The 57,671-nt window shown below is 35.0% G+C and carries 50 protein-coding genes, 1 tRNA gene, 3 rRNA genes, 1 pseudogene and 2 other annotated features (2 of these 57 cut by a window edge); of the genes and pseudogenes, 42 read left to right on the plus strand and 13 right to left on the minus strand.

All coding sequences use genetic code 11. The features are described from left to right. Window positions 1–945 carry the 5' portion of a YdcF family protein gene (locus FP432_RS06405; RefSeq protein WP_265488491.1) on the minus strand. 153 nt of this gene lie to the left of the window's left edge, so the window shows 945 of its 1,098 coding nt (coding positions 1–945); its start codon is at window positions 943–945; its stop codon lies off the left edge, out of view. A gap of 81 nt (window positions 946–1,026) precedes the next feature. On the opposite strand from FP432_RS06405, the gene FP432_RS06410 reads away from it, so the two are divergent. Then, a complete protein-coding gene (locus tag FP432_RS06410; protein WP_265488492.1) occupies window positions 1,027–1,683 on the plus strand; it encodes a type II CAAX endopeptidase family protein in 657 nt (218 codons plus the stop codon). Window positions 1,684–1,741: 58 nt separating this feature from the next. On the opposite strand, the gene FP432_RS06415 is transcribed toward FP432_RS06410, so the two are convergent. Together FP432_RS06415 and FP432_RS06420 are read right to left on the minus strand one after the other, a co-directional pair. Beyond that, complete coding sequence (locus FP432_RS06415) at window positions 1,742–2,917, minus strand: cation:proton antiporter (RefSeq protein ID WP_265488493.1); 1,176 nt, start codon at window positions 2,915–2,917, stop codon at window positions 1,742–1,744. Between the two features lie 54 nt (window positions 2,918–2,971). Beyond that, window positions 2,972–3,021 (minus strand) — a sequence feature (sodium ion sensor (DUF1646 type); this cis-regulatory element may regulate processes involved in with the transportation of sodium ions). 59 nt (window positions 3,022–3,080) lie between these two features. Continuing rightward, complete coding sequence (locus FP432_RS06420; protein ID WP_265489616.1) at window positions 3,081–4,964, minus strand: heavy metal translocating P-type ATPase; 1,884 nt, start codon at window positions 4,962–4,964, stop codon at window positions 3,081–3,083. 657 nt (window positions 4,965–5,621) lie between these two features. Here FP432_RS06420 and FP432_RS06425 point away from each other — a divergent pair. The 8 genes from FP432_RS06425 (at window position 5,622) to FP432_RS06460 (ending at window position 12,735) form a co-directional block, all read left to right on the plus strand. Continuing rightward, the gene (locus FP432_RS06425) at window positions 5,622–6,770 is read left to right on the plus strand and encodes a YncE family protein (RefSeq protein WP_416202880.1); all 1,149 of its coding nucleotides are present in this window, start codon (window positions 5,622–5,624) and stop codon (window positions 6,768–6,770) included. Window positions 6,771–6,792: 22 nt separating this feature from the next. Then, the gene (locus FP432_RS06430) at window positions 6,793–7,083 is read left to right on the plus strand and encodes a hypothetical protein (RefSeq protein WP_265488495.1); all 291 of its coding nucleotides are present in this window, start codon (window positions 6,793–6,795) and stop codon (window positions 7,081–7,083) included. Window positions 7,084–7,243: 160 nt separating this feature from the next. Further along, window positions 7,244–7,414, plus strand: a complete 171-nt coding sequence (locus tag FP432_RS06435) for a teichoic acid D-Ala incorporation-associated protein DltX (RefSeq protein ID WP_265488496.1) — start codon at window positions 7,244–7,246, stop codon at window positions 7,412–7,414. A gap of 17 nt (window positions 7,415–7,431) precedes the next feature. Then, a complete protein-coding gene (gene dltA, locus FP432_RS06440) occupies window positions 7,432–8,943 on the plus strand; it encodes a D-alanine--poly(phosphoribitol) ligase subunit DltA (protein WP_265488497.1) in 1,512 nt (503 codons plus the stop codon). Continuing rightward, window positions 8,940–10,157, plus strand: coding sequence for a D-alanyl-lipoteichoic acid biosynthesis protein DltB (gene dltB / locus FP432_RS06445; protein ID WP_265488498.1), 1,218 nt, complete (start codon window positions 8,940–8,942; stop codon window positions 10,155–10,157). Before dltA ends, dltB begins: the two co-directional genes overlap by 4 nt. 59 nt (window positions 10,158–10,216) lie before the next feature. Then, window positions 10,217–10,456 (plus strand): D-alanine--poly(phosphoribitol) ligase subunit DltC, encoded by a 240-nt coding sequence (gene dltC, locus FP432_RS06450; RefSeq protein WP_265488499.1) that lies wholly within the window; start codon window positions 10,217–10,219, stop codon window positions 10,454–10,456. Beyond that, window positions 10,449–11,735 carry a D-alanyl-lipoteichoic acid biosynthesis protein DltD gene (gene dltD, locus FP432_RS06455; protein WP_265488500.1) on the plus strand — a complete coding sequence of 429 codons (1,287 nt, stop codon included), beginning with the start codon at window positions 10,449–10,451 and terminating at the stop codon, window positions 11,733–11,735. The genes dltC and dltD overlap by 8 nt, the downstream gene beginning before the upstream one ends. A gap of 79 nt (window positions 11,736–11,814) precedes the next feature. Further along, entirely contained in the window at window positions 11,815–12,735 is a 921-nt protein-coding gene (locus FP432_RS06460; RefSeq protein WP_416202892.1) for a serine hydrolase domain-containing protein, read from the plus strand. A 224-nt stretch (window positions 12,736–12,959) separates the two neighbouring features. Here the strand turns inward: FP432_RS06460 and FP432_RS06465 are convergent, their stop codons facing one another. Continuing rightward, on the minus strand, window positions 12,960–14,150 hold the full coding sequence (locus FP432_RS06465) for an MDR family MFS transporter (RefSeq protein WP_265488502.1): 1,191 nt from the start codon (window positions 14,148–14,150) through the stop codon (window positions 12,960–12,962). Between the two features lie 63 nt (window positions 14,151–14,213). Further along, window positions 14,214–14,444: a hypothetical protein gene (locus FP432_RS06470; protein WP_265488503.1), complete on the minus strand. Its 231-nt coding sequence runs from the start codon at window positions 14,442–14,444 to the stop codon at window positions 14,214–14,216. Between the two features lie 126 nt (window positions 14,445–14,570). Between FP432_RS06470 and FP432_RS06475 the strand changes: the two genes are divergently transcribed. The 20 genes from FP432_RS06475 (at window position 14,571) to FP432_RS06570 (ending at window position 38,601) form a co-directional block, all read left to right on the plus strand. Then, the gene (locus FP432_RS06475) at window positions 14,571–15,908 is read left to right on the plus strand and encodes a PTS transporter subunit EIIC (RefSeq protein WP_265488504.1); all 1,338 of its coding nucleotides are present in this window, start codon (window positions 14,571–14,573) and stop codon (window positions 15,906–15,908) included. Continuing rightward, entirely contained in the window at window positions 15,895–16,806 is a 912-nt protein-coding gene (locus FP432_RS06480) for an alpha/beta hydrolase (RefSeq protein ID WP_416202881.1), read from the plus strand. The genes FP432_RS06475 and FP432_RS06480 overlap by 14 nt, the downstream gene beginning before the upstream one ends. 186 nt (window positions 16,807–16,992) lie before the next feature. Next, the gene (locus FP432_RS06485; protein WP_265488506.1) at window positions 16,993–19,125 is read left to right on the plus strand and encodes an ATP-dependent Clp protease ATP-binding subunit; all 2,133 of its coding nucleotides are present in this window, start codon (window positions 16,993–16,995) and stop codon (window positions 19,123–19,125) included. 143 nt (window positions 19,126–19,268) lie between these two features. Continuing rightward, window positions 19,269–20,684, plus strand: coding sequence for an APC family permease (locus FP432_RS06490; protein ID WP_265488507.1), 1,416 nt, complete (start codon window positions 19,269–19,271; stop codon window positions 20,682–20,684). Window positions 20,685–21,241: 557 nt separating this feature from the next. Then, window positions 21,242–22,814 (plus strand): 16S ribosomal RNA (locus FP432_RS06495). A 222-nt stretch (window positions 22,815–23,036) separates the two neighbouring features. Continuing rightward, window positions 23,037–25,943: ribosomal RNA gene (locus tag FP432_RS06500) — 23S ribosomal RNA — on the plus strand. A gap of 67 nt (window positions 25,944–26,010) precedes the next feature. Next, window positions 26,011–26,127 (plus strand): 5S ribosomal RNA (rrf, locus tag FP432_RS06505). Together the 16S, 23S and 5S rRNA genes with 1 tRNA gene alongside form the textbook arrangement of a ribosomal RNA operon. A gap of 13 nt (window positions 26,128–26,140) precedes the next feature. Continuing rightward, window positions 26,141–26,213 (plus strand) — tRNA-Asn (locus FP432_RS06510). 229 nt (window positions 26,214–26,442) lie between these two features. Beyond that, window positions 26,443–27,459 (plus strand): PTS sugar transporter subunit IIB, encoded by a 1,017-nt coding sequence (locus FP432_RS06515; RefSeq protein ID WP_265488508.1) that lies wholly within the window; start codon window positions 26,443–26,445, stop codon window positions 27,457–27,459. Window positions 27,460–27,471: 12 nt separating this feature from the next. Continuing rightward, complete coding sequence (locus FP432_RS06520) at window positions 27,472–28,278, plus strand: PTS mannose/fructose/sorbose transporter subunit IIC (RefSeq protein WP_265488509.1); 807 nt, start codon at window positions 27,472–27,474, stop codon at window positions 28,276–28,278. A 28-nt stretch (window positions 28,279–28,306) separates the two neighbouring features. Further along, the gene (locus tag FP432_RS06525) at window positions 28,307–29,227 is read left to right on the plus strand and encodes a PTS system mannose/fructose/sorbose family transporter subunit IID (protein ID WP_265488510.1); all 921 of its coding nucleotides are present in this window, start codon (window positions 28,307–28,309) and stop codon (window positions 29,225–29,227) included. 16 nt (window positions 29,228–29,243) lie between these two features. Then, window positions 29,244–29,609: a DUF956 family protein gene (locus FP432_RS06530; RefSeq protein ID WP_265488511.1), complete on the plus strand. Its 366-nt coding sequence runs from the start codon at window positions 29,244–29,246 to the stop codon at window positions 29,607–29,609. Between the two features lie 118 nt (window positions 29,610–29,727). Then, on the plus strand, window positions 29,728–31,134 hold the full coding sequence (locus FP432_RS06535; protein WP_265488512.1) for an amino acid permease: 1,407 nt from the start codon (window positions 29,728–29,730) through the stop codon (window positions 31,132–31,134). Then, window positions 31,124–32,515, plus strand: a complete 1,392-nt coding sequence (locus tag FP432_RS06540; RefSeq protein WP_265488513.1) for an amino acid permease — start codon at window positions 31,124–31,126, stop codon at window positions 32,513–32,515. The genes FP432_RS06535 and FP432_RS06540 overlap by 11 nt, the downstream gene beginning before the upstream one ends. Window positions 32,516–32,590: 75 nt before the next feature. Further along, on the plus strand, window positions 32,591–33,319 hold the full coding sequence (locus FP432_RS06545; RefSeq protein ID WP_265488514.1) for a gamma-glutamyl-gamma-aminobutyrate hydrolase family protein: 729 nt from the start codon (window positions 32,591–32,593) through the stop codon (window positions 33,317–33,319). Between the two features lie 19 nt (window positions 33,320–33,338). Continuing rightward, complete coding sequence (locus FP432_RS06550; protein ID WP_265488515.1) at window positions 33,339–34,739, plus strand: APC family permease; 1,401 nt, start codon at window positions 33,339–33,341, stop codon at window positions 34,737–34,739. 245 nt (window positions 34,740–34,984) lie between these two features. Beyond that, window positions 34,985–36,169 carry a CPBP family intramembrane glutamic endopeptidase gene (locus FP432_RS06555; protein WP_265488516.1) on the plus strand — a complete coding sequence of 395 codons (1,185 nt, stop codon included), beginning with the start codon at window positions 34,985–34,987 and terminating at the stop codon, window positions 36,167–36,169. 215 nt (window positions 36,170–36,384) lie between these two features. Then, window positions 36,385–37,152: an ABC transporter ATP-binding protein gene (locus tag FP432_RS06560; RefSeq protein WP_265488517.1), complete on the plus strand. Its 768-nt coding sequence runs from the start codon at window positions 36,385–36,387 to the stop codon at window positions 37,150–37,152. Window position 37,153: 1 nt separating this feature from the next. Further along, the gene (locus FP432_RS06565; protein ID WP_265488518.1) at window positions 37,154–37,891 is read left to right on the plus strand and encodes an ABC transporter permease; all 738 of its coding nucleotides are present in this window, start codon (window positions 37,154–37,156) and stop codon (window positions 37,889–37,891) included. Continuing rightward, entirely contained in the window at window positions 37,891–38,601 is a 711-nt protein-coding gene (locus tag FP432_RS06570; protein ID WP_265488519.1) for an ABC transporter permease, read from the plus strand. The genes FP432_RS06565 and FP432_RS06570 overlap by 1 nt, the downstream gene beginning before the upstream one ends. A gap of 44 nt (window positions 38,602–38,645) precedes the next feature. Here FP432_RS06570 and asnA read toward each other — a convergent pair whose 3' ends face one another. Then, window positions 38,646–39,656 carry an aspartate--ammonia ligase gene (gene asnA / locus FP432_RS06575; protein ID WP_265488520.1) on the minus strand — a complete coding sequence of 337 codons (1,011 nt, stop codon included), beginning with the start codon at window positions 39,654–39,656 and terminating at the stop codon, window positions 38,646–38,648. A 56-nt stretch (window positions 39,657–39,712) separates the two neighbouring features. After that, window positions 39,713–39,958, minus strand: a binding site (T-box leader). Window positions 39,959–40,103: 145 nt separating this feature from the next. On the opposite strand from asnA, the gene FP432_RS06580 reads away from it, so the two are divergent. Then, window positions 40,104–41,024, plus strand: a complete 921-nt coding sequence (locus FP432_RS06580; protein WP_265488521.1) for a DMT family transporter — start codon at window positions 40,104–40,106, stop codon at window positions 41,022–41,024. A gap of 66 nt (window positions 41,025–41,090) precedes the next feature. Here the strand turns inward: FP432_RS06580 and FP432_RS06585 are convergent, their stop codons facing one another. The 3 genes from FP432_RS06585 to FP432_RS06595 all read right to left on the minus strand — a co-directional run bounded on the left by FP432_RS06585 (window position 41,091) and on the right by FP432_RS06595 (window position 44,344). Continuing rightward, window positions 41,091–42,566 (minus strand): SLAP domain-containing protein, encoded by a 1,476-nt coding sequence (locus FP432_RS06585; RefSeq protein ID WP_265488522.1) that lies wholly within the window; start codon window positions 42,564–42,566, stop codon window positions 41,091–41,093. 150 nt (window positions 42,567–42,716) lie between these two features. After that, on the minus strand, window positions 42,717–43,277 hold the full coding sequence (locus FP432_RS06590) for a hypothetical protein (protein ID WP_265488523.1): 561 nt from the start codon (window positions 43,275–43,277) through the stop codon (window positions 42,717–42,719). Between the two features lie 227 nt (window positions 43,278–43,504). Further along, on the minus strand, window positions 43,505–44,344 hold the full coding sequence (locus tag FP432_RS06595; protein WP_265488524.1) for an Rgg/GadR/MutR family transcriptional regulator: 840 nt from the start codon (window positions 44,342–44,344) through the stop codon (window positions 43,505–43,507). A 23-nt stretch (window positions 44,345–44,367) separates the two neighbouring features. On the opposite strand from FP432_RS06595, the gene FP432_RS06600 reads away from it, so the two are divergent. Both FP432_RS06600 and FP432_RS06605 read left to right on the plus strand, forming a co-directional pair. Beyond that, the gene (locus FP432_RS06600; protein WP_265488525.1) at window positions 44,368–44,523 is read left to right on the plus strand and encodes a hypothetical protein; all 156 of its coding nucleotides are present in this window, start codon (window positions 44,368–44,370) and stop codon (window positions 44,521–44,523) included. 140 nt (window positions 44,524–44,663) lie between these two features. Further along, complete coding sequence (locus tag FP432_RS06605) at window positions 44,664–45,281, plus strand: hypothetical protein (RefSeq protein ID WP_265488526.1); 618 nt, start codon at window positions 44,664–44,666, stop codon at window positions 45,279–45,281. 96 nt (window positions 45,282–45,377) lie between these two features. Here FP432_RS06605 and FP432_RS06610 read toward each other — a convergent pair whose 3' ends face one another. Beyond that, window positions 45,378–46,046, minus strand: a complete 669-nt coding sequence (locus tag FP432_RS06610; protein ID WP_265488528.1) for a type 1 glutamine amidotransferase — start codon at window positions 46,044–46,046, stop codon at window positions 45,378–45,380. 92 nt (window positions 46,047–46,138) lie between these two features. Beyond that, the gene (gene thiD, locus FP432_RS06615) at window positions 46,139–46,966 is read right to left on the minus strand and encodes a bifunctional hydroxymethylpyrimidine kinase/phosphomethylpyrimidine kinase (RefSeq protein WP_265488529.1); all 828 of its coding nucleotides are present in this window, start codon (window positions 46,964–46,966) and stop codon (window positions 46,139–46,141) included. Between the two features lie 150 nt (window positions 46,967–47,116). Between thiD and glpK the strand changes: the two genes are divergently transcribed. The 5 genes and pseudogenes from glpK (at window position 47,117) to FP432_RS06640 (ending at window position 51,026) form a co-directional block, all read left to right on the plus strand. Further along, window positions 47,117–48,610 (plus strand): glycerol kinase GlpK, encoded by a 1,494-nt coding sequence (gene glpK, locus FP432_RS06620; protein ID WP_265488531.1) that lies wholly within the window; start codon window positions 47,117–47,119, stop codon window positions 48,608–48,610. Window positions 48,611–48,628: 18 nt separating this feature from the next. Beyond that, window positions 48,629–49,408, plus strand: a complete 780-nt coding sequence (locus tag FP432_RS06625) for a tyrosine-protein phosphatase (RefSeq protein WP_265488532.1) — start codon at window positions 48,629–48,631, stop codon at window positions 49,406–49,408. A 33-nt stretch (window positions 49,409–49,441) separates the two neighbouring features. Next, window positions 49,442–49,696 (plus strand): annotated as a pseudogene (locus tag FP432_RS06630) (PTS sugar transporter subunit IIA); the annotation flags it as partial. A 183-nt stretch (window positions 49,697–49,879) separates the two neighbouring features. Next, the gene (locus FP432_RS06635; RefSeq protein WP_265488533.1) at window positions 49,880–50,512 is read left to right on the plus strand and encodes a hypothetical protein; all 633 of its coding nucleotides are present in this window, start codon (window positions 49,880–49,882) and stop codon (window positions 50,510–50,512) included. A 1-nt stretch (window position 50,513) separates the two neighbouring features. Beyond that, entirely contained in the window at window positions 50,514–51,026 is a 513-nt protein-coding gene (locus FP432_RS06640; protein WP_265488534.1) for an O-acetyl-ADP-ribose deacetylase, read from the plus strand. A 26-nt stretch (window positions 51,027–51,052) separates the two neighbouring features. Here FP432_RS06640 and FP432_RS06645 read toward each other — a convergent pair whose 3' ends face one another. Next, entirely contained in the window at window positions 51,053–51,736 is a 684-nt protein-coding gene (locus FP432_RS06645) for a gamma-glutamyl-gamma-aminobutyrate hydrolase family protein (RefSeq protein WP_265488535.1), read from the minus strand. Window positions 51,737–51,915: 179 nt separating this feature from the next. Here FP432_RS06645 and FP432_RS06650 point away from each other — a divergent pair, with 179 nt between their 5' ends. The 4 genes from FP432_RS06650 to FP432_RS06665 all read left to right on the plus strand — a co-directional run bounded on the left by FP432_RS06650 (window position 51,916) and on the right by FP432_RS06665 (window position 56,537). After that, complete coding sequence (locus FP432_RS06650; RefSeq protein ID WP_265488536.1) at window positions 51,916–52,812, plus strand: cytochrome C5; 897 nt, start codon at window positions 51,916–51,918, stop codon at window positions 52,810–52,812. 212 nt (window positions 52,813–53,024) lie between these two features. Beyond that, a complete protein-coding gene (locus tag FP432_RS06655) occupies window positions 53,025–53,828 on the plus strand; it encodes a DUF4931 domain-containing protein (RefSeq protein WP_265488537.1) in 804 nt (267 codons plus the stop codon). A gap of 66 nt (window positions 53,829–53,894) precedes the next feature. After that, window positions 53,895–54,683, plus strand: a complete 789-nt coding sequence (locus FP432_RS06660) for a serine hydrolase (protein ID WP_265488538.1) — start codon at window positions 53,895–53,897, stop codon at window positions 54,681–54,683. An 81-nt stretch (window positions 54,684–54,764) separates the two neighbouring features. After that, the gene (locus FP432_RS06665) at window positions 54,765–56,537 is read left to right on the plus strand and encodes a glycerophosphodiester phosphodiesterase (protein WP_265488539.1); all 1,773 of its coding nucleotides are present in this window, start codon (window positions 54,765–54,767) and stop codon (window positions 56,535–56,537) included. A gap of 42 nt (window positions 56,538–56,579) precedes the next feature. Here FP432_RS06665 and FP432_RS06670 read toward each other — a convergent pair whose 3' ends face one another. Next, window positions 56,580–57,272 (minus strand): hypothetical protein, encoded by a 693-nt coding sequence (locus tag FP432_RS06670; protein ID WP_265488540.1) that lies wholly within the window; start codon window positions 57,270–57,272, stop codon window positions 56,580–56,582. 70 nt (window positions 57,273–57,342) lie between these two features. On the opposite strand from FP432_RS06670, the gene yaaA reads away from it, so the two are divergent. After that, window positions 57,343–57,671, plus strand: the start of a protein-coding gene (gene yaaA / locus FP432_RS06675) for a peroxide stress protein YaaA (RefSeq protein WP_265488541.1). Its footprint extends 427 nt past the window's final position; 329 of the gene's 756 nt are visible here — the first part of the coding sequence; it begins with the start codon at window positions 57,343–57,345; its stop codon lies off the right edge, out of view.

The following is a 57,671-nucleotide window of genomic DNA, read 5'->3' on the forward strand; positions in this document are numbered from 1 at the left end:
GCCGTTAGCATGAAGATGGGCCATTTTTGCATAGAGGCCAGCTCTAAAAAGATGGTAATTATTCGTAAAAAATTTTGCTTTGAATTTATTATTGTCCCAGTCGTGTACTGCAATTTTTTTAGAAAAAATCATATTTTCCTGTGTGTTAGTAGATTGATCTTCAAGCAAAATATATTGTTTGTCCATTCCATGTTTAATAGCGTAATCTTTCATTGCAGCAGCTTCCGAGATAAGTTCATCTTTTCCTTGACCACCCGACATAATTATTTTGGGACGTTTATGTCCCTTGTTATATTGCTTATTGCTATAGGCAATTGCTCGATCAATTCTTGCACCAAGGATACGAGATACATCTTTTCCGTTAATCAATCCTGCTCCCAATACAATCAAATAGTCTTGTTTGTAGCTGCGTGGAGTGAATTGATAAAGGAAAAGATTAATTAAAAAGTTATACATTATTAGTAATAGATAAAGGGCAATGATGACTGCGGCTATTAAGACTAAGTTAAGCCCTTGAGGCAGATTACGCAGTAAGCCTAAACGTTCAATGATCCAGACTCCAACTAGCACAAGACCAATAAAAAGTGTTAGGAGATTGGGTAGACTGTGACTTTCATACTTCCATACAAAATAGGCATTCCACAAGAAAAAGGCCCAAGAAAAAATGACTAAAAGTGATACGACAATAAAAATAAAAATTGCCGTACTTCCAAAGATGTAAGTTAAAACTTGGTTATGCTGCGACAAGATTAAGTTGGCAAACCAACTTAAGAATATTAAGACTGTAATTGAAAAGAAAATCCCGTTAATTAATCTTCGCGGCTCGAATAACCAGGCGCATAAGAATATACCCAAACTAAGAAACATTAAGAGTGTTAAGACAGTTAATTCATGATGTAAAAAATAATTCCAAAAGTTATCTAGTTGTTGCACTAATTTGTCCATTTTATCCTTGTCCTTTATTCTTTGATTTCATTATAATTTAATTACCACGTATTTTTAACTAATTGGGAAAAGAGGAAGGTAATGAGACGCTTTTTACGTTTAATTGGTAACTTAGGAATAATGATTCTATCCTTTATTGCTTATGAACTAGCTCAAATTGTTTATGTAGTTCGCCAGGGTAGAACAATTTCTGCTTTGCGAATTGCTTTAATAATAATTGTTACTGCAGTCTTAATTTGGGGACTTTATGCTATTTATAAGTATCAATTAAAAGTTGAAAATGAGTGGAAATTCAATCAAAAGCCACACTGGGATTTAAGACGAGTATTTATTGCATTTGGTGCGTTTGTCTTAATAGTTGTAATGCAGATAATTTTTATTAGCTATATTGGAGGTAATAGTACCTCAACTAACCAAAAGGCAATTGAGGAAATACAAAAAAGTGTTAATCCTATTTTTAACTTAATGTTGGTGGTCTTAGCACCTATCTGTGAAGAACTCATATTTAGAGGAATGTTTTTCAACACCTTTTTCCCTGTGGAAAACATTTATACAAAATGGATTGGAATAATCACAAGTGGATTTGTGTTTGCCTTTGGTCACGATCCGGCGATGGATAAATTTATCTTTTTATATTGGATGATGGGTTCTATTTTGGCCTGGACCTATGTCAAAACAAAAGATATTCGCTACTCGGTTCTGGCCCATATGTTAAATAATTTACTTAGTTTATTGTAAAGAAAAATCTAGTAAAAAAGACAATCTGTATACAGATTGTCTTTTTCTATGCTTGAGGTTATTTAGTAACAGTATCAGGTTGTGATGATTTTGACCTAATAAAGTAATTTAGTACAAATGGTGAGATTACAGTGGTTAAGATAATTACAAGAATTAAGCTTGAATAAATATCTTCTGGGAATAAATGATTACTAATACCAATTTGTGCCACAATCAGAGCAACTTCTCCGCGCGAGATCATTCCTGCACCAACAATGTTTCCCTCATTTTTTGTAAAGCCAAATATTTCACTCGAATATTTCCCAGCCCAAAATTTTGAAAAGATAGCTAGGACCGTCATCACAATAATAAAACCAAGATCTTTGATTAAACTTGCAAATGTCATTGATAAGCCAATGTCAACAAAGAATACAGGTATGAAAATTGAATAGCCGATTGCACTGACTGAAGAATTAACCTCTTTAAATTGCGGTGTTTGTCTGATAGCTAGTCCACCAAAGAAAGCACCTACTACATCACTTAAGCCTACTAATTCAGCAGCCCAGGCCATTGATAAAGCTAAAACAAGAGATGCAATTACTACAGAGTAATTTACATCTATTTTTTCGGCAGCTTTCATGAAGTAAGGCGCAATAAATTTAAAGATAAGCCACACGCCTACAAAGTAAATAGCTTCGATTAATAAGTTAAGGAAAAAGTTGTTAGTTAAGCCACTTTTGCCACCCTCATGGCTAAAAGTAGTAAATAAACTTAAGACGATAACCGCTAGAATATCATCAACAACGGCAGCGCCTAATATCGCACTTCCAGGACGAGTATGGAGCTTACCGGCCTCTTGTAAAACCACTACTGAAATTGAAACGCTAGTGGCAGCAAAAACAATTCCGATAAAAAGTGCTTCAAGGAATTTCATCCCAAAAGCTAATGAAGCAACGCCCATAAAAATTACCGGAAGAATGACGCCGACGGCAGCTACTGTAAAGCTTAACTTAAAATATTTTTTTAGTAGAGTGAGATCACTTTCTAAACCGGCTAAAAACATTAATAAAATTACGCCAAATTCAGAAAAGATTGAAATGATGTCATTAGGATGAACCCAGTTTAAAATTGCAGGCCCTAAAAGAATACCGGATAGTAACTGTCCGATTACAGCAGGCATGTTAAAACGAGCAAAAAGCTGCCCCAATAAACTTGTCGCCAGTAAAACTAATATCAATTCTCCAATAAATTTCATTTTGTACCTTTCTTTTTTGCTAAGTAGATTGAAAAACAAAAAAACTTCCAAGACGCTTATTGACCCAAATAAGCAAATCTTGAAAGTTTTTATCAAACCCAACCACTAATATGTACAATATTCAGTTGAATTTAGTTTAACTAATATTTATAACTTGTGCAAATTAATCTTTTGGTAGTAAGCCAGTTTCACTTGGATTAGTTGGTTTCTTCTTCGCAAGTAAAGCAAGTAAGATAGTAATTAAGTCTACGACTTCTTGAATAATTGCTCCCCAAATAGCAGGGATGATACCTGTAAAGGCAACCAATTCGATTAAGATAACTACACAAATGGCAGTAATAATGTCGATATGAGCAACACGCATGGTGTGTTTAGAAATGGCAACAGCATCGTTAACTTTAGAAAGGTCATTAACCATAATTACAGCGTCTGCACTTTCACTAGCTGCAGTTGCACCTTTAGCACCCATGGCAATACCAACATCAGCGGCCATCAAACTTGGAGCATCGTTTACACCGTCACCAACCATAGCAACCGGGCGTAAATCAGGTTTAACATCTTTGATTGCAGCAATCTTTTGCGCTGGAAGTAAGTCGGCATGGACTTCAGCTTCGCTAATACCAGCTTCTTTAGCAATTTTATCGGCTACATTTTTGTGGTCACCAGTTAACATCATAATTTGTTTTACACCTTGGCGACGTAAACGAGCAATAGTTGAAGCAGTATTTGGTCTAATTTGATCTTTAAAAGTAATATATCCGACAAATTTACCATCTACTGAGATATAAATAGCTGTTGAATTAATATTAAGTGGTTCTTGGTTAGGAGCAACAAAAGAAAGTTTACCTACTTTGACTTCTTTGCCTTCAACCTTACCCGTAACACCTTTACCTGTTACTTCTTTAATATCATCAGCTTTTTTGAGTAAGTCGTCCTTTGTATTCTTAACTAATGAAGTAGCCATAATATGACTAGATTGTTGTTCAACACTAGCAGCTAAACTTTGTAATTCTTCTTTAGTTAAATCAGTACCTTCAGTAGGTACAACTTCATTAATAACTAATTGGTTTTCAGTTAAGGTACCGGTTTTGTCAAAAGCAAAGGTTAAAACACGAGCTAACTTTTCAAGGGTAGTACCAGATTTAACAATAATATGATGCTTAGACATAGAACTCATACCTGAAACCATTGCTACAGGGGCTGCAATTAACAAAGGACAAGGTGAAGCAACTACCATAACTTGGGCAAAACGCATAAAGTGAGCTTGCCAGCCAGCACCTGGATTAGTGTAAATAGAAACAAGCATTGCGGCAATACCAATTATTAAGGAAATAATAGTAAAAGGTACAGCATAACGATCAGCCATTTTGACGAATTTTGCTGGTTGAGCTTCTGAAGTCTTAACTAGAGCAACAATAGTCTGGTATTCAGAATCTTTAGCAAGTTTAGTTACTTTCATTTCAACGGCATTATCGCCATTAAGTGAACCAGACATTAAAGTATCACCAATAGTCTTGTCAACTGGAACTGATTCACCAGTTAAAGATGATTGATCAAAACTAGAACTACCCTTAACGATTTCACCATCAACAGGGACTTGGCTACCAGGTTTAATTAAAACAGTATCGCCAATCTTTAAGTCATCAACTTTAACTTGTTGAACCTTACCATCAACTAATTTATCAGCAACACGTGGCGTATTTTTGAGAAGAGATTTTAATTCTTTATCGGCTTGACTAGTAGCGTAGTCTTCAAGCGAGTCACCACCAGTAAGCATAACTAAAATCATCCATGCTGCCCAATAATCTCCCACGATCATAGTAGAAACAACAGCAATGATGGCTAAGATATCAACACCCCAATTTCCGCCTTCAATGGTTTCAATCATTTCCTTTAATAGGGTGAGAGCCATAAAAATACCAAAAATATCAATTAAAATTTCGGAAATTGGAAAATTCCCTAGACTAGGATTACCAAATCCAAAGTCCAAGATTAAACTAACAATACCGATTGCTAGCACTGTGAACAATTTCCATTGTCGCTTTATCATAAAAGCCCTCCTTAAGTAATTTCTGTACCTCACTATGTTACCACTTTTTATATTAAGTACAGTGCTAATAATTTAAGTTAATATAATAAAAAAAGACCTTCCCGTTAGGAAGGTCTTTTTAGGATAATTTGATCAGTTAAAAAAACTGATAATATGTTCAATCTACTTGGAGGAGTAAGAATGAAAATAAAAAGTTGGATGTTAATGCTAATAGCTATAAGGATTTCTCCTTTGCTATTGGTTTATATAATAGATGCTAATTATGAAGAAAGTATGATGTTTTTATAAAGAGTAGCATTATTTCTATTTAAATGAAAAAATTAAGGAAAAAAAAGACTACCTAAGGATAAAAAAGGTAGTCTTTTGGGATAAATTTGGCCAGTTAAAAAACTGACAATATGTTCAATCTACTTGGAGGAGTAAGAATGAAAATAAAAAGTTGGATGTTAATGCTAATAGCTTAGGGATTATTTCCCTTTGCTATGGTTTTTATAATAAGTGTAAAATGTGAATAAAATATGAATAAAGTACATAAAATTTATAAAAATGGAATTTTTTCGATATCTTGTTTGCTTTATTTATTTTTCATCTTTTTATATAGAAAGGCTTTAGCTATAATTAGTAGATACTTACTACAAGAAAGGAAAGAAGGGTATGAGAAGAAAAAGATCACATAAACTTCGTAATATCTTAATTTTCTGTCTAATACTATGTTGTGCAGGCATAAGTGTGGGTCTTTATTACTATAATCAGCACCGCAGCCAAGCTAGTTTGAATCAGCGTCCAGCTTTAGTAAAAGCAAAAGATGGAACTAGTATTAGTCCTGCACATCTTAAGATTGAGACGTATAAGAAAAAATTAAGTAAAGATTATCCTCAATTATACACTGCAGCTTATGATGTTCCAAAAAATACAAAGATTGGTGCAGATGTGATTATACCTGGCCAAGCGGTTAGTCGTGTATATAATGCAAAAAGAAAAGCTCTGGTCAATTCGACTACGATGACTCCCCAAGGCTTGGCCCTTGCTGATAAGTATATTTTAATTACTGCTTATGACTCTTCTCATCAAAATAATTCAATCATTTATGTCATCGATAAAAGTAGTGGAAAATATCTTAAAACTCTTTATTTAGATGGAAAACCTCATCTGGGAGGAATCGCTTATGATCCAGTTGCTAAGAAAATTTGGATTACTGGAACAACTGACGGTCAAGCTGCATTAATGTCTTTTCCGCTAAAAGAAGTTGAAAATTATAATTATTCTAAAAATAGAAAATTTTTAAAATGTGACGATGCGATAGCTTTACCAGCCATACAACAGGCGTCTTGCGTTACTTATTATGATAATCAATTATTTGTAGGTTTTTTTAACGAATATGGTAATGGACAAATTGCTGCTTATCCAATAGCTCGCAGAGAACCATTTAAGGATAGCATTACTAGTGATCAAATAAAGGCAGTCACTGGAAAGGTTTCTTGGTCCGCTGGTGCTGGTAGTACGAGCATGGATCGTCAAATTCAGGGGATAGCATTTTCTGATAATTACATTATTTTAAGCCAGTCATATGGAACAAAGAATTCAAAGCTTTATTTCTTTCCGATTTCTGCAATTAGTAATTTAGACGAAAAGAATGCAGAAAAGGTAATAGAAATGCCACCTTATTTAGAGCAGATAGATGCTGTTGATGGTCAGTTGCTGATGCTGTATGAATCGGGAGCTAAGGCTTATGCTAAAAATAATATAATGACAATGGATCGCGTTATTTCGGCAAATATTAATTCATTAATTGGAAGTAATTAAGTTAAAAGGATAGGATTTATTTATGGAAAAGAAAATTCAATTCTGGTTAAAATTAACTGGTTGGACTGGTCTTTTATCAGGGAGTGCGTATTTGCTACTCTTTCAAACTTATAAAAGTATGGTTTTTGCCGTTCCTTTACTAATCGTAATAATTTTTTCAGTGTATCTTTTGACGACGGCAAAAGAAAAAATGTGGCTAAATCCTCGTAAATTACTTATAACATGTATTTTTGCGTTTATTTTTGTTTCATTAATTCAAGGCGTGTTCATGGGCATTGCATATTATTATGGAAGAAAGAATATGAATAAGTAATTTAAAGTTGCTCTTAAACAGAGAATAATTAAATATAATAGGACTTTTTGATATAATTAGAGACTGACAATCAGATAATTATTTAAGAAAGTAAAAAATATTAATCAACCTTGTATTGATGATGTAAAATTTAGACAAAAGTAAAAGTAGGAGTGACGTGATGGCTGATAAATCAAATAATGAATCACTAACAACTAAGAATTCGCGCGCAAAAAATATCGGCTTATTTATAGGGAAAACTTTATTTTATTTTGCCATACTTGTTGTATTAGTTTACTTATATTCTTACACCGGTGTAGGTGGCGCTAAATTTATTTATAAAGATTTTTAATTGAGGAGTAATCACTAATGATTAAAGATATAATCAAGCAAATTGATCAGATTGCAACTGAAGAGCCCGATCGTATAGCTTATGATTATTTAGGTGAGTTAAATACATATGGTGATTTAAAGCGTCGGTCAGATGCATATGCAGCTAAGATTCAGGCGATGAATATACCAGCAAAAGCTCCAATTATGATTTGGGGTGGACAAACTTTTGAAATGGTAGCTAGTTTTCTTGGAGCAGTAAAAGCAGGGCATGCATACATTCCTATTGCATCTTATTCTAATAGTGAACGTTTAACTATGATTCAAGAAGTTTCGAAGGCACCCATGGTTATTGCTATTGATCCATTACCAATTGAAATGGATAAGATTGATGTTTTAACGCCTAGTGATGTAGATAATGAGCAATATTCTATTAGCGACACCAATTATGTTGAAGGTGATGAGAATTTCTATATTATCTTTACTTCTGGCACTACAGGAAAGCCAAAGGGTGTGCAAATAAGCCATGATAATTTGTTGAGTTTTGTGAACTGGGAATTATCAGATTTTAAATTACCAGATCATCCAAGTTTTTTAGCTCAAGCTCCTTATTCTTTTGATCTCTCAGTAATGAGTTTGTATCCAGCTTTAACTTCTGGTGGTAAATTAGTTGTTTTACCTCATGAAGTGACAGAAAATATTGGAAAATTATTTCAAACTTTACCAAAATTGCACTTTAATGTCTGGGTTTCAACACCTTCATTTGCTGAGATGTGTTTCTTAGATCCGACATTTGATCAAAAGCATCATCCTGAACTAACTACTTTCTTATTCTGTGGTGAAGAATTGAGCCATAAAACTGCTCAAATGCTTAAGAAGAAGTTCCCAGATGCTCATATTTATAACACTTATGGCCCAACTGAAACTACTGTGGCTGTAACAAAAGTTGAAATTACCGATGATATTCTTAATAAATATGATCGCTTACCAATTGGGGTTGTCAAAGCAGATACTGAAATTGAAATTGATACTTCAAAGGGCGAAAAAGAAAATCAAGGTGAAGTAGTAATTTCAGGTCCAAGTGTATCTAAAGGGTACTTAAATAATCCTGAAAAAACGACAGCTGCATTTTATCGAGATGATAAGAAAGAATATTCAAGTTATCGTGCTGGCGATCTAGGATTTTTAGATGGCGATATGCTCTTTTATCGTGGGCGAATTGATTTTCAAGTTAAGTTTAATGGTTATAGAATTGAACTTGAAGAAATTAATTTCTATTTAGCAAAAAATCCATTAGTTAGATATGGAGTTGTAGCACCAAAATATAACTCTCAGCATAAAGTCCAGCAATTAGTGGCAGTAGTTGAACTGGCTGATGGTGTCCGAGAAAAATACACTGACGAAGAATTAATTAAAAAGTTACGTGAGGACTTAAGTAAAGACATTATGCCTTATATGTTGCCACAACGCTTTATTTTCCGTGAAGAAATGCCAATTTCTCAAAATGGCAAGGTAGATATTAAACAGGTTATTAAGGAGGTTAATGCGTGATTAACTTACAACCCTATACCAATCCGCGTTATTTCCTAATAATTTTAATAGCGTTATTACCATTAATAATTGGCCTGTATTTTGGTAAGAGATTTAAAATTTATGAAGCTGTCTTTTCTTTAGTTTTTCTTTTCTTAATGTTTGATGGAAAAGATTCAATTCAGGGATGGCAGTTAATTGGTTATGTAATTTTTCAATTTATAATTACTTTTGCGTATCAAAAGTATCGACAACTGGGGCATAATAAAACTTGGGTTTTCTGTGTGGCTGTAATTTTAGCAATTCTGCCCTTAACTACTGTGAAAGTTGCTGCTGTGGTACCAACTCAGGTAGCTAGTTTAATTGGATTCATGGGAGTTTCCTATTTAACTTTTAAAACAGTAGAAGTAATAATGGAATTAAGAGATGGAACAATTAAAAAAGTTGATCCAGTAACTTATGCTCGTGTCTTACTTTTTTATCCAACTCTGTCGTCTGGTCCGATTGACCGTTACCGTCGTTTTAAGAATGATTGTGATAAAGCACCAGAACGAGATGAGTACTTAGACCAGTTAAGATTAGGAACACGTTATATTTTTCAAGGTTTCCTTTATAAATTTATAATTGGTTATGTTTTTGGAACAATTTGGTTGCCGCAATTAGCTAATTTAGCGCAAGTAATGGGTAATGCGAATGGTGGCTTAAAATTGTCTTGGGCCTTAGTAGGATATATGTACTGCTACAGTATGTATTTATTCTTTGACTTTGCCGGATATTCACTCTTTGCAGTGGGAACATCTTATTTCATGGGTATTAAGACACCAATGAACTTTAATAAGCCATTTATTTCCAAAAATATTAAAGACTTTTGGAATCGTTGGCATATGACCCTTTCATTCTGGTTCCGTGATTTTATCTTCATGCGCTTTACCTTCTTTGCGATGAAGAAAAAATTAATAAAAAATAGAATTAGAATTTCCCAAGTGGCATATTTAGTGGACTTTTTGATTATGGGCTTTTGGCATGGTCTAACTTGGTTTTACATTGTTTATGGTATTTATCATGCATTAGCTATTATTATTAATGATATCTGGTTACGTTTTAAGAAAAAGCATCGTCAGCAAGTGCCACATAATAAATTTACTCAAGCATTTGCGATTTTCTTAACTTTTAATGTGGTTTGTTTCAGTTTCCTGATCTTCTCAGGGTTTCTTGATACCTTATGGTTCCACTAAGTGAGATAATAAGTATAATATTAGTAATAATTAATTGATAAAGATTACGAGGTATAGAAATGAATACTAAAGAAGCAGTTTTAGATATTTTAAATGACTTAACTGGTGAAGATTTAAGTGACCGTATGGATGAAAACTTATTTGATACTGGTTTATTAGACTCAATGGCAACAGTACAAATGTTGCTAGAATTACAAGAAAATACTGGTATTACAGCACCTGTTTCAGAATTTAATCGTGATGAGTGGGCTACTCCAAATAAAATTATTGAAAAGGTTGAAAGTCTAAAAAATGAATAATAAACGCAAACTGTGGCAAATTTTTGGCCCAGTTATCTGTGCTTTTGTCTTATTAGGGATACTTTTTTTAGTTCCTTGGCATTTTAGTAATAGGTCAGATTCTGCCCTTTTTAAGGCTTCTGTTTCTCGTTCAAATAATGTTTTTAAAGGACAAGAAATAAAAAAAGATGCCTTTGAAAAAGAGTATGTGCCATTTTATGGTTCAAGTGAACTATCAAGAATGGATCCAATGCATCCAAGTGTGTTAGCTTACAAATATAAACGTTCCTATAAGCCTTTTCTTTTAGGGGGACCAGGAAGTCAATCACTAACACACTTTTTTGGTATGCAAGGAACAACTCAAGAATTAACTAATAAAAAAGCTGTGATGATCATCTCTCCACAGTGGTTTACAAAAGAAGGTCAGAATCCGGCTGCATTTAGTATTTATTTTTCTCAATTACAAGCAGTTGATTGGATTTTAAATGCTAAACAAAGTCAAGCTACTCGTTATGCAGCTAAGCGCTTATTGACTATGCCTTCAGGCACAGCGGATGCATCAACTAAATCTGCCTTAGAAACTTTGGCAGCAGGTAAGGAAATTTCGGTTGAACGTCGTTCATTGCTGAAAATTCGCCAACGAATTTTAGAAAATGAAGATGACTTATTCTCATCTCTAAATATGCCTAATAATGTTCCTCAAATTCAAAGTGGTGCTCATAAATTACCGGGTACGTACGCTTATGATAACTTGCGCCAAATTGCACTTGATCAGGGAGCTGAACATACAACTAATAATCCTTTTGATATTTCTAATTCTTTCTTTACTCATCGTTTAGGTAAAAAAGAAGTGGCTCGATTAAAAGATTCACAAAGAAAGTTTGATTATACTAAGTCTCCAGAATATGGCGATTTAGAATTAGTTTTAAACCAATTTGCTAGTCAACATACAAATGTATTATTCATAATTCCACCTGTAAACTCAAAATGGGCTAATTATACTGGTTTATCAGAGAAAATGTATCAAGAAGCTACAAATAAGATTGTTAAGCAGTTGACTAGTCAAGGTTTTACTAATATTGCTAACCTTTCTAAAGATGGTGGTAAGAAATACTTTATGGAAGATACTATCCACTTAGGATGGAATGGTTGGTTAACTGTTGATCAGTACGTACAACCATTTATGAAAGAAAAAAATCAACCAATTGCTTATCATTTAGATAATTATTACTTTAGTAATGAATGGGCTAACAAAACAGATGTTGGTCCCACAAAGATAGCAGCGAGTAAAGCCAGATAGATCAAAAAAGAAAATTTCAATACAAAATGACATAAAAAACACATTAAAAAATCAAAATTTTGTTGGTAGTGTTTTAGTTATTAGGGATAATAAAACCTGCTTAAATTACGCCACTGGGATGGCTAATCAAGCAAAAAAGCAAAAGAATTCACCTAATTCTGCTTATTTGATTAATTCTGTCCAAAAAGCTATGACTGCAACAATATTTATGCAATTAGTTAAAGAAAAAAAGATTAAATTATCTGATACATTGGATAAATTTTATCCAGAAGTACCAGATGCATCTAAGATTAAAATGCAGCAATTATTGCAAATGACATCTGGTTTGGTTTATCCAAGTCAAAAATACGGCAGTCCCGAATACAAGTCGGACCAAAGTGGTATTAAGTATGACATTTCAAAAACTAAATTTAACCCTAAGATTTATGGACAGCGTTCATATCAACCAATAAATTATGTGCTGTTGGCCGGAATTATAGAAAAAATCACTCATCAATCTTATGAATCTAATTTTGAAAAAATTTTTATTAAGGGGTTAAAACTTAAGCAAACAGCCTTTGTGTGGGATAAAGGTGTTGATAAAATACATTTTGCTAAAAGTTACCAAAAGGATAAAGATTCAGTAGAAGATAAACCTGTCAGTTTAAATATAAATGAATTACGTGGAGAATTTGGAACTGGCAGTATAGTAATGTCAAATAGAGATCTTTACAAGGCCATCAAAGCAATGCTTGATGGTAGATTATTAAGCCAAACGGATCGTGATCGTTTATTTAGTGGTTCTAGTGATGAAGTTCAGGGCGGTAATTATGGCGGAGGCTTTTATAATTTTCCAACCTATCATGCTGCTAATGGTGCTGGTAATGGCTATACAAATTTTGTAAGAATTTCTAATGACGGAAAAACTGCAATTGTAATTCAAGCGAATTATCCGATCAAGAATTATTTCAAGATGAGAGAAATAATGAATCAATTAATGCAAAAATTACTTATTTCCTAATAAAATAGTTTATAAGTTAATATATAGAGCAAAAAAGATTGTTAATTTTTAATTATTATGCTAATATTTTCACGTACCGTCATGTAGGTAGTCATTTTCTCCGGTAGCGAAAATGTGTTATCTTTTAAATATGTGGTCAGAGTGGCGGTACAAACACTGTGTGAGCCTGATTCCGATGTTGGTGGAATTAGGCTTTTTTTCTGCATAAAAAAAGATGACAAATCTTAGTCATCTTTTTCAGTAATTTTATTTATGAAACCAAACCATAAAACAGAAAGTAAAATGATTGCGGTACAAAAGACAAAGAGGAGTTGAAAGGAAGAATAATCAATAATTAAGGCACCAATTAAAGGACCAAAGGCACGTCCGGCGGAGGTTACTGCTTGAACAATTCCTTGAAATTTTCCCTTCTCGTTTGCTGGGGCACGATCATTAACAAAGGTAGAAACTGCAGGAAAGGCAAAAATTTCTCCAATTGTAAGCAATGCCATTGATAAAGCAAAAATTAAGTAGTGTTGGGCCCCAATTAAGAGTAAAAATGCTATTCCAAACAAACTAAAGCCCAAATAGAGACGACCATGAAGATGAGTACTCAGCCAGCTGTCAAAATAAGTTAATAATGGCTGGACAAAAACAATTAAGATTGCATTTAAGGTCCATAATAAGCTGTATTCTTTCACACTCATATGTAAAGACAACATATAAGAAGAAATATTTGAATTCCATTGTTCATAGGCAATCCAAGAGGCAAAAACACATATTAGTATTGCTAAAATTACTAAGTATGACTTGCGAGATAAGCTTATATTTTCTTTTAAAGATGTAGCTGCTTGAACTGGTTGAATTTTGGCTTGATTAAGCCCCCGATATTCAACTGCCACTACAATGTTAAACAGAAAAAACATGATGAAGGCTAAAAGAAAAATATAAGTAATCCCAAATGGAAGAATATAGCCTACCATCAATGAGCCGAAAACTAAACCTAGATTTTGTGTAAAATACAAAGCATTAAAGATATAAGAAGTTGAACGACTCTTAATTAGAGTAGCAGTCGAGTTAAGAGCGGTTACTACCATGCCGTTTCCAATTCCTAGGGTGACTAATAAAATAGGATAGGCTGGCCAGCCATGAAAAAGCACTAGAGCTAATGTGGAAATGGTCGCTGTGCTCACACCCAGCAAGATAGTTTGATAGGGATGTCGATCAAATAACCAGCCGCCAATCCCATTGCCTAGCATGGTAAAAGCAGAATTAATAAAAAGAACCATACCAGCTACTGTCAAAGATTCATGAAGATAATTATGAATATAAATAGTAGTTAAAGGCCAGATAAAACTAATTCCAGTGTTGATAATTAAGGAACCAGCGAATAGCCAAATTAAACGAATAGGATCTATTCTCTTTTTTCGTGACATAAAGACCTCCCTACAAACTTAATTTAAAATAAATAAAAAAAGCTGTCAGTTGATCAGCTTTTTTTATTCTTCTATCCAACTATCACTGAAGGTGCGCATTATTTCTTGAGTATCAAAGGCATCTTTGCCAGTATGTTGTCGTGCATGTTTCATTTGTTCAGCTGTTAAACGATCACTGATATATGATTTAACAGCAGATAACATTAAAGACTCGCGTGTATCTTCTGAATGGTTTAGGTAATATCTAATTAAGCGTTCTGTTTCGTCATCAAAAGTCCAATTGTTCTTTGCCATAATTATCTCCTTATTATTTCTCTTTAAAGTATAACATGAAGGAAAGAACTTTTAAAAAGTAAGAAAGATTATTTACTCAAAATAGAGTAGGCTATAAGTAATAAAAAATTAAGGTAGTTAAAAGATATGAAAGTAAATATGGAAAATATTGTTTTACACACAGTATTATGGTTTAGAAAAAAATCGTTTTTTGTGGTGACTAATCGAACCCTAAAAATGGTAATGCCATTAGCAATTATTGGAAGTTTTTTCCAATTCTTATGGCGTAGTATTTTTTCTCCGACAAGTTTAATATCAAATATTTGTTATTTTGAAAATTGGCTCCCTGACTCAATTTCTAAGGCAATCTGGTACGCTAGCCAAGGATTATCGACGGTGATTTTTAATACTATGGGCCTATTTATGGCATATTTTGCAGCTCAATTCACCGCAAAACTTTATCGTAAAGATTCTCAAATGGCGGGTTTAACAGGAGTATTAAGCTTACTTTTATGTTCTTATCGTTTTCATAACCCAGCAAGTAGTAATTCCCAGATGACATTCAATTGGAGCGTTCTAGGCATTAATAGCTTATTTTTTGCGATTGTAATTGGATATGGAGTAGGGATGATTTTTAGATTTTTTGGTACTAATTTTCGGCATGAGAGTCACGAAAATTATCGAAGAATTGAGAAACGTGCCTTTGCTTCATTTAAACCACTAATAATTTCTTTAATTATTGGCACAATTATTGGAGTGGCTGCAACTTTAATCGGCTTTGAAGTAGGAGCTTCTAACGTTTATCAGTTTTTCCAAAATGAAGGTGAGAACAACTTAAACTTGTGGCAGTATATTGTAGTGGTGATACTTTCATTGTTATTAAGCTGGTTAGGAATTAGTCAGCCACTAGTTAAATTAGCCCCAAATAATTTTAGTGGGACTAATATTGCAAACCTTAATTATGCTTTAAAGCATGGCTCAAGCTGGAATGTTCCTAATAAGTTTGTAGGAAATTCATTCTATCAAGCTTATGGAGGTTTTGGGGGAAGTGGCTTGATGCTAGCACTTCTAATTGCTCTGTTATTAGTATATAAATATCAAAGTACTACAAAAGTTGCCCGCTGGGCTTTTTTACCAACCTTGTTTGGTTCTAATCAAGGAGCTTTAGTAGGCATACCAATCTTTCTTAATCCATTGTATCTATTGCCCTATGTCTTTTTCCCAATAATTAATATGATTATTGCTGCAGCAGTAGTTGCGATTAACTGGGTGCCTTCTAGTGTTTATCCATTTTTAACTGGTACGCCTGGCCCCTTAATAGCATTTATTGGAACAAATGGAAACTGGAATGCATTGATTTTATCAATTATATTGTTCTTAATGGATATTGCACTTTATATTCCGGTAGTAAAATTGGCCGCTAAAGTTGAAGATGAAATCAATCGAATTAACGAAGAGGAGAGACTGGGAATTGCGTTTAAGTAATAAGAGAAAAAATAGACTTCTTATCGGATTGACAGTTATTTTCTTAGTGATTCTGGCTATTCCAACTTTTTTCTGGATGAAAAATACAAATAAAACTATGGCTGAACGTCGAAAATCTATGATGTCACCAGTTATTATGATTCCAGGATCAAGTGCTACTACTAATCGTTTTAATGAATTGGTGACTTTGTTGAATAAAGATACCAATCGTAAGCATTCCCTATTAAAGATAGAGGTTAAGAAGGATGGGAGTCTTAAGTATAGTGGCAAAATTGATCGAAATGATAATGAACCAATTATTGTAGTAGGTTTTGAAAATAATCATGATGGCTATAGTAATATAAAAAAACAAGCTGCTTGGTTTAATATTGCTTTTAAAGCTTTAAGTGAACAGTATAAGTTTAATAACTTTAAGGCTTTTGGGCATTCAAATGGTGGTTTAATTTGGACATATTGGTTAGAGCACTATTATTCAGATTATGAAGATGAAATTTCAATAAAGAAATTAATGACCTTGGGTACTCCCTATAATTTTGATGAGACTAATAGTAAAAATAGGACGATTATGTTGAATGAATTTATCAAAAAGAAGAGTAAAATTCCTAGTTCTTTAGTAGTTTATTCAATTTCAGGAGGGGAGAGCTATGATTCTGATGGATTGGTACCGGAAAATAGTGTAGAGGCAGGAAAATACATTTTTCAAAATCAAGTGAAGCACTATACAATGATGACAGTAACTGGTGCAACTGCTCAGCACTCATCACTTCCTCAAAATAAGGAAGTAGTTCAAGTGATTGAACAATATTTATTAAATAAAGATAAAGCAAATGATGGTCAAGGACCGGTAAATAATATTAAGCGGTTCGAGTTAAATGGAAAAAAGAAAAGTAAAAAGTAAAAGAGCTTGCCACAAAAGAGTGGAGGCTCTTTCTTATTATGTCGCAGCTTTAAGCACTTTCATTTAAGCAAAAAAATAATACATATTCTTTGCATTTTTAGAAAAAGGGGACGATAATAAAAAACGTAAGATAAATAGCAGCTCAGATTTGTGAGTGCTAAATTTAAGATTGAGGAGTGCATGCAAATGGCATACTTTGATAGTGGAAACTACAATTTTGATGATTTATTTAATGAATTAAATAGCGGTTTCTTCGATGACAGTCGTCAAAGAAGATCTGGTCAACCTACTGGTGGCTTTAGTGCTGGTCAAATGCCACAACAAGGCCAAAATGGTCAACAAAAGGAAAAGCCAATTGGTGTTGACTTAACTAAACAAGCAAAAGAAGGAAAATATGATCCCGTTATTGGTCGTACTGAAGTTATTGACCAAGTAATCGAAATTTTGAGCAGACGTAAGAAGAATAACCCAGTTTTAACTGGACCTGCTGGTGTTGGTAAAACTTCAGTTGTTGAAGGTTTAGCTCAAAGAATTGCTGATGGTGATGTTCCTGAAAAATTAAAGGATGCACACATTATTGAATTAAACATCAATGAATTAGTTGCTGGTACTTCATTACGTGGTAGTTTTGAAGAAAAATTAAAGCAAATTATTGATAAAGCTAAGGGTGACCGCAAGACCATTCTCTTTATTGATGAATTACACAACATTGTTGGTGCTGGTTCAACTGATTCAGAAAACAATTCTGGGGATGCAGCAAACATTTTGAAACCTGCTTTGGCAAATGGTGATCTTCGTGTAATTGGTGCAACAACTACTAGTGAATACCAACAAATTGAAAAAGATCCTGCATTAGCTCGTAGATTCCAACCAGTTCAAGTACCTGAACCAACTATTGAAGATGCTATTAAGATTTTGGAAGGTTTAGCTCCAAGATATGAAAAGTATCACAACGTTAAATATGATCCAGATGCATTGAAACTTGCTGCAGAACTTTCAGACCGTTACATCAATGATCGTCACTTACCTGATAAGGCTATTGACTTAATGGATGAAGCTGGTGCTAAGAAGTCCTTGAACATGGACCAAAAAGACGAAACTTCAATTAAGAATAAGATTAAGGCCTTAGAAGCTAAGAAAGATGAAGCAGCTAAAGATGAAAAATATGATGAAGCTGCTAAGATTAAGAAAGATATTGAAGGCTTAAAGAAAGATCTTAAGACTGCAGGTAAAGCTAGTGAAGCAAAAGTTACTGCTGATGACTTATACAAGTTAATCCAAACTAAGACTGGTATTCCAATGAGCGAAATTAATGCTAATGAAGCTCAAAAGAATGCAAACTTAGCTGCTGACTTGAAGAAGGTTGTTATTGACCAAGATAAGGCAATTGATATCATTACTGATGCTATTGCACGTAAGCAAGTCTTCAAAGATTCTAACCGCCCAACAGGTTCATTCTTATTAACTGGACCTACTGGTGTTGGTAAGACTGAATTAGCTAAGCAATTAGCTGTTAAGTTATTTGGTAGTTCAAACGCTTTAGTTCGTTTGGATATGTCAGAATACCAAGATCAAATGGCTGTTAACAAGTTAATTGGTTCAGCACCTGGTTATGTTGGTTATGGTGAAGGTGGACAATTAACTGAAAAGATTCGTCACCAACCATACTCATTGATTTTGCTTGATGAAATTGAAAAAGCAAACCCACAAGTATTCAACGCATTGCTTCAAATTATGGATGATGGTCGCTTGACTGATGCTCAAGGTAGAACTATTTCATTCAAGGATACAATTATTATCATGACTTCAAACGCTGGTTACTCAGACAAGTTATTAGAAGGTGACGACCAAGCTGCTTTACGTAAAGCTCTTGAAGTTTACTTCAGACCTGAATTCTTGAACCGTCTTGATGCAATTGTTCCATTTAACTCATTAACTAGTGAAGATATGCTTAAGATTTTAGATCTTTACTTGAAGAAGATGGAAGCTTCACTTGCTAAGAGAGATGTAAAACTTCACGTAACAAGCGATGCTAAGAAGTACTTAGCTAAGAAGGGTTACGATAAAGAATTTGGTGCTCGTCCATTAAGAAGAGTTGTTGAACAAGACCTTGAAACTCCAGCAGCTAAGTTAATTGTTGATCAACCAGATACTAAAGAAGTTAAGTTCACCATTGACGATAAGCACTTGTACCTAAATGACAAGCCAATTGATAATGTCTTATTCGACCGCGAAACTCGTGATCAAGAAAGAAAAGACATTAAAGAAGCTGAAAAAGAAGCTAAAGAAAATAAATCTGATAAAAAAGAAGAAAAGTAATATAATAAAAGGGTAATTTAATAGAATTACTTGAGACACTAAAAGGCCTTTCCGTTTGGAAAGGTCTTTTTTTTGAATTTTTTAATGAAATAATGACAAATTTAAGATAAAATAGGGAGAAACAAATTAAACGGAGGTTAAGAATGAAAAATCTTTTTAAGAAAGTATCGGTAACAACATTCTTAAAAGCAGACGCACGTTTAACACGATCCCTTAATGCAAAGGACTTAGTAGCACTAGGAATTGGAGCTGTAATTGGAACAGGGATTTTTATTTTACCAGGACATGAAGCTGCTCAACATGCTGGTCCAGCAGTATCAATCGCCTTCTTATTAGCGGCTATTGTATCAGGGATGGTTGGAATGGCATATGCCGAGTTTTCTTCAGCTATGCCTGTAGCTGGTTCAGCTTATTCGTTTGGTTCAGTGGTTTATGGAGAAATAGTTGGTTGGCTGATTGGCTGGGGTTTATTATTAGAATACTTCTTAGCGGTATCAGCTGAAGCAACAGGTTTTGCATCATATTTTAATAATAATATTTTAGAAGCAATTGGAATTAATTTACCTAAATCTCTTCAAGCAGGTCCGATGGAAGGTGGAGTAATAAATATTTCTGCAGTAGTAATCATTTTACTAATTGCTGCTATCTTGTACCAAGGTGGCAATATGTCTAAAAAAATAGAAAACTTTGCTGTAATTTTGAAAGTTGCAATTATTATCTTATTTATTGTAGTAGGTATTTTTTACATAAAAGCACAAAACTATGTTCCTTTTTATCCTAAAGAATTTAGAACTGAACCATGGGGTATCGGAGGAATTTCGACAGCTGCTGCCACTGTTTTCTTTGCTTTTATTGGATTTGATGCCTTAGCAGCTAACTCAGCTGAAACTGTTCAGCCAGAAAAAAATGTTGTCAAAGGAATTTTGGGAACAGTTTTAATTGCGGTGATTTTATATGTAAGTTTTTCATTAGTATTAACTGGAATGGTAAATTACAAACATCTTAATGTTGATGACCCAGCGGCTTATGCACTCAAAGTAGTAGGACTTAATGCTTGGAATAAGCTCATTACAGTAGGAGCATTAATTGGAATTTTTACCGCAATGATTGCAATGCTTCTAGGCGGATCGAGATTACTTTATGCGTTAGGGAGAGATGGATTATTACCTAAGAGTATGGGCCATGTAAATAATAAGAAAATGATTCCTAATAATGCAATTTTTGTCTCTACTATTATTGGTGCTGTTTTTGCAGGATTAGTTCCTTTAGTACAACTTGCTTCATTAATTAATGCCGGTACATTAATTGCTTTTGCCTTTATCTCCTTTGGAATTCTTCCTTTAAGAAAAAGAGAGGATATCAAAAATACAGGATTTCAAATGCCTGGCTATCCAATATTACCAATTATTGCAGGTGCACTAAGTGTATATTTTGTAATTATGTTACCTAAAACCACAAAAATAATGGTAAGTATTTGGATGTTATTAGGGTTATTAATCTATTTGATTTATGGTTTAAGACATTCTAAACTCCAACAAACAGAAAAAGATGAAGCTTAAGCTTCATCTTTTTTTGTTGTGTTAAAAAGCGGTATGACAAGGATTAGGAAGGAAAATTAGCACTCTAAGCAAAAAAATGCTAAAAAGTGTTGACATTTATTCTAAAAGCATGTAAAGTATTAAATGCTTCAACGAGAGGTAAGCAAAAAAATAAAAATATTTCAAAAAAGTGCTTGCCAAATGTTAAAAATGATGCTATATTTAATAAGCTTCATTTTTGAGAAGCAATAAAATTGTGATTAAAAGAATTAATTAAAAAAAGTTCTTGACAAATATATTACAATTTTGTTACAATTATAAAGCACTGATTCGACTGCAAGTTTTATTACTTCTTTCGAAAAAATAATTTAAAAAAGTTCTTGCTTTTATAAATTATGTGTGCTATAATTAATAAGCTGACTTAGTCAGCTGGTAGTACCTTGAAAACTGAACAAAGTTTCGCTGAAAAGTGTGCGGGGTTTTTAACCCCAATCAATAAGCGAAGTCAATTCGCAAGCAATAAATTTGTGATAACAAATTAAAAAATATCATGAGCTATTTCAAGCTCATTTCTTATGGGAAATGAGAGTTTGATCCTGGCTCAGGACGAACGCTGGCGGCGTGCCTAATACATGCAAGTCGAGCGAGCTTGCCTGGATGATTTTGGTGCTTGCACCAAATGAAACCAGATACAAGCGAGCGGCGAACGGGTGAGTAACACGTGGGTAACCTGCCCAAGAGACTGGGATAACACCTGGAAACAGATGCTAATACCGGATAACAACTTTAGACGCATGTCTAGAGTTTGAAAGATGGGTTTTCTATCACTCTTGGATGGACCTGCGGTGCATTAGCTAGTTGGTAAGGTAACGGCTTACCAAGGCAATGATGCATAGCCGAGTTGAGAGACTGATCGGCCACATTGGGACTGAGACACGGCCCAAACTCCTACGGGAGGCAGCAGTAGGGAATCTTCCACAATGGACGAAAGTCTGATGGAGCAACGCCGCGTGAGTGAAGAAGGGTTTCGGCTCGTAAAGCTCTGTTGTTGGTGAAGAATGATAGAGGTAGTAACTGGCCTTTATTTGACGGTAATCAACCAGAAAGTCACGGCTAACTACGTGCCAGCAGCCGCGGTAATACGTAGGTGGCAAGCGTTGTCCGGATTTATTGGGCGTAAAGCGAGCGCAGGCGGTTTAATAAGTCTGATGTGAAAGCCTTCGGCTCAACCGAAGAATTGCATCAGAAACTGTTAAACTTGAGTGCAGAAGAGGAGAGTGGAACTCCATGTGTAGCGGTGGAATGCGTAGATATATGGAAGAACACCAGTGGCGAAGGCGGCTCTCTGGTCTGCAACTGACGCTGAGGCTCGAAAGCATGGGTAGCGAACAGGATTAGATACCCTGGTAGTCCATGCCGTAAACGATGAGTGCTAAGTGTTGGGAGGTTTCCGCCTCTCAGTGCTGCAGCTAACGCATTAAGCACTCCGCCTGGGGAGTACGACCGCAAGGTTGAAACTCAAAGGAATTGACGGGGGCCCGCACAAGCGGTGGAGCATGTGGTTTAATTCGAAGCAACGCGAAGAACCTTACCAGGTCTTGACATCCAGTGCAATCCTAAGAGATTAGGAGTTCCCTTCGGGGACGCTGAGACAGGTGGTGCATGGCTGTCGTCAGCTCGTGTCGTGAGATGTTGGGTTAAGTCCCGCAACGAGCGCAACCCTTGTCATTAGTTGCCATCATTAAGTTGGGCACTCTAATGAGACTGCCGGTGACAAACCGGAGGAAGGTGGGGATGACGTCAAGTCATCATGCCCCTTATGACCTGGGCTACACACGTGCTACAATGGATAGAACAACGAGAAGCAAACCCGTGAGGGCAAGCGGATCTCTGAAAACTATTCTCAGTTCGGACTGCAGTCTGCAACTCGACTGCACGAAGCTGGAATCGCTAGTAATCGCGGATCAGCACGCCGCGGTGAATACGTTCCCGGGCCTTGTACACACCGCCCGTCACACCATGAGAGTCTGTAACACCCAAAGCCGGTGAGATAACCTTTATAGGAGTCAGCCGTCTAAGGTAGGACAGATGATTAGGGTGAAGTCGTAACAAGGTAGCCGTAGGAGAACCTGCGGCTGGATCACCTCCTTTCTAAGGAAGGCGAAGATGATGGAGAGTGTGAGAGCACTAATAGAAGTCATCGAAAAGCCAAACGGAAGCACACTTGAGAAACTTTGTTTAGTTTTGAGGGTAATACCTCAAAGAGTTAGTACATTGAAAACTGAATATAATCTAGCAAAAAACCGAGACAATCGTAAAACAGATTGCAAGAGCGACCGAGAGAGAGAAAACTCAAAAAGAAGACTTGAAATAGGTCAAGTAGAAAAGGGCGCATGGTGAATGCCTAGGCACTAGAAGCCGATGAAGGACGTGACTAACCACGAAAGGCTTCGGGGAGCGGTAAGTACGCAGAGATCCGGAGATATCCGAATGGGGGAACCCAATACGTGAAGACGTATTATCAATTACTGTTAAGGTAATTGAAGGAAGACGCAGTGAACTGAAACATCTAAGTAGCTGCAGGAAGAGAAAGAAAAATCGATTTCCCAAGTAGCGGCGAGCGAAACGGAAAGAGCCTAAACCAGCTGGCTTGCCAGTTGGGGTTGTAGGACTACGACACGGTACTCGAAGAGATAGCAGAATTATTTGGAAAAATAAGCCAGAGAAGGTGAGAGCCCTGTAGGCGAAATTTCAGAGAGACCCAGTAGGATCCTGAGTAGGTCGGAACACGAGAAATTCCGATTGAATCCGCGAGGACCATCTCGCAAGGCTAAATACTAACTAGTGACCGATAGTGAACCAGTACCGTGAGGGAAAGGTGAAAAGAACCCCGGAAGGGGAGTGAAAGAGAACCTGAAACCATGTGCCTACAAATAGTCAAAGCACATTAAAGTGTGATGGCGTGCCTTTTGTAGAATGAACCGGCGAGTTACGTTATGGTGCAAGGTTAAGTCAGAAAAGACGGAGCCGGAGCGAAAGCGAGTCTGAAGAGGGCGAGAGAGTATCATGACGTAGACCCGAAACCAAGTGACCTACCCATGACCAGGTTGAAGGCGTGGTAAAACATGCTGGAGGACCGAACCCACGTAAGTTAAAAATTGCGGGGATGAGTTGTGGGTAGCGGTGAAATTCCAAACGAACTTGGAGATAGCTGGTTCTCTCCGAAATAGCTTTAGGGCTAGCCTCGTGTGAATGATAGTGGAGGTAGAGCGCTGTTTGGACTAGGGGCCCGTCATGGGTTACTGAATCCAGATAAACTTCGAATACCATATATCAATGCACGGGAGTCAGACTGCGAGTGATAAGATCCGTAGTCGAAAGGGAAACAGCCCAGATCACCAGTTAAGGTCCCCAAATCTATGCTAAGTGGAAAAGGATGTGGAGTTGCGTAGACAACTAGGATGTTGGCTTAGAAGCAGCCACCATTTAAAGAGTGCGTAATAGCTCACTAGTCGAGTGACGCTGCGCCGAAAATGTACCGGGGCTAAGCATAGTACCGAAACTGTGGATGCATATTTATATATGTGTGGTAGGAGAGCGTTCTAAGTGCGGCGAAGTTTGATCGAGAGGACAAATGGAGCGCTTAGAAGTGAGAATGCCGGTATGAGTAGCGAAAGATAGGTGAGAATCCTATCCGCCGAAAGACTAAGGTTTCCTGGGGCAGGCTCGTCCGCCCAGGGTAAGTCGGGACCTAAGGTAAGGCCGAGAGGCGTAGCCGATGGATAACAGGTAGAAATTCCTGTACTGAAACTAATCGATATGAGCGATGGAGGGACGCAGTAGGCTAGTGACGCATGGTGCTGGAAATCCATGTGTAAGCATTAAGTATTGAAGTGAGTCAAATGCTTGCTTCTAAAAGTACAAGATGTGATGCGGAGCGAAATAAAAGTAGCGAAGGTCATGATGTCACACTGCCGAGAAAAGCTTCTAGCCAGAGTAGTTTTACCCGTACCGCAAACCGACACAGGTAGTCGAGGAGAGTATCCTCAGGTGAGCGAGAGAACTCTCGTTAAGGAACTCGGCAAAATGACCCCGTAACTTCGGGAGAAGGGGTGCTGATAGTAAAATATCAGTCGCAGTGAAGAGGCCCAAACAACTGTTTATCAAAAACACAGGTATCTGCAAAATCGTAAGATGACGTATAGGTGCTGACACCTGCCCGGTGCTGGAAGGTTAAGAGGAGAGCTTAGCGAAAGCGAAGGTTTGAATTGAAGCCCCAGTAAACGGCGGCCGTAACTATAACGGTCCTAAGGTAGCGAAATTCCTTGTCGGGTAAGTTCCGACCTGCACGAAAGGTGTAATGATTTGGGCACTGTCTCAACGAGAGACTCGGTGAAATTATAATACCCGTGAAGATGCGGGTTACCCGCGACAGGACGGAAAGACCCCATGGAGCTTTACTGTAGCTTGATATTGAGTATTTGTTAAACATGTACAGGATAGGTAGGAGCCAGAGAAGATAGGACGCTAGTTTTATCGGAGGCAATGTTGGGATACTACCCTTGTTTGATGGATCCTCTAACTCACAGAGCTGAGCGTTCTGGAGGACAGTGTCAGGTGGGCAGTTTGACTGGGGCGGTCGCCTCCTAAAATGTAACGGAGGCGCCCAAAGGTTCCCTCAGAATGGTTGGAAATCATTCGCAGAGTGTAAAGGTATAAGGGAGCTTGACTGTGAGAGTTACAACTCGAACAGGGACGAAAGTCGGGCTTAGTGATCTGGTGGTACTGAATGGAAAGGCCATCACTCAACGGACAAAAGCTACCCTGGGGATAACAGGCTTATCTCCCCCAAGAGTTCACATCGACGGGGAGGTTTGGCACCTCGATGTCGGCTCGTCGCATCCTGGGGCTGAAGTCGGTCCCAAGGGTTGGGCTGTTCGCCCATTAAAGCGGCACGCGAGCTGGGTTCAGAACGTCGTGAGACAGTTCGGTCCCTATCCGTCGTGGGCGTAGGAAATTTGAGAGGAGCTGTCCTTAGTACGAGAGGACCGGGATGGACATACCGCTGGTGTACCAGTTGTCGAGCCTTCGGCACCGCTGGGTAGCTATGTATGGAAGGGATAAGCGCTGAAAGCATCTAAGTGCGAAGCCCCCCTCAAGATGAGATTTCCGATGCGAAAGCAGTAAGACACCTTAAAGACGATGAGGTAGATAGGCTAGGAGTGGAAGTACAGTGATGTATGGAGCGGACTAGTACTAATCAGTCGAGCACTTGACCAAGCAAGAAGAGCTCAGCGGTTTTTTGCGAGAGATTATATTTAGTTTTGAGTGTAAAAGCTCAAAAGAGTACGGTGGCGAAAGCGAGAAGGATACACCTGTTCCCATGCCGAACACAGAAGTTAAGCTTCTCCACGCCGAAAGTAGTTGGTGGGAAACTGCCTGCGAGGATAGGAAGTTGCCGTGCTCTTTTTTAATATTCCGGCTTAGCTCAGTTGGTAGAGCACCTGACTGTTAATCAGGCTGTCGTCAGTTCGAGTCTGACAGCCGGAGTAAGTGGTGAGAGTAAAAGAGGAAGAACATTTTGTTCTTCCTCTTTTTTTATTTTATAAAATTATTTTAAGAAAACGCTTTTTTGTAATTATCTTTTTGTTATACTCTACTTAGCTAAACTTTGTATCTAACAACAAGGCTAAAAGCAGCATTCTTATACCTGATTGAGGAATCAGGTTTTTCTTTTGAAAATACAAGAAAACGCTATCATATTGTAGGGAGGATTCATATGGTTGGAATTATACTTGCCAGTCATGGTGGTTTTGCAGATGGAATTTTTCAATCTGCTCAAATGATTTTTGGTAAGCAAGAAAATCTAGCACATGTCATTTTAAAGCCTGATGAAGGACCGGATGACATTAGAAAAAAGATGGAAGAGGCTGTTACATCTTTCGATAATCAAGAACAAGTACTTTTTATTGTTGATTTATGGGGTGGAACACCATTTAATCAAGCAAATAACTTAGTTAAAGAACATGAAGATACTTGGGCAATAGTGTCTGGAATGAATTTGCCAATGGTAATCGAAGCATTAGGTCAAAGGCTTGCTAGTGATAATGCTCATGACATTGCCAGTGCAATCGTGGAACCAGGTAGAGAGGGGATCAAAACCCAACCTGAATCCTTAATGCCTAAAGAAGAAAAGGCTGCTTCTTCTCAAAGTAAAGATGATGAAGTTGCTGATGTAGTTAAGAATGGAACCATACCTGAAGGTACTGTTCTTGGAGATGGCCACATTAAGCATGTTTTGGCGCGTGTTGATACAAGATTATTGCATGGTCAAGTTGCGACTGGATGGACTAAACAGACTCAACCGAATAGAATTATTGTAGTTTCTGACAATGTTTCTAAGGATAATTTGAGAAAGAATATGATTAAGCAAGCTGCTCCTTCTGGAGTACATGCTCACGTAGTTCCAATCAAAAAGATGGCTGAGGTCGAAAAAGATCCACGTTTTGGTGATACTCGTGCTTTATTGCTTTTTGAAAATGTTGAAGATGCCTTAGCTGCAATCAAAGCCGGTGTTCCAATTAAAGAAATTAATTTAGGTTCTTCAGCTTATAAAGAAGGTAAGGTTAATGTAACAAAAGCTTTATCTTTTGATCAAAAAGATATCGACACAATTAAAGAATTAGAAAAATTAGGCGTTAAGTTTGATGTTCGCGGAGTACCTGGGGATAAGCCATTGAATATCAATGAATTAGTTGATAAGGCAGAAAAACTTTTAGCCGAAAACAAAAAATAGGAGGATTAAGCAATGAATGGGATTCAAATGATCCTAGTAGTATTAATAGCTTTTATTGTTGGTTGTTCCAGTGTTATGGATCAAATGGAAACATACCAACCTTTAGTAGCATGTACATTAATTGGATTGGTAACTGGCCATCTTGAATTAGGAGTAATGCTAGGTGGACAATTACAATTTATCGCAATGGGATGGGCTAATGTTGGTGCTGCCATGGCACCTGATGCATCTCTTGCCGGAATTGCAGCTGCTATTATTTTAATTGAAGGTGGGACCGGACCTGCCGGTATCGGTACAGCCGTAGGTCTTGCTGTACCACTTGCTGTAGCTGGATTATTCTTAACTATGCTTGTACGTACTATCACCGTTGGTATTGCACATATCATGGATAGAAAAGCTGAAGAAGCAAATTACAAATCTATCGAAGTATGGCAATTTATTGGTTTAGCATTACAAGGATTACGTGTTGCTATTCCAGCTGCCTTATTATTGGCTATTCCAGCTGATGTAGTTCGTCAAGGTTTGGAATCAATGCCAGCATGGTTTACACAAGGTATGACTATTGGTGGTAACATGGTTGTTGCCGTTGGTTATGCAATGGTTATTAACATGATGGCAAGTAAAGAAGTATGGCCATTCTTCTTCCTTGGTTTTGCTCTTGCAGCTTTGAACGAATTAACTTTGATCAGTTTAGGTATTATCGGAGTTGTCTTAGCTCTTCTTTATCTAACTCTTGAAGGTAAAAATGAAAATAGCTCAAATGGTGGAGGTTCTAACAATAGTGGAGATCCACTTGGAGATATTTTAGATGACTATTAAAGAAAAAATAGATAAGGAGTAGTAAAAGATGGCTGATAAAAAAGTTACTTTATCAAAAAATGATAGACGAAAAGTTTTCTTGCGTTCTTACTTCCTTTTAGCTTCATTTAACTATGAAAGAATGCAAAATGGCGGTTTCGTCTTCTCAATGATTCCTGCAATTAAAAAATTATATAAAAATAAGGAAGATCGTGCTGCAGCTCTAAAACGTCACTTAGAGTTCTTTAACACTCACCCATTTATGGCAAACCCAATTTTTGGTGTTACCTTGGCTTTGGAAGAAGATCGTGCAAATGGTGCTGAAGTTGATAATGCGGCTATCTCTGGTGTAAAAGTCGGAATGATGGGACCTTTGGCTGGTGTTGGTGATCCAGTATTCTGGTTTACTATCAGACCTATTTTAGCAGCAATGGGTGCTGCCCTAGCTGTAACTGGAAATGTATTAGGTCCTATATTATTCTACGTAATTTGGAATATTATGGCTTGGGCTGTAAAATGGTACACTCAAGAATTCGGATATAGAACTGGTACTAAGATCACTGAAGATGTCTCAGGTGGTTTACTACAAAAAGTAACCCGTGGTGCTTCAATGATGGGTATGTTCGTTATTGGTGCTTTAATTCAACGTTGGGTTGTAATTAAGTTTACGCCAGTTATTTCAAAGGCTAAGTTACAAAGCGGTGATTATATTCACTGGGATAAATTACCAAAGGGTATTAATGGTGTAAAAGAAGCATTAGTTCAATATAACTTAGGAACTGGTAAATCTTTGGAACCTTACAAGCTTACTACCTTGCAAGAAAACTTGGATAAATTAATTCCTGGTTTAGCAGCTTTGCTTCTTACATTCTTATGTATGTGGCTTTTAAAGAAGAAAGTTTCTCCAATTATTATTATCATTGGTATCTTTGTTTTAGGTATTGCTGGCCACGTAATCGGATTATTATAATTGTGAAGAGGAATTTATGGTTCAGTCTTTAAATACGAAAGCAGAATATATTGATCCAGCAACTTGGTTCCGCGGTGGTCCAAGCTATGGTAAATTGATGATAGGCGACAAGGGTTTTGAATTTTATCGTGACAACAATGTTAATGATTATGTTCAAATTCCTTGGGAAGAAATCACCTATGTGATAGCTGATGTGTATTTTGGCGGAAAATATATTCCACGATTTAAAATTTGCACAAGATTAAATGGAGATTTTATTTTTGCTTCCCGTCATGCGCGACAAACACTAAAAGCAATTAATCAGCACATTCCAGCAGAGAGAATGAGGCGTGCATTAAGTGCATGGCAAAAAGTAAAAAGAAATATTTTTCATAAAAAGTAAAAAGACTTTAGAGGAGTTTTCCTCTAAAGTCTTTTTTTATGCCTCTATGCAAGGTTCTCTTCTTGTATTAAAATAATATTAATATTGCAATAAACTTAAAACGGGGAGTTTAAGATTTATGAGTAAAAAAACATCCAGTCCACAATTGAAGCGGTCAATGACTGCTGGACAGATGGAAATGATTTCTCTTGGTGGAGCAATTGGTGTTGGTCTGTTTATGGGATCAACTTCAACTATTAAATGGACAGGGCCATCAGTCTTATTAGCTTATATCTTTGTTGGATTAATTTTATACATAGTTATGCGTGCTCTTGGTGAGATGCTTTATATTAATCCTGGTACAGGCTCATTTGCAGATTATGCAACAGAATATGTGCATCCGATAGCAGGATACATGGCTGAATGGGCAAATGTATTTGAATACATTGTCGTTGGGATGTCTGAAGTAGTTGCGGCAACAGAATATTTAAAATTCTGGTGGCCCAATGTAAGTGCCTTTTGGTCAGGGGTAATTATTATTGCCTTTTTAGTATTTGCTAATTTAGTTAGTGCTAAGGCTTATGGAACTTTAGAATTTTGGTTTGCTATGATCAAGGTAATTACGATTATTTTGATGATTATTCTTGGCTTCTCAATTATTTTATTTGGTTTTGGTAATCATGGTCATCCAATTGGTTTTAGTAATCTATGGAGTCACGGCGGTTTCTTTACCGGTGGATTTAAAGGCTTCTTATTCTCAATGTCGATTATTGTAGGTTCTTACGAAGGAATTGAGCTGTTGGGAATTTCTGCTGGAGAAGTTGCTCATCCCCAAAAAGCCATCGTAAAAAGTGTAAAATCAGTACTTTGGCGTATTTTAATTTTCTATGTAGGAGCAATCTTTGTAATTGTAACCATTTATCCATGGGATAAGTTAAGTAATTTGGGTTCACCATTTGTTACTACATTTGCCAAGGTTGGAATTACTGCAGCAGCAAGTATTATTAACTTTGTAGTTTTAACAGCTGCTCTCTCTAGTGCTAACTCGGGTATTTATTCATCTAGTCGAATGCTTTTTAAATTAGCACATGATGGAGATGCTCCCAAAACCTTTGGTCATATTTCAAAAAGAATAGTTCCTAGTCGAGCAATTTTAGGTATTTCCGGGGGAATTTTTATTGGTTTTGTAGTTAATGTACTCGCTGCGATGGCAAATAAGTCAATGTCCGACTTATTTGTTGTCGTCTTCTCATCCTCAGTGTTACCAGGTATGATTCCGTGGTTTGTGATTTTACTGGCTGAATTACGTTTTAGAAAAAATAACCCTGACTTATTAGAAAATCACCTTTTTAAATTACCTCTATATCCGTTTTCAAATTACTTTGCATTTGTCATGCTTATTGTAATTGTAATTTTTATGTTAATTAATTCAGAAACACGAGTTTCTGTGATTGTTGGAGCTGTTGTTTTAATAGTAGCAGCATTAATTTATATTATTCGTCATGGACTTAAAAACAATAAGGGAGAAGTAGATAATGGCAAATAAAAAGCCCCACTCACCGCAACTAAAACGTTCGATGACTGCAGGACAGATGGAAATGATTTCACTTGGTGGAGCAATTGGTGTTGGTCTTTTTATGGGATCAACTTCAACAATCAAGTGGGCAGGTCCATCAGTATTGCTAGCCTACATCTTTGTTGGTGTAATTCTCTATATCGTTATGAGAGCACTTGGAGAAATGCTGTATGTTAATCCAAGTACAGGTTCTTTTGCGGATTATGCGACCGAATATGTGTCACCCCTAGCAGGATATTTGGCTGAATGGGCGGCTGTTTTTCAATATGTAGTAGTAGGAATTTCAGAAGTTGTTGCGGCTACTGAGTATTTGGAATTTTGGTGGCCAAATATTAATATCTTTTGGTCGGGTATAATTATTATTTTCTTATTACTACTGGCAAATTTAGCTAGTGCCAAGGCATATGGTGCTTTAGAATTTTGGTTTGCTATGATTAAAGTAGTAACTATTGTCTTAATGATTATTTTAGGATTACTAGTAATCTTATTTGGTTTTGGTAATCATGGTCATGCTATTGGTTTTAGTAATCTTTGGAGGCATGGTGGATTTTTCCCTAATGGAATTAAAGGTTTCTTCTTTTCTATGGCCGTTATTGTTGGTTCTTATCAAGGAATTGAATTGATTGGAATTTCTGCAGGAGAAGTTGCTAATCCACAAAAAGCTGTTGTCAAAAGTGTAAAATCAGTCCTCTGGCGTATTTTAATCTTCTATGTAGGAGCAATTTTTGTAATTATTACAATTTATCCTTGGGATCAATTAAAAGCCATTGGTTCACCATTTGTGGAAACATTTACAAAAGTAGGAATTACAGCTGCTGCAGGAATTATTAACTTTGTCGTCTTGACTGCTGCACTTTCAGGAGCCAATTCTGGAATTTATTCATCTAGTCGAATGCTTTTCAAGCTTGGACAAGAGGGAGATGCCCCTAAGACATTTGCTAATATTTCAAAGAGAATAGTTCCTAATCGAGCAATAATTGGAATTACTAGTGGAATTTTAATTGGTTTTATTTTAAATTGTCTTGTTTCAACTTTAAATAAATCAATCGGAAATCTTTTTGTGGTAGTTTATAGTTCATCAGTTTTACCAGGAATGGTGGCATGGTTTGTGATTCTCTTTGCAGAACTTAAGTTTAGAAAACAGAATGCTGAATTGATGAAAAAACATCCTTTTAAATTGCCATTTTATCCTTATTCAAATTATTTTGCATCATTTATGCTAATCGTGATTGTGATTTTCATGTTTATCAATCCTGATACTAGAATTTCTGTAACTGTGGGATTAGCAGTCTTAGTAGCTGCGGTATTAAGCTATTTAATTCGTCATCGTTCACCAAAAGATGCTAAATAATTTTTATCTTACTTGTAGTAAGTGGATTTCTTTTGTATAGTAATTTAAAAGTATACTAAAAGGGAGGAATAAAACATGACTAAACCGATTATTGGTATTTCAGGTTCAGTGATAATCGATGATGGAGGGATGTTTCCCGGTTATCGTCGTAGTTATGTAAATGAAGATTATGTAGATTCAATTGTACAAAATGGTGGAATTCCTTATATCATTCCATTTAATGAAGATGAAGAAGTAGTTAAAGCACAACTTTTGAATGTACAGGGACTTGTGCTATCGGGTGGACATGATGTTGATCCTCATAATTATGGTGAAGAATTAGAACAGAAGATTGGTGATGTCTGGCCGGAGCGAGATGTCTTTGATATGCGCTTATTAAAATTAGCGGAAGAGAATAATATTCCTGTCTTAGGCATTTGTCGGGGGATGCAAATTATTAACGTGGCCCACGGTGGCAGTCTTTATCAAGATTTGAGTTATCGTAAAGAAAAGACATTAAAACACTCACAAAATCAAACTCCAACGTTGGTTACCCATACTGTTAAGGCAGATCCTAATTCTAAGATTGCCAATATTCTTGGTAAAGATGAATTTTTAACTAATTCATTCCACCATCAAATTGTAAAAAAAGTGGCTCCTGATTTCACAGTAGCTGCCAAATGTGTTGATGGAGTAGTGGAAGCAATTGAAAATAAAGATGCATCAGTAATTGGTGTTCAATGGCATCCTGAAATGTTGCATCGTGTTGTTCCATTCCAAAATAACTTATTTAAATACATTATTGATCACGCTGAAAAAAGATAATTAAGAAAGAGAATAATAAATGAGTAAAAGTGAAAATGATAAATTAGGTTTTTGGTCGATAGTATTCTTGGCCATTAACGCTATTATTGGTTCTGGTATTTTCTTGACGCCACAAAGCGTTGTTCAACAAGCTGGTTCTAAGACCTTGTGGGTTTATTTCATCGCTGCTTTAATTGCATCTGTTTTAGCCATTTCATTTGCGGCAGCAGCAAAGTACGTGACTAAGTCTGGCGCAGCTTATGCTTATGCCAAGGCTGCATTTGGTAAAAATGTTGGATTCTACATGGGAATTTTACGTTACTTTTCAGCTAGTGTTGCTTGGGGAGTAATGGCAGTTGGTGTTGTTAAATCAACTATTTCTATCTTTGGTGGTGATCCTAATAATAAGTGGGGCGTTACCTGGGGATTTTTGATTTTAATGGCAATTATTACGATTATCAATTTGTTTGGACAAAAAGTTTTGAAATATGTAATGAACTTGGCCACAATTGGTAAATTAGCTGCTTTAGTTTTGATTATTGTAGCTGGAGTAGTTTTACTAATTATGACTGGTGCTTCTCATAATTTAGACTATGTCGATCATATTACTAGAGATGGTAAGCAAATTGTTCCAACTTTGACCACTACCGGATTTGTAATGGCAGTTGTTTCTGCTTTCTATGCCTTTACAGGATTTGAATCAGTAGCTTCAGGTTCAGAGGATATGAAAGAACCACAAAAGAACTTACCACGCGCTATTCCATTAGCCATTTTGGTAATTGCCGTTGTTTATATTGGGGTAGTAGCGGTTGCAATGGTTCTTAATCCGGCTGCTTTGATGACAACTACACAAGTAGTTGCTATTGCTGCAATTTTTAAGAACGAAATTTTGCGTGATATTATCTTAGTTGGTGCCTTAATTTCAATGTTTGGAATTAATGTAGCTTCAAGTTTTAATGCTCCTCGTATTTTAGAAGCGATGGCAAGAGAGAAACAATTATCAGCAAGTTTAACTAAGAGAACTAAGAACAATTTCCCAGTAAGGACTTTCTTTGTTTCAGTAGCATTGGCAATCTTAATTCCTTTAGCATTTGAATATAATATGACCAATATTATTACTTTAAGTGCGATGGTAAGATTCTTTGGTTTCATTGTTGTGCCCTTAGCCGTAATTCAGTTCTTCAGAGGAAAGACCTCAGAGACAGTCTTAAAAGCTTCAAAGAATGTTTGGACTGACGTAGTAGCACCAGTTATTTCTATTTTATTGGTTATTTTCTTATTGGTTGAATATAATTGGAAAACCCAGTTTGGTATAGTCAATGCTAATGGGGTAGTTACTGGAATTAACTGGTATGCAATTGCGATGATTGTCTTTGGCTTTGTTATTTTACCAATTATTATGTTTATTATCTCTAAGTTTGATAAGAATACTGAAATATAAAACAGTAATTTATTAGTTTATTTTTAAGAAAATTGAGTATAATAAAATGTAATAGATTTAATCTATTACTGGATGCCGTTTTATGGTGTCTAATAATTTAATAAGCTTGGGCTCTTGCTAGTGCAAGAGCCTTTTTTTGTAGTAAAAAATAATTTTGGCCAATAAATAACACTATTGGGTCTTTATTTAAAAGTGAAAATTTTATATACTCAAAGTCACCTCAAATATGGGAGACGAAATTACTAATGAAAAAGTATTGGAAAAATTACCTAATCGCTGAAATAGTTATTGGAGCAATTATTATTTCATTGGGAGAATTACTTGGTAATAAACAAAATTCAACAAAGATTATTTTATTAGTAACAATCATTGTCGACCTAGTAGCCCTCTATGTCCGAAATATTCCGGCAAAATTAGCAATCTTGTTACGATGGATTTTAATTTTTACTGTTCCAATTGTTTTACAAGGAGCATGGAAGTTAGCATATCAATTTTTGGTAAAACACTTCTCTAATGCTGAGATTTTAATTTCTATTATCTTTTTTGTAATTTATCTTGTGTTAGATATTCCCTTTGTAGTTGGTGTAGTAAGTAAAGTAAAATGGACAATTCCACGACTAATTGCAGTGGGTTGGTTAATGGAAATAATTTTTGCAACACCGACTATTAAAGGAACGGATAAAATAATTCATCAGACGATGTCAAATGGATTATTAGCTGCAATCGCATTTGTGATCACGGGATGCTATTTGGCACAAGCTTGGGGGTTCAAGTTTAATCCAGATTTAAAATTTATTAAGAGTCAAAATTTTTCGTATCTTGTATTAATTGCCCTAATAGTTTATGGAATTTGGGACATTATTTGGAATGACTTTGGTGCTAATGGGAATACAGTAGCCTCTGTATTCCTATCTTATGGTGCAGCTCCTATGAAGTTTACTTATAACAGTTTTGCATCTGCACTAGAAGCAGGAATTTTAGAAGAAATGATGCGCTATTTGAATATCATTATCTTGCTATATGGGTTACGAAATTATAAAAATCGTGTTAATCTAACTATTTTGATTAGTGCAGGCTTATTTGGCTTATCTCACTTAAGTAATCTGGGTTGGCAAGATCTTGGCTCTACGCTTGATCAAATTGCTACTACTTTTGCAGCAGGATTATATTTGGGGATTTTATACCTTTATAGTGGTAAGTTATGGTTACCAATGATTGAACATTTTTGTTTAGATTTTTTTGTTTTTGTGCAAGAAGGTGGAGATTTGCCTAGTAAATGGACAAATGACCCTGTTACTTGGACAATTTTGCTGGTTTCTGTAGTTGCACCAGTGATTGTTTACATTTGGATGATGTTTGGTAAGCGACAGCAAGTATTAGAAGAAAATGCGAAACGAATAGTTGCACCGATGTTTGAACAAACAGAATAATTATTCTAAAAGACGTTAATTAAAATTAACGCCTTTTATTTTGAATAAAATAAAACTAAGAAATATTGACATAATTTAAAAATAAAATTAATATATTTTAATAAAAATAAATTTAATTTTAATAATATGAATGGAGAAGCATATGAGTGCAATTGAATTAGTAAAAACAAAAGTTAGAAATTATGTTAATAGAAAGAATATGTACAGGATAAAGAATGACAAATATATTATTAGAAGCTAATCATATTAAGCGTGACTTTAAGGAAAAAGATAAAGTTTTTCACGCAGTAAAAGATATCAGTTTTGATTTACATGAAAGTGAAGTTATTTCCTTTATTGGACCTAATGGAGCAGGAAAAACTACACTTTTAAAATCTATTTCTAATTATTTAGTTCCAACAGCAGGAGCTATCGAAGTTATGGGAATTAATCTTCTTAAAGAGCCACGCAAGGCAAGGAGAAAAATGGGTGTCGTTTTTGGTGGAGATCGTGGTTTTTATAATAATGCGACTGCCAGAGAAAATTTACGATTTTTTGGAAGATTACTAGACGTTAAAGAAAAAGAATTAAACCAAAATGTAGAAGAGGCGTTAGAAACTGTAGAATTGGCTAATGTTGGTGATAAAAAAGCCGGTACTTTTTCTAAAGGGATGCTCCAAAGATTACATATTGCTCGTGGTTTAGTTAATAATCCCAAAATATTAATGCTCGATGAGCCGACTGCAGGATTAGATGTTGAAGCAGTTTATGAGATTCGAGCACTTGTTAAAAAGTTAAAAGAACAAGGTCATGGAATTATATTAACTAGTCATGATATGGCAGATATTGAGAACTTAGCGGATAGGATTTTTCTGATTGGTGGAGGAGAAATTCATTTTAGCGGAGATATAGGCGCACTAAAGGAATTTGCAAAAGTAAACCAAAATGAAAGTCTGGAAAAAACTTATTTGCAAGTGGCAGATCAATTAAAAAGGAGAGATTAATATGCAAAGATTTCTTCATTTAATTGGTTTTCAAGTCAAAGAATATGTAAAAAATACATATTTTGTAAATTTAGTCTTAATTCAGACCAGCATGATGATGCTTTATGAATACTTAGCTCATTATGTTCATCATGATTATTCAGGACAAGAGTGGTTGATAGCTGGAGTAATTGGATTATGGGCTTCTTGTACTACCAGTGGCGGAGCACTAGGTTTTCAAAGATTCCAAGGAACCTTGCCTCATCTTTTAAATGGGGCATTACCACCATTTGAAATTTTACTAGCTACTCTAGCACCAGCTGCTATTTATGGTTTGGTTGCCTTCCCTTTGTCGGCTTTAGAGGCATTTATTTTAGGGATTCCAGTAAACTATTTAAGCTGGCAACTTTTACTAGGTATTGTAGTCTTGTGGTTTACAGCGACAGTTCTTAGTTATGTAGTCAGTTTGATTTTTGTTTTATCAAAGCATGCGATGCAATATGAAGAGTTATTGTTATTGCCAATCTTACTATTATCAGGATTTTTAACTATTCCGCCAGTTTTACTGCCTTATCTGGAACCGTTTCAGCTGCTAAGTCCTTTGACTTTGCCGATTCAGATTATTTATCATCAGGCAGTTAAACCGATAACGATAATTTTTTATTTTTTGATTATTATCTTGTTTATTTTAAGTGCATTGAAAATGACTAATGTAATAATTCAAAGAGCAATAAAAGAAAATAGGTTGGAGATCTTCTAATGAAAAATTATCGTATAACTTTTAAATCAATCGGAAATTTTGATAGTGTTCCTACTGTAGTGGTAACTTATTTAATTTTACCTATCGTTTCGTTAATCATGTTATTGTTGATTGCGTTTAGTGGGAACCAAGATTATACTCGTATCTTGCTTGGAAGTTTAATGGATACGGGAATGGCAACTATCATTGGGGTAATTGTTGGTAGCTTTGTAATGGACCAAAATTTAGGAGTAAGTGAAGAAATAATTTCGATTAAACCTAAATTTGGGAATTATTGGCTTCCTAAAATATTGATTGCCTTTGGAGTAATGGTAGTTGAAGTTATTGTGTTAATGTTAATTGGCTTATCATTTTTACATCAGTTAAATTTACTGCCAAAGGTATTAATTTCTTTACTCTTTTTTGGAGTAATAGCAATTATTTTAGGGTATATTTCGGCAATTGCTGGGAGAGGAAAGGAAAATCCTTATTGGCTTTCTAACTTTTTAATTGGTGTCATTATAATTTTGTCAGGTGTAATTATTCCGGTAACGCAATATCCTTTGTGGTTAAAAGTAGTAGCTGACTTATTTCCAATGAGTAACATTTTAAATTGGATTCAATCAGAGTATTGTTTTAATCAAGAATTGTTAGTCATTATTTGGAAGTTATTAGCCTGGTATTTAGTAGCTTTGATTTTTAATAAAATTCAAACAAAGAAATCAAGATAAAAAGAAAATCACGTACTACAAAAGTACGTGATTTTTTATTGCAATTAAAGTAATTGAATATTGTTAGCTTCACAAGCTTCTACCATGTCCTTTGGCCAAATACTTGCCTGCACTTCGCCAATATGTGCTTTTCCTAAAAGTAACATACATAAGCGAGACTGACCGATTCCTCCACCAATTGTATATGGTAGTTCACCATTTAAGAGCATTTGGTGGAAAGGAAGAGATAATCTTTCTTCTGCATCGGCTTTCTTTAACTGGCTGCGTAAACTATCTTCACTGACGCGAATACCCATAGATGAAATTTCTAGTTTACGTTGTAATGGCTCATACCAGAAAATTAAGTCACCATTTAGTTCCCAATCATCATAGTCGGGTGCACGACCATCATGTGGTTGATTGCTACGTTTTAATTTATCACCAATTTTCATCAAAAAGACAGCTTTTTCTTCTTGAGCAATTCGATCTTCACGTTCCTCAGGACTTAATTCTGGCCAGCGATCCTCTAATTCTTGTGTAGTTACAAAAGATACATGTCCAGGTAAGTGATAAGTTGAGCTAGGGTAACGACTAGCAACAACTTTTTCAGTCTTCTTGATTGCTTTAAAAATTTGGTTAACTGTTACTTCAAGAGTACTAATATTTCTTTCACTTTTTCTAATGATTTTTTCCCAGTCCCATTGATCTACGTAAATGGAATGGAAGTTATCTAAGTCTTCATCACGACGAATAGCATTCATATTAGTATAAAGGCCCTCATGAACTCTAAAACCGTACTTTTTAAGAGCGAGGCGTTTCCATTTAGCAAGTGAATGAACAATTTCAATTTCAGCATCAGGGATAGCTTTCATGTCAAAGCCAACAGGCCGTTCTACACCATTTAAGTTATCATTAAGTCCAGTAGCCTTATCAACGAATAAAGGAGCTGACATTCTTTGTACATTTAGCTGTGAAGCTAATTCGGCTTGAAAAGTATCTCTAATGCAGACAATTGCTGCTTCAGTATCACGAATAGTTAAAGTAGGTTGATAATCTTTTGGTAAAATTAAACTCATATTTTTCTCCCTCAGTTAAAATTTAGGAGAAAAGAAAAGCCCTTCACTCCTGAATAGTTCAGGACGAAAGGCTTTTTCCGCGGTACCACCTAAATTGCCTAGTATAAACTAGACCGACTTAATAGAATACAATCATATTCTACCGGCTAGGTAACGTACCGGTGACGACTTCACTTACTTTAAAAATATTTCGGTGAGCTGCTAGAGAAGTGTTTTTCGATAAGTTAGGGTCTACTAGTTTTTCACTACCACTAGTTCACTGCAAGAATAACTTATTTACTCGTCTTCTTTATTGCATTTAGAAATTGAATTATTATTGTTTATATTAAAGCTCATTTAAATAAAAAAATCAACAGTTAATATAATAAATTATTTAAAAATCTTGGTTGAGTTTAACGATTTTTTTTTGTTAAGATTAGGAGTAATGATTTTAAAGGACTGAAAATAATGAAGAATAAAAAAAGATTATGGACTTTTTTAGCTGCGCTTGCCTGTGTGTTTTGGGGAATATCTGGTCTTTTTGCAAAAGGACTTTTTAATATTAGTTCTGAAATTACACCAATCTGGGTTACGCAAGTAAGGATGATTGTAAGTGGAATTTTACTTTTAATCTTTGCCCAAGTTACAGGGAAAAAACCACTGAAGACGGTAACTAATAGAAAAGATGCAATTACTGTCTTTTCGTATGGTTTATTGGGTTTAGTACCAGTACAATTTTGTTACTTTATGGTAGTGCAAGAAGCTAATGCTTCAATTGCGACAATTTTGCAATTTGTTGGTCCATTTTTTGTTATGTTTTACATGGTTTTCTTTGAACATCAAATTTTACGTAAAATTGATCTGTTAGCAGCTATTTTTGCCTTTGTTGGGGTTTTCTTTTTAGCTACTCATGGTCACTTTAATGAATTGTCTTTATCGCCAAGTATTTTATTTTGGGGATTTTTATCAGCCATTGGAGTTGCTACTAATACACTTATTCCGCGAAGATTACTAGATCATACCTCAAGCATTGTCGTTACAGGTTGGGGGTTGTTAGCGGCTGGAATTGCACTTTTTATTGCTCATCCAGTTTGGCCAAAATTACCAGCAAATATGACTATCTTTTGGTTGATGTTGGGAGTAATTGTTATTGGAACTTTAATTCCATTCCAGTGGATGATGGGTGCCCTTCGTTATATTCAACCTTCTACTGCAACTTTATTAGATGCTTTTGAACCAGTATCAGCTACAATTGGATCAGTAATTATTTTTGGGTTAGTAATGGCACCAATTGATTGGCTAGGTTCAGTAATGATTATTTTGGCAGTTCTTGCCTTAAGCTGGCAACCTAATGAAGCCAAACAATTAAAAGAAGAAGAGAAAGAATAATAAAATCTGGAAAATAAAAAACCTGAAAGCTTAGCTTTCAGGTTTTTGTTTAAGTCAAATTATAGTTTATTGGTTAATGAATTGTGCCTTAAGGTATTTAGTTTGTACCCAACCTGTTTGGTCGCTTACAACATCAGTTACCTTAGTCCATTGGTGGTCATCTGTAATAGCAAGGACATTTAAGAAAGTTCCAGTCTTAAAGTATTTACCAGTTACATGACCATTAGGAGCAGACCAGCTAGCAATGCCATAACCAGGCTTGTAATTTACTGTGGCAAATGAGAAGGCCATTTGGGTAATATCATCATTTGCTGGTTTAGTAGCAGCGGTTACTTTAGCATATTGGCCATCAATCCATTGGTTACCACCTAAGTTGTACCAAGTGTGTCCATTAACATTGGTGGTACCAAAGAACTTCCAAGCAGAACCAGTCTTTAAGTACTTACCACTAATAATATTGTTTGCTGGTTGTGACCAAACAGCAATACCATAACCAGGGCGGTAGTTAATACGAAGAGTACCAGTTACATTGCTTGTAGTTGTAGAAGAAGTGGTAGTAGTCTTAGCTGGTTTGGTATTAGTAGTAGAACTAGTGGAGTAGTTAGTATCACTAGCTAAAATCCATTGATTACCACCCAAGTTAATCCATAAAGCATTGTTATCAGCAGTCTTGAAAGCTTTCCATTGTGAGTTATCAGCTAAAATACGACTAGTTTTAGCTGCACTATCAGGTTTAGTGTAAACAACTGCACCCTTTTGACTAGTAATTTTTACAGTAGTATTAATTACTTTAGTTGAAGTTTCAGTGTCTGACTTCTTAGTATCTTTTTTAGTGGTAGTAGTTGCTGGAGTTGAAGTAGAACTTGTTTTACCAACAAGGTCACTAGCTAAAACATATTGCTTTCCACCTAGGTTGTACCAAACTTGGTTGTTAGCTTCAATACGGCTAAATGCTTGCCAACGAGAACCCTTAGTTAAAGTACGAGCAGTCTTAGCAGCTGTATTAGTATCTGAATAAATTGGGGCACCATTGTCACCAACAGTGACTACTTCACTAACTGAAGTAACTTTAGCAGCTTCTGATTTTGTAGTAGCCTTTTCAGAAGTAGTTTTTTTGGTATCAGTTTTACTAGTAGTAGAACTAGTAGTTTCTTTTTGGCTAGTCTTAGTTTCAGAAGTTGTAGTAGCTGAAGTAGTAACAGGACTAGCGTATTGACCGTCAATCCAACCAGAGTTGTCAGCTAAGAGGTACCAAGTTTTACCATTAACTACTTGGCTACCGCTTACTTTAACAGTAGTTTGACCAGATACAAATTTACCAGTAGTAGAACCTGTTGGACTTGACCAAACAGCAATACCGAAGTTGGCATTGTAGTTAATTTTCACAGTTTCAGCTTTGGCTTGGAATACGTTTGTTTGTTGTTGAGTAGTAGTTGCACTGGTAGTAGTGGTATCAGCTGCATGAGCAGTACTTGTTGATACTGCAGTTAGTGCTAATGCACAAATACCGGCACTTAAGGCTAATGATTTTTGAATTTTCATAATATTATACCTTCTCCAATAATTAATTAAGATTTTTTACATACATAGTGTACATGCTAATGATAAAAAATGATATGTTTTTTTGTTAAAAATAGGTGAAATTATTAAATCTTTAAACTTATCTTGGTCAGAGTAGCCAAACATGCGTGTCTAATTTACAGAAACGTCAGTTGCATAAACCCATTGATTACCACCTAAGTTATAAGCAGGCACACCATTGTTAATAGTAGCAAATATCTTCCATCTTGAACCATGGCGTAATACACGACCAGTAGCAACAGATTTTGTTCCACCAGCAAGACTAACATTCTTATAGATTCTAGCTCCACGTGTGGCAGTTACAGTTGCAACAGAATGGTTGCTGACAATTGGAACTTGACGACCAATAGCAGGATCTTGATTGAAGTTAACGTATTTACCCATAATCCATTGATTACCGCCAAGATTGTACCAGCTTTGACCGTCAGCAGTTTGAACCACTTTAAAGTAACGCCATGAGCTATGAGATGGTAAATATTTATGAATCGGGTGCATACCTGGTTTTGACCAGACAACGACTGGGGTATGGTAAGTAATAGTTGCAGTACCTTGTAATTGATAAGTTTGGGTAATGGTAGTGGCTGGACTAGTGGCTTGTGCAGTTGCAGTAGAAGTAACTGCGCCAATACTTGTAGCAACTAAACCAGCACTTAAAACAGTTGTAAATTTCATGATGTGTTATCCTCCGTGGTAATTAGTATTACTGGAAAGATTATGCCAGATTATTAAACAAATATTATGGTTTATTGCAAAAGTGAAATAAGAAAATAAAAAAAGAAGAAAATAAGGCTGAAAAAGCGCGAATTTTCTTCTTTTTTTGTAAAAATAATATTTTTTATTGCAAAAATGCAAAAAATAATTATCTAACTAAATAAATAGATAATAATATGAACAAAGATCTACTTCTCTGATTTAATTCTAGTATAAGCTTCATTAAACATTTGAACCATAGAATTCATTCCTAACGTAGTTAATGCGGATAATAGTTTTGAAAGAGAAGTTGAATCTTTAGTTAATTTATAGTGGAGGAGTTGATTTAAAAATTGTCTACGAACTTTTATATACATGGAATAATTGGTAAGTTGAATATTATTGAGTTTATTAAATAATTTTATTGCATAATCAGGAGCAAAATAAATAAGCATTTGAGCTGCATTTAATAAAGTATCCATAGTATCTATAAAATATTCAAAGCCGCCCTTTTTAATTTCTGAGAGATTATTAATAATTAATAGTGCAAAACCATAGATATTCTTAGGTGGTAGCAACATAAGTGAATTTCCAAAATTAATAATATAATAATGACTCCAATAGTTTACATTTGAAAATACCTCAATTAAATCATTGAGATAGTGATGAGGAAATATGTTCTTAGAAGTCAAATTTAAATAAAAGGAACAAGCAGTTGCCGCATTTAAAAGATCAGTAGTTTGATGAGAAGCTTGATAAATTTTTATCCATTTTAAACTTAACTGTCGCAATTCAAGATCGCTATTGAAATTGAGAGCACTATTTATTTGGTTAACAAAGGGAGTGTGAGGAGTAATGATAGTAATAGATATAAATTCAAGCAAAGAAAAATGAATATTATTTAAAAGCTCAATCATTTGTTCGAATTTTATATTAGTTTGACCGTTTTCCCAACGAGAGAGTGTAGATACGGTAGTTACATTTTCTGCAGCTGTGGCTAAAGAAATATTTTGCTCTTTATGAATTTCTTTAAATTTTTCACCAAACATATATAAGAAAGGATCCTTTCCATATGAAAAAATCAAAATTAATTAGTATTTGTTTAATTAGTATATTAGGATTACAATTGTGGCGAGATATGATGGGAGTAGGAGCAAGTAAGCTCATTTACCTGCCACCTGAAGCCCGCACTATCCATATAAATCATAATGTTAATAATGATAAATAACAATTAAATTATCATTATAATTTTTGAAGTTAACCTCCGAAGTTGTACAAAAATTCAATTTTGGAGTTTTTTTATTTTACTAATGTACACTTTTAAAAAAGTATACTAATTGAAGTAGATAATGAAAGGGTAAAATAAATATGACAGAGTTGATTAAATATCCATCTTTAGTTGGAATTGTTTGTCCCAAGTGTCAAAAGCAGGGCGCATCAGTTACTAAACTAAAAACTAAAACTTTTTCAGCAGATATGAAAATTTCTGGTAAAGTAAATGTAAATGAAGTTTATCGTCCAGAATGGGAGGATGATGTACAACAAGTGTTAAGTGAAAAAGACATAACATTCACGCCTCCCGTTACTTTAAAACAGATATTGGACAATCCAATTCCTGTTAACGTGCTGCAGTGTGAACATTGTAAGAAAAAATGGATTCCTGATCTTGGTACGCAAGAGGCGGATCAAGATGAAGTGCTTGCAAAGCCAGCTTTCCTTCACATTAGACGCAAGAAAAAAATTGTTGGTTTAGCTGTAAATATAATGCCAATGTTAAATGGAGCACTTACTAATGCTTTCTTACCAAATGGTGGCGAAACAATAATTCCAACTTTGGTTAAACATAATAGTCTTAGCTACTTTTATAATAAAAGTGCAATGTTAGCAAGTGGCGTAAGTGCTATCTCAACTGAAGAAATTACAGCTGAAGCTGGCCAAGTTATTGACGTGGAAGTTGCTGCAAAACTTGTTTTTGAAAAAAGCTAGCTAGAAATTATCTTAATCTGATCTTTAAGACACCGGGATTAGGTTAGCAAAAATAAAAGACCTAAAAGTATTCGTTGACTTTTAGGTATTTTATATTTATGCACTTACCCGTTCTTCATGTCTTTGAAGAATCATATCTACAATCGCATTTGCAATATTAACATTAGTTAATAATGGTCCGTGTGAATAAGAGCCAATTAGGTTCTTATAGCGTAATCCTTCTTCTTTGTCTTGAGGATTGTTACCATAGCCCTCAATCATTTGACCGAAGGGATGTAATTTATTTGTATCATCGAAATAAGTTTGCCCTGAGTGATTTTCAAAGGCAGTTACTTCGCCCCATTCGGTCATATATTTGGTATCACCAATCATACGCTTATCAGATTTAAAGATAGTATGAAGAGGAAGAATACCTAATCCTTTAATAGTTACACCTGAGTTAGTTTTATAATAATCACCCATTAATTGATAACCACCACAAATACAGAGCATTGGATTACCACTGTTAACATAGTTGTCAAGGGTATCTTTGTGACGAACTAGGTCTTTTGCCACGACAGTCTGTTCAAAGTCTTGGCCACCGCCAAAAAAGATAAAATCATAGTCATCTGCATTGAAGTCATGATCAAGTGAAATATTATCCACTTGTGTATCATAGTTCTTCTTTTTGAGTAAGTATTTTAATACCTTAACGTCGCCCGAGTCACCATAAGTGTTCATTAAGTCTTCATATAAATAGGCGATTTTAATTGTATTATTAGACATTGCTTGATCAATCCTTAAATTTATTCTTAGTATGAAGTATAACTCAAAAAGATTGTTTAGCTCAAAATCTTTAGTATTATTTAACTTATTTATTATTGCTTGTTTTCATAATCCTTCTGAGCTGCTCCATGGTTAATTGGTCCATATAAGGTACCAACTTTGATTGGATGAGAAAGAGCATAGTAGGTAAAGTCTTTAGCTATTTCAACTGCATTCTTGATATCATTACCCTTAGCAAGTTCAGCAGCAATTGTAGCAGACAATGTATCACCAGTACCATTAACTCGATTAGTTTCAAAATAAGGCTTGCTCAACCATATTTCACTGCTATCTTCTAAAAGCAGATAATCCCGGACTTCACTTTCATCACCAGTATGTTTCCCCTTAATTAGGACATTTTTGGCGCCCATATTTTGTAGGATTTGAGCTGCCTTACGGATGTCATCATCATTATTTAACTCAATTTCTGCTAATTTTTGAGCTTCATAAAAATTAGGAGTAATGATGGTTGCAAGAGGAATTAATTCATCTAAAAAAGTTTGGTATGCTTCATCCTCTAATAAGGTTGCGCCATGTTTAGTAGTAATTACGGGATCAACTACAATATTTTGCATCTTAAATTTTTTAAGGTTTTCTGCAACTGCATGAATAACTTCTTTACTACCTAACATTCCAGTTTTACTGGCTTTGATCACATAATCATCATTTAAAACTTGAAATTGACGATTAATAAAATCAACTGGCATTAATTGTTGGGCAAAGATGCCTTTAGAATTACCGGCAACAGCTGAAGTTAGTAAGCCTAAGCCATAAACACCAAGAGCATAAAAAGTATGAAGGTCAGCTGGCATCCCAGCACTACCATCACTATCGTTTCCTGCAATTGTTAATGCTTCAGCATGTTCTTCTAATTCAGTCATATAAACATCTCCTCGTAGTGACTTTATACTAAAACAATTATAAAGCATTAAACTTTACTAGGAAACTAAAATGCTATTTAGTGGTCTTAATTTAAATTCTTTTACTCTTCAGGCATAATAAAAGTAAAAGAATAAGAAAAGAGATAAAAAATGCAGTCATATGTCATGGCCTTAGACGAAGGAACCACCTCTACTAGAGCACTAATTTTTGACCATCAAGGGCAAAAAATTACTGAAGCACAACAAGAATTTAAGCAATATTTTCCTCATCCAGGCTGGGTAGAACATAATCCTGAAGAAATTTGGCAGGCAGTGCAGTCAACTATTGCGCAAGCTTTTATTAATTCTAATTTGCGCCCAGATCAGATTGTTTCTCTTGGTATTTCTAATCAGCGTGAAACCACTATTATTTGGGATAAGAAAACTGGAAAGCCAATTTATAATGCAATTGTCTGGCAATCTCGCCAAACTAATGAATTAGCAAATAAGTTAATTGATGAAGGGTATAAAGATCTAATTAGAGAAAAAACTGGATTAATTATTGATCCGTATTTTTCTGCAACAAAAATAAGATGGATTCTTGATCATGTGCCTGGAAGCCAGCAGCGTGCAGAAAATGGTGAACTGCTCTTTGGCACAATTGATAGTTGGTTGATTTGGAAATTAACAGGTGGAAAAGTTCATGCAACTGACTATACTAATGCTTCACGCACAATGTTGTTTAATATTCATCAACTAAAGTGGGATGAAGATATTTTAAAGCTGCTTAATATCCCTAAAAAACTCCTGCCCCAAGTTAAATCAAATTCTGAGATTTATGGTTATACTTTGCCATATCACTTTTTCGGTGGCAAAATTCCAATTGCTGGAGTTGCGGGTGATCAGCAAGCTGCCTTAATTGGACAAATGGGATTAGAACCTGGAACTGTAAAAAATACCTATGGTACTGGTTCTTTTATCGTGATGAATACTGGTGCTGAACCTACCAATTCAAACCACAATTTACTTACGACAATAGCTTATTATTTAGATGGCAAGGTAACTTATGCTTTAGAAGGATCAATTTTTGTAGCTGGCAGTGCCATCCAGTGGTTGCGTGATTCACTGCAATTAATAGATACGGCTGAAGATTCAGAAAAAGCAGCCGAAAGCTCTAAATCTCATAATGAAGTTTATGTTGTTCCTGCTTTTACGGGCTTAGGTGCGCCTTATTGGGATGCAGATGCACGCGGAGCAATTTTTGGCATAACACGGGGCACCAATCGTGCTGACTTGATTAAGGCTACGTTACAGTCACTTGCATATCAAACTAGGGATGTAGTTGATACAATGCAGGAAGATTCAAAAATTAATATCAAAACCTTAAGAGTAGATGGTGGAGCAAGTAGGAATAATTATCTCTTACAATTTCAGTCAGATATTTTAAATACAAAAATTGAACGTGCAAAAACTTCCGAGACTACAGGCTTAGGTGTAGCATTTTTAGCAGGTTTAGCAACTGGTTTTTGGAAAGATCAAGCCGAAATTGAAAAAATATTTCATGTAGGTAAAAGTTTTTCTCCACAAATGTCTGCTACTGAACGTGAACATTTATATAAAGGTTGGAAATGTGCTGTAAAAGCAACCCAAATGTTTAAAAATTAAGCTAAAAGGAAAAGAAAAATGACTGATAATAAGCGATTAATTACTTTTGACGGAACAGTTAATTTTAGGGATATTGGTGGTTATCAAGGAGCTAGCGGTAAGAAAACAAAATGGCATAAAATTTATCGGGCCGACTCTTTGAGCTCATTAAGTGATAATGATCAAGTTAGATTGACTGAGATGGGTGTAGTAATTGATTGTGATTTGCGATCAACTCATGAACAGACGATAGCTCCTGATAAATTGTGGGAAGGTGCTAAATATTTAGATTGTCATGTCTATGCTGAAAATTCGCAGGGTGATTTAATCGAAGATGATCATCAACTAGATGAATTTTTACATCAAATACCTAAAGTAGAAGGATATCTAGGGCAAATTTATCAAAATGTCCTTTTAAGTAAAGAAGGGCAAGCGGCATTCAGACAAGTTTTTGTACAATTACTTAATTTGGCTCCAGATAAAGCTTTAGTCTATCATTGTAGCGCTGGTAAAGATCGGACTGGAATGGTAACTGCTTTAATTTTAACGGGATTGGGAGTAGACGACAAAACGATTGCACAAGATTATTTGTTGACTAATGAGCTTTTTCCTTATGGTTTAAGAAAACAAATTCCTAGTGATTCTGATATGATTAAATTAGTTAATCGCATGAATGTGACTGCCGGTGAAGGCCGGGCTATTAAAGGGATTACGCAGACTTTACGTGATGGCTTTGGAGGCTTTGATATTTACTTTACCAAGATTTTAGGTTTTACTCAGGAAGACTTAAAAAAATTAAGATCATTATATCTAGAATAAAAAGCTAGTACTAAGTGAACTGAGACCTAAAAAGAAGTATTAATTCACATAGGTATTGATACAGTAAACCTTAAAGGTAAGCATTTCACCAGTGATGTAAAACAAGGCGAACATGTTGAAAAGGGTCAAAAACTTGGAACCGCTGATATTTCAGCAATTGTTTCAGATGGTTATGATCCAACTGTAATGGTCGTTGTTACTAACACTCCTAATTACGCTAATGTACAAAGAATTGATGGCGAAAACAAGCAACATGGTGATGATTTGATCGCAACTACAGCTCGTTAAAATCAAGAAAGACTCGCAGAGACGAGTCTTTTTTTGATAAAAATTACATAATTTTGTTTTCTTTTAACTAACTGAACTAGAATAGATGTAGTAAGTTTAAAAGTTAGGAAAGAAAATACTAAGTTAATTAATCATCTAGATTTTAGTGCTAAAAAGAAGGAATAAAGAAGGGATGGAATAAAAGTGACAGCCAAGGTTTTGTATCAGATTTCAGCAAACGATAAACTTTCAATTGAAGATTTAAAAGATTTGGGTGTTGATGGAGTTTATTTAACTGATGTATTAACTGATAAAGATGAAATAATGAAGCAGGCTCAAGAAGCGGGACTAGATATTATTGAGCAAAAGAATTTACCAATTAATCAAGATTTAACAAATATGATTTTAAATGAACTTAGAGCGCCAGCTAAGCCTAAACTTGATTTTCTTGGAAAAGTAAATCAGCTCCTTAAGTCTGAATATGCAAGCGGTTTGTTAAACTTAGGTGATGATGATAAGTTATTACAAATGCAAGCATTAGCAATGCTGGCACTATTAGCTGACCAATTAGTAGTTCCGGCAAATTTAATTGGAGAAAAGGATTCTCAAGAACGACGACAAATTAAAAAATTAATTAATTTAAAAAAATCACAAACTGCTGGGTCTAGTATTATTCATATTACTGAAAATGATCTAATTGAAATTCAAAAGGGAAAGTTGACAGGATACTTTAATACAAGCGCAACAGCACTTGGTTTTAATTCGACTAGTAGTTGGATTCAAAACTACTTAGTTGGACAGCTTCTTCCTAAAGGAGTAGTTATCAAAGAAGATTAAGATGTTAGAAGTAAAACAAGCAGATATAACCAAATTAAAAGTAGATGCCATTGTAAATGCAGCTAATAAAAGTCTATTAGGTGGTGGTGGCGTTGATGGAGCAATTCATGCAGCAGCTGGTCCGCTATTATTAGAAGAGTGCCGCAAACTTCATGGTTGCAACACTGGTGAAGCTAAAATTACTAAAGGCTATAACTTACCAGCAAAGTTTGTTATTCATACTGTAGGACCAATTTATCGGTTTCATACCTCAACAGAAAATAGTAAGCTATTAGCTGATTGCTACAGAAATAGTTTAAAATTAGCACAAAAATACCAATTAAAAAGTTTGGCTTTTTCTAGCATTTCAACCGGAGTTTATGGTTATCCTAAAAAAGAGGCAGCAGAAATAGCGGTGAGGACAGTGAAAAGTTGGTTAATAGAAACAAAATATCAGATAAATATTATATTTTGTGTTTTTGATCATGAAAATAAAGAGATATATCAAGGCTTAATAAACAAAAATCTTAGTTAGAATTATTCTAACTAAGATTTTTTGTTCTATTTAATTTGACTAAAAAATGCGGTAAAGATTTCTTCTTGTTCAGGATTATTGGTTAAAAGATCAGGACGCCATTGAACGCCTTGCATTAAACCGTCATTTGAAGCAATTGCTTCGATAATGCCATCAGGGGCAGTAGCAATAATATTGAAGTTGTCAGCAATATTTTTAATTGCTTGATGATGATAACTGTTTACATATGGATGGTTACCGATAATTTGGGCTAGGTGACTTTCTGGAGTGACATTTACATGGTGGCTAGGTTGTGATAAATTGCTTGCTTGAAGATGCTGAATACCAGCACCAGAGTTTTGACCATAAATATCTTGAAAAAGTGAGCCTCCAAAGGCAACGTTTAAGATTTGCATTCCGCGACTAATTCCTAGAATGGGAAGATTTGCTTCGTGACTAGCCTTGATTAAATTAAGTTCGTATTGATCGCGTTCAGGATCGGTTTTTCTTAATTCAGGTAAAGGTTCTTCATTATAAAAAATCGGAGTAATATCATCTCCATCAGTTAAAATTAAAGCATCAAAATCAGTTTGAGGCTCTGGCATGGCTTTTAAACTTGCTGGAGCTAAGATAATAGGTAAAAATCCATTTTTAGTTACGAGGTCAATTATTGAACGGTCAATTGTCAGTTGATTATTTTTAATAGCTGCTGTGATAGCGATTTTTTTCATTAAATCAGCTCTCCTTTTTTATTATCATCTTGATAAGCTCTGCCATAATTCTAGCATATCTTGTTTTAACACTTTGAATTTTAAAATTAATTTAAATTACAGCAAAATATGTGGATCAGAGATGTTTATCGTAGATAATAGATTATCATTGAAATTGAAAGTAAGTAAGGGATGGAATTATGAATGATTCAAATTTTACACCAAAACAGAATCAGACAAATAAAAACTCTGCCAAGAGTCAAAATTTAACCCGAAAGCAATATCGTAAGCAAGCAGAGCAAGAGAATAAGACTAATGTTTGGGATTTAGCCATTGATCGTCCTTATATAGCGGTAGCTGTTGTGGTTTTAGGCTTACTTTTTATTATGACCAAATGGTGGCTTGGCTTAGGTATTTTATTTTTATTAGTGATCATAGGTATAGTAATAATTTCTTATAGTAAGACACCGTCAAAAACTCTAAGTATTGAATTTAAATTAGGCGGGTCTCGAAAATTAAATGCCTTAAAAGCTCTTCAATTTGGAGCAGCAATGATAATGTTTTTAGCTACGTATATGCGACAAGTGGTCGTCATTAATTTTCAGATCACAGGTGCGCAAGATAGCTTAAAAGTCATCCAAGGCGCAGCTGCTCAAACTAATAATACGTATGCAACGCAGGGAGCTAATGCACTTGGGATTTTGGATAATTTAATGAATGGGTCACTTTGGGGAACTTATCGCTATGCAACTAATAGTGCTCAGTTTATGAGTGATCCCAACGGAAAATGGATTATGATTTGGACATTCCTGTTAATGCTGGCACCAGCATTTTGTGTAATTGGGCAATTCTTTAGAGAACCATATTCACGGCGGACAATGCTGGTTTGTTCAGGGTTATCTGTAGTATTATTCATTTTAACTCCTTCATTAATTATTCATTGGGGCACCTTATATGGAATTAACCATCAAATGAATCAAGAACAAATTCACCAAATGTTTAGTATTGGTTACATGGCTTATCCCGCTATCTTGTGTGCAGTTTTAGTTTTTATTATTGCTTTATATCGCAGTATTAAAAGAGATAACTTTCATTGATATTGATTGTTAATTTTTATAAAATCTGAAATATAAAAGCTGCTTATTAGCGGCCTTTTTTGTTAATAAAAAAGCTCCTTCATATAAATGAAGGAGCTAAAGTTAAGGAAAGCTACAAAAATTTTATGAAAGCGGTTTAATCACTTTCTAAATCATATTCTAGCCGATATTATTGTAATGTCAATTATAAAGTGTTGTAAGGAGTGATAATTATGAATAATGATCCTTTAGTCTTCAAGTTAGCTACAGCTAAGAATAAACCCTCTAGTTTTAGAAAAGATAAAAGTCATAGTTGTCCCTTCTGTGATGTAGCTAGCCTGGATAATATTTATCAAAAAGAAGGCGACTTGATGTGGTTACACAATCGTTTTCCAACTTTAAAAGATACTTTACAAACCGTATTAATTGAATCTGCCGATCATAATGGTGATATTAGTAATTATACTAAGGCTCATAACCGAAAATTAATGAAATTTGCTCTACAGTGTTTTAATGAAGTTATTAGCACTAATAAATACCAGTCAGTACTGTGGTATAAAAATTTTGGCCCTTTATCTCGTGGATCCCTAGTACATCCTCATATGCAAATTGTTGGCTTAGAACATGAAGATGGTTATAAATATATTCACAAAAATAACTTTACTGGAATCTCAGTATTTGAAAATGAACGAGTAGAAGTAAATATGGCGCTTCATCCAGTTCAAGGCTATCAGGAAATTAATATAAATCTAAATGATTCACAAAATGATGTTGCTATAGATAATTGGGCTGATTGGATTCAAATAGCTACGCAATATACCTTACAAGAAATGTATCACAGTCGCTGCACTTCTTATAATTTATTTTTTTATCCTTATGAAAGTAACGGTAAGAAACGCATTTGTGCAAAATTAATTCCAAGATTTTATGCTCCTCCTTATTTTGTAGGATACAAATTATCACAAAGAAATGATAAAATTAGCTTAGAAGAAGAAGGTAAAAAATTATTTAATTTTAATTTGATGCAAAGTAAATAAAATATAATATCACGTGTTATAATATTATTGATTGATAGATTCAGCCATATTAAGGACTTGATACCAATGCTAAAAGATGAATTAGAAGATTTAATCCCAGCTAAAGAAGTAGATGTAGGTGTATTGTTATGCTATGGAAAGGATATCCTTTTTAAGCATAATGCAGATAAAAGCTTTTCTGCTGCTGGTTTTATTGATTTAGGAATTGCTGCATATATAGAAGACCAATGGAAACAAAATCCTGAAATTTTAGATGAAACGCTCGAAGTAACCGATTTATCCAGGGTTAGAGGAACCGGAATAATTAGTAAATTAGGTCAAAGTAAATGGTCAATTAGAGATTTGCTTTACTTGATGATGGCAATAGGAGATAATGCTGCAAGTAACCTATTAATTGAGCGTTTTGATATCTACGAAATTGATGAATGGTTGAAGAAAAATCATCCGGGGATGCGTTTGGGAAGAGAATTTATGCGTTATTCTCCAACTGGTCAAGATAATGAAGTAACGGCAGAAAGTGTGATGAAGTTACTCGACCACTTTATGATTAGTAAAAATCCATTTAGTGAAATTGTTAGATCAGGATTAGAAAACCACTCAACCTTGTTTAACTTATTAGCTTTAGAAAATACTGAATTACCTACTTTTAATAAAATGAGTCAATTTTCACATTTGATTCATGAAGCTAGTGCCTTAAGAACTCAAAAGGGCCCTTTAAGTGTGGTAGTCCTAACTAAATTTAAAGATAATAAGAGTGAAGATATCAAATTTTTGCAGAATTTTGGTAAAACTCTCTATGCAAAAGTTTCAATTCCGCAATTACCAAAGACTGGGTTAACTGATAATAAAAAATAATTTTTAAAAGACTGTTTTGAAAAGAAACAGTCTTTTTTGTATCATCGATATGAAAAAATAATTAACGGTGATAGAAATAAAATGAAAAAATTTTTTCAAGATATCAAAGTATATTCAGAATATTTTAGAAACTATATTTGGCGCTATTTATTACTTTTTATTGGCTTAGAGCTTTTTGATGTATTACTCATAATCCCGATTTTTCGAGCTCTTGCTACTATTACGCTTCAAGCAAGTGCAATTCCATTTATCTCCTATCAGAATATTATTACTATTTTAACAACTCACAGTTTAGTTGCACTTGCCCTATTGTTAGAATTAATCTGTTTAATTTTAATAATTTATGGTCAATTTACTTTCTTAATGGTTGCGGTAAAAAATATTTCTCTTAGCTTTAACAAAGTATTACTGCAAACTTGGATTGCGGTGAAAAGAATACGCTTAGGTTCACTTTTATTACTAATGGCGTATTTTGTTCTAATCGTTCCTTTTGCTGATTTAGTATTTCGGACTCCGCTTCTTGCAAAAATTCAAATTCCGGAATTTATATTAGATTACATGATGCGTAAGCCGGTATTTTGCGTCAGTATGTTAATAATTTATAGTATTATCTTGATTTTAGGTGCTAGGTTATTATTAACGTTGCCAATAATGGCATTTAAAGGACAGTCAAGTTGGTCAGCCATGAAAAAAAGTTGGAAGCTAACTTCTAAAAAGACATGGTGGGCTATTATAAGTAGACTCATTGCAGTATCGGTTTTAAGTATAGGAATTTTAGCAGCTTATGATGGAAGCTTACTTTTATGTCAATTTCTGTGGAATACTTGGGGTAAAAGTTGGGATCAAATTTTTATTTATTTAAACTTATTATTGGTACAGTTCGGCTCCGTACTTGTATTAACTTGGTCAGGGGTGGTCTCATTTTTTATTATCTTCCAGCCATTGCATTTACAACTTGAATATTCTAATAAAAAATCTTTAAAAATAAATTGGCGCTTTTGTATTATCAGCTTAGTTGTCTATTTAGTTGCAATTAGCAGTGCCACTTGTGATAACGTATTTTACCTTCAGCAATTCACTCATCATCAACCTTTGATCATTTCACATCGAGGAGTAAGTGCAAAAAATGGCGTCCAGAATACTATTACAGCTTTGAAAAAGACAGCGAAATTACATCCTGATTATGTTGAAATTGATGTTCATGAAACTAAAGACAATCAGTTTGTGGTAATGCATGATGAAAATCTTAAGCAACTTGCAAAAGTGAATAAAAAGCCAAAAGAGTTAACACTTAAGCAATTAGAAAAAATAAGGCTTAGAGAAGATGGTCATCAAGCTAAAATTGCTAGCTTAGATAATTATTTAAAAGCTGCAAATCGTTTTCACCAGAAGTTATTAATTGAAATAAAAACAACTCCTCAAGATTCAAAATTAATGCTATCTCGTTTTAATCAAAAATATGGTTCTTTGATTAAGCACCGTCATTATCAAGTTCAGTCATTAGATTATAGTGTAATTGAACGCTTGCATAAGTTAGATGATCAAATCTTTGTGCTTTATATTCAGCCCTATAATTTTACTTATCCTTACAGCTTAGCTGATGGATATGCTATGGAATATTCTACTTTAAATAGTGATTTTATCACGCAAGCACATTTGCAGCACAAACCAGTTTATGCGTGGACTGTAAATAATTCTGGGGTAATGAAGCAGATGATGATTGAGGGTGTAGATGGAATTATTACTGATAATGTTAGTTTGTTACGAAGAAATATTAAAAATTTTGAGGGAAATCATTCGACAGTTAGTCAGTTGCTAAACTACATCATTGTTCTGCCTAATCCTTGGAATTAGTAACTACTAAAAAAGCTCTGATATTTAATCATAGCTTAAGTTTTAATATTTTGTTTCTTTAATATCATCCTCAGGACGATGTTCTTGTAGACGTAGACCATAAATTGTAAAGTCAGCATCATCAGGATCACGTTTTAGATCAATGGTTATTTCAGAACCATCTTGTGTAAAGTTAAGGTCTTTACGTGTATCAATCCACATCACTGTTTTAATCTCAGGTACATTATGAAGGGTAATTTTTTGTGAGAGTGGTTGATGAATAAAGACATAGATTTGATAATTAGCAACACTATTTCTGAAGATAGTGGCGTTACTATCGGTAGTAATATCTTTATCCGGACGTGCTTCGTAATAAGCATGGCCAAAGCGATCAATCCATTGGCGTAAAAGATCTAATTGTTTATATTCTTTGGAGTCTATTTCACCACTTTTATTTAACTTGATTTCAAAATAGATATTGTAATCATCTAAGCGAGCAGCCATTAATTTTGCTAAGATATCAGGGCCTGCAAGAGGAAGGGCAGGTCGAGGCTGACAAAACTTAATAGAATACTTTTGACAAGATTCTTTTAATAGTTTTTCTTGCATAGCATCGGCATCTTTAATACTTACACCGCGAAAGCCAGCATCACGTGCTTGACGTACTAAAAGATCAGCGTCAATACTGCCATCATTTCCATCAATTGTATATTGAAGAACAATTCCAATATTTAAATCTTCTTTTATTTCATCCATGTGGTTCACACCTTCTGTAATTATTTAACTTAATTATATAATTAATTAAAAATATAAGGGAGAGAAAGATATGAAAATTATAATTGCGCCAGCTAAAAAGATGGTAATTGATCAAGACAGCTTTCCGATAAGATCAATGCCAGATTTTTTAGATAAAACTCAAATACTATGGGATTTCTTAAAAAGTCGAGACTATGCTCAGTTAAAAGACATTTGGCGAGCAAATGACAAAATTGTCAAAGAAAATCAATTGCGCTTACAAAATGAAGATCTTAAAAAGCAGTTAACGCCAGCAATATTTGCTTATTCAGGCTTGCAATATCAATATATTGGAGCGGGTGTTTTAGAACAAGAAGGGTTAGATTATCTGCAAGAAAATTTACGTGTCGTATCAGGCCT

Origin of the sequence: Lactobacillus sp. PV034, assembly GCF_014522305.1 — a bacterium.
GTDB lineage: Bacteria > Bacillota > Bacilli > Lactobacillales > Lactobacillaceae > Lactobacillus.

What these genes read in the sequence shown, in the direction of transcription:
- FP432_RS06490 (WP_265488507.1), top strand. Translation starts at nt 19,269, where the DNA reads ATGAAAAATCTTTTTAAGAAAGTATCGGTAACAACATTCTTAAAAGCA.
- FP432_RS06560 (WP_265488517.1), top strand. Translation starts at nt 36,385, where the DNA reads ATGACAAATATATTATTAGAAGCTAATCATATTAAGCGTGACTTTAAG.
- FP432_RS06475 (WP_265488504.1), top strand. Translation starts at nt 14,571, where the DNA reads ATGAAAGTAAATATGGAAAATATTGTTTTACACACAGTATTATGGTTT.
- FP432_RS06610 (WP_265488528.1), bottom strand. Translation starts at nt 46,046, where the DNA reads ATGTCTAATAATACAATTAAAATCGCCTATTTATATGAAGACTTAATG.
- FP432_RS06625 (WP_265488532.1), top strand. Translation starts at nt 48,629, where the DNA reads ATGACTGATAATAAGCGATTAATTACTTTTGACGGAACAGTTAATTTT.
- FP432_RS06570 (WP_265488519.1), top strand. Translation starts at nt 37,891, where the DNA reads ATGAAAAATTATCGTATAACTTTTAAATCAATCGGAAATTTTGATAGT.
- FP432_RS06665 (WP_265488539.1), top strand. Translation starts at nt 54,765, where the DNA reads ATGAAAAAATTTTTTCAAGATATCAAAGTATATTCAGAATATTTTAGA.
- FP432_RS06645 (WP_265488535.1), bottom strand. Translation starts at nt 51,736, where the DNA reads ATGAAAAAAATCGCTATCACAGCAGCTATTAAAAATAATCAACTGACA.
- FP432_RS06410 (WP_265488492.1), top strand. Translation starts at nt 1,027, where the DNA reads ATGAGACGCTTTTTACGTTTAATTGGTAACTTAGGAATAATGATTCTA.
- FP432_RS06525 (WP_265488510.1), top strand. Translation starts at nt 28,307, where the DNA reads ATGGCTGATAAAAAAGTTACTTTATCAAAAAATGATAGACGAAAAGTT.
- FP432_RS06530 (WP_265488511.1), top strand. Translation starts at nt 29,244, where the DNA reads ATGGTTCAGTCTTTAAATACGAAAGCAGAATATATTGATCCAGCAACT.
- FP432_RS06555 (WP_265488516.1), top strand. Translation starts at nt 34,985, where the DNA reads ATGAAAAAGTATTGGAAAAATTACCTAATCGCTGAAATAGTTATTGGA.
- dltC (WP_265488499.1), top strand. Translation starts at nt 10,217, where the DNA reads ATGAATACTAAAGAAGCAGTTTTAGATATTTTAAATGACTTAACTGGT.
- FP432_RS06670 (WP_265488540.1), bottom strand. Translation starts at nt 57,272, where the DNA reads ATGGATGAAATAAAAGAAGATTTAAATATTGGAATTGTTCTTCAATAT.
- FP432_RS06540 (WP_265488513.1), top strand. Translation starts at nt 31,124, where the DNA reads ATGGCAAATAAAAAGCCCCACTCACCGCAACTAAAACGTTCGATGACT.
- FP432_RS06520 (WP_265488509.1), top strand. Translation starts at nt 27,472, where the DNA reads ATGAATGGGATTCAAATGATCCTAGTAGTATTAATAGCTTTTATTGTT.
- FP432_RS06435 (WP_265488496.1), top strand. Translation starts at nt 7,244, where the DNA reads ATGGCTGATAAATCAAATAATGAATCACTAACAACTAAGAATTCGCGC.
- FP432_RS06485 (WP_265488506.1), top strand. Translation starts at nt 16,993, where the DNA reads ATGGCATACTTTGATAGTGGAAACTACAATTTTGATGATTTATTTAAT.
- FP432_RS06550 (WP_265488515.1), top strand. Translation starts at nt 33,339, where the DNA reads ATGAGTAAAAGTGAAAATGATAAATTAGGTTTTTGGTCGATAGTATTC.
- asnA (WP_265488520.1), bottom strand. Translation starts at nt 39,656, where the DNA reads ATGAGTTTAATTTTACCAAAAGATTATCAACCTACTTTAACTATTCGT.
- FP432_RS06545 (WP_265488514.1), top strand. Translation starts at nt 32,591, where the DNA reads ATGACTAAACCGATTATTGGTATTTCAGGTTCAGTGATAATCGATGAT.
- FP432_RS06515 (WP_265488508.1), top strand. Translation starts at nt 26,443, where the DNA reads ATGGTTGGAATTATACTTGCCAGTCATGGTGGTTTTGCAGATGGAATT.
- FP432_RS06640 (WP_265488534.1), top strand. Translation starts at nt 50,514, where the DNA reads ATGTTAGAAGTAAAACAAGCAGATATAACCAAATTAAAAGTAGATGCC.
- FP432_RS06595 (WP_265488524.1), bottom strand. Translation starts at nt 44,344, where the DNA reads ATGTTTGGTGAAAAATTTAAAGAAATTCATAAAGAGCAAAATATTTCT.
- FP432_RS06590 (WP_265488523.1), bottom strand. Translation starts at nt 43,277, where the DNA reads ATGAAATTTACAACTGTTTTAAGTGCTGGTTTAGTTGCTACAAGTATT.
- glpK (WP_265488531.1), top strand. Translation starts at nt 47,117, where the DNA reads ATGCAGTCATATGTCATGGCCTTAGACGAAGGAACCACCTCTACTAGA.
- FP432_RS06655 (WP_265488537.1), top strand. Translation starts at nt 53,025, where the DNA reads ATGAATAATGATCCTTTAGTCTTCAAGTTAGCTACAGCTAAGAATAAA.
- FP432_RS06600 (WP_265488525.1), top strand. Translation starts at nt 44,368, where the DNA reads ATGAAAAAATCAAAATTAATTAGTATTTGTTTAATTAGTATATTAGGA.
- FP432_RS06415 (WP_265488493.1), bottom strand. Translation starts at nt 2,917, where the DNA reads ATGAAATTTATTGGAGAATTGATATTAGTTTTACTGGCGACAAGTTTA.
- dltD (WP_265488500.1), top strand. Translation starts at nt 10,449, where the DNA reads ATGAATAATAAACGCAAACTGTGGCAAATTTTTGGCCCAGTTATCTGT.
- FP432_RS06535 (WP_265488512.1), top strand. Translation starts at nt 29,728, where the DNA reads ATGAGTAAAAAAACATCCAGTCCACAATTGAAGCGGTCAATGACTGCT.
- FP432_RS06605 (WP_265488526.1), top strand. Translation starts at nt 44,664, where the DNA reads ATGACAGAGTTGATTAAATATCCATCTTTAGTTGGAATTGTTTGTCCC.
- dltA (WP_265488497.1), top strand. Translation starts at nt 7,432, where the DNA reads ATGATTAAAGATATAATCAAGCAAATTGATCAGATTGCAACTGAAGAG.
- FP432_RS06565 (WP_265488518.1), top strand. Translation starts at nt 37,154, where the DNA reads ATGCAAAGATTTCTTCATTTAATTGGTTTTCAAGTCAAAGAATATGTA.
- FP432_RS06660 (WP_265488538.1), top strand. Translation starts at nt 53,895, where the DNA reads ATGCTAAAAGATGAATTAGAAGATTTAATCCCAGCTAAAGAAGTAGAT.
- FP432_RS06425 (WP_416202880.1), top strand. Translation starts at nt 5,622, where the DNA reads ATGAGAAGAAAAAGATCACATAAACTTCGTAATATCTTAATTTTCTGT.
- FP432_RS06585 (WP_265488522.1), bottom strand. Translation starts at nt 42,566, where the DNA reads ATGAAAATTCAAAAATCATTAGCCTTAAGTGCCGGTATTTGTGCATTA.
- thiD (WP_265488529.1), bottom strand. Translation starts at nt 46,966, where the DNA reads ATGACTGAATTAGAAGAACATGCTGAAGCATTAACAATTGCAGGAAAC.
- FP432_RS06580 (WP_265488521.1), top strand. Translation starts at nt 40,104, where the DNA reads ATGAAGAATAAAAAAAGATTATGGACTTTTTTAGCTGCGCTTGCCTGT.
- FP432_RS06430 (WP_265488495.1), top strand. Translation starts at nt 6,793, where the DNA reads ATGGAAAAGAAAATTCAATTCTGGTTAAAATTAACTGGTTGGACTGGT.
- FP432_RS06650 (WP_265488536.1), top strand. Translation starts at nt 51,916, where the DNA reads ATGAATGATTCAAATTTTACACCAAAACAGAATCAGACAAATAAAAAC.
- FP432_RS06465 (WP_265488502.1), bottom strand. Translation starts at nt 14,150, where the DNA reads ATGTCACGAAAAAAGAGAATAGATCCTATTCGTTTAATTTGGCTATTC.
- FP432_RS06470 (WP_265488503.1), bottom strand. Translation starts at nt 14,444, where the DNA reads ATGGCAAAGAACAATTGGACTTTTGATGACGAAACAGAACGCTTAATT.